Raw genomic sequence first — 53,272 nt, 5'->3', positions numbered from 1 at the left:
CATTGATACGGTTAAAGAACAAGCCGATAAGCTGATCCATGTGACATCATCTTTTCAAACAGACGCCGTAAATAAACTGGCAGAAAAACTAGTAGAAATCGCCCCCGATAATCTCACAAAAGTACACCCTAAAGTCAGCAGCGGTTCCGGTGCAAATGAAGGAGCTATTAAAATGGCTCAGTATTACTCCGGAAAAACCGATGTCATCTCCTTATTTCGAAGCCACCTCGGACAAACGTATATGACTTCCGCTTTGTCCGGCAACTCATTCAGAAAAGAACCTTTCCCGCCGCAAATTTCTTTTGGCCTTCAAGTCCCCGATCCGTATTGCAGCCGCTGTTTTTATAATCAGAAACCTGATTCATGCGGTATGCTGTGTGTAGAAAGAATTAATGATTTTATTGAGTATGCGAGCAATGGAAAAATTGCCGCCATGATTATTGAACCGATATCCGGCAACGGTGGAAACGTCGTTCCGCCTAAAGAGTATTTTAAACAGCTGAGACAGCTTTGTGATGAACACGATATCGCCCTGATTTTTGATGAAATTCAGACCGGGTTCGGACGGACGGGCAAAATGTTTGCCGCGGACCACTTCGATGTGAAACCTAATATGATGACGGTAGCAAAAGGGCTCGGGGGCACAGGCTTCCAAGTCGCCGCCACTCTGACGGAGGACAAGTATACCGGGCTTCCGGGGTATACGCACTCCTTCACGTACGGCTCAAATGTGATGGCCGCCGCTGCCGCGTGTAAAACCATAGATATCATGCAGCGTCCGGGATTTTTGGAAAATGTAACGACGGTCGGTCATTATATTATGGATCGCTTAGAAACGATGAAAGAGGAGTTCGCTTTTATTTCTGAGGTAAGAGGCGTCGGTCTTATGATCGGTGTGGAGATTGTTAAAGAGAACAATGAACCGGATGTGGAGCTGACCAATTATATTGCAAAACGGGCGATGGATTACGGGCTGATTCTCCGGACATCCCGTTACGGGTTCGGAAATGTATTTAAAATCCGTCCGCCTTTAACCATTACACTTAGTGAAGCCGAAGTGCTCTGCTACAGACTTCGCAAGCTATTGGAGGAAATCAAGTGAGAGACTATATCATTGAGCTTGGACAATTTGTTTATCATAAGGTGAAAAATCAAAAAGGCACGCTGAAAAACCGGCTCGTAAACGGCTATTCTCCGGGAGGCGACGCCCAATTTAACATAGACGCCGCTGCTGAGGAGGCGGTGCTGGATTATATTCAAGAAAAGGGCCATCCGGTTGCTTTTTACACGGAGGATGGCGGCCAGAAGCTGATTGGAGAAGATCCGCAATATATTTTAATTGTAGATCCGATAGACGGAACGCGCCCGGCCGCCGCAGGGCTTGAAATGTCGTGTATTTCGATTGCGCTTGCTTCATATAAGCCAAACGCAAAGATTAAGGATATCGAATTTGCTTTTTTGCTTGAATTGAAATCGGGCGCTTATATGTACGGTGATATATACAGCGATGCCATTCATTTTGAGGGGTATCATGGAGAATTGCCCAATTTGAGCGGAGTGCGGGATATTAAAAATATGTTTTGGAGCCTTGAATTTAACGGGCATCCGGCGCAGCTGATGACGGACGCATACGGCCATCTGATTGACCAATCGGCCAATAATGGCGGGGTTTTTGTTTTCAACAGCGCTTCTTATTCGATTTCACGAATTATCACGGGGCAGATGGATGCTTATGTGGATATCGGCAATCGTCTGCTGAAAGATGATCCGAAGCTGCTTTCAGATTTTCAGCAGGTCGGGAACGGACAGGTGCTGCATTTGTTTCCTTATGATATTGCCGCAAGCGTCTTTTTGGCGAAGAAAGCGGGAGTGGTCATTACGGATGCATACGGCCGGTCTTTGGACGAAACGCTTCTGACAGATTTAAGTTATCAGAACCAGCAATCATGTATTGCGGCATCAACGAAGGAGCTTCATCAAACATTGTTAGACCAAATCCGCTGGGGCAGAAAGGAAGAGAAATATGAAGGCGTTGGTCTGGACTCCTAATGATAAGCTTGAATATCAAGAGGTGGACGAGCCTCAAATTCGGAAATCCAATGATGTGAAAGTGAAAATTTTCGGCACCGGTATCTGCGGAACGGATTTAAATGTGCTGAAAGGAAAAATGAATGCAACCCATCATATGATTATGGGGCATGAATCGGTGGGAGCGGTCGTGGAAATCGGACCGGACGTGACAAATGTAAAAGTCGGAGACCGCGTCGTGATAGATCCTACGCAGTTTTGCGGGAAATGTCATTATTGCCGGAGAGGGCTGACGTGTTATTGCGAAACCTTCGAGGATTGGCAGCTCGGAATCGGGGCGCACGGAACGTTTGCGGAATATTACGTCGGAGAAGACAGGTTCATGTATAGAATTCCCGATTCAATGGAATGGGAGCGGGCCACATTGGTTGAGCCTCTCTCCTGTGTGCTGAATGTTGTGGACAAAGCTTCGATTCAGCCGGAGGACTCGGTCTTGGTTTTGGGGTCCGGACCGATCGGACTGCTTGTGCAAATGATGGTGAAAAAACTGGCGCGGTTGACGGTTGCGACTGAAATAGGCAGTTTCCGAAGCGAGGCGGCGAGCCGGATATCGGATTATGTCTACCACCCTGAAGCATTAACCGTGGATGAAGTGAAACGGATTAATCAAGGAAGAAAATTTGATGTAATTTTTGACGCGATCGGCAATCAGCTTGATTGGGCTTATCCTTTTATTGAAAAGGGAGGCAGAATCGTGCCGATGGGCTTTGATGATACGTATGAGATGACAGTCAGGCCGTACCAGCTGCTGTCAAACGGCGTAACGATTGTGGGCACAGGTGAAGCCCGTCAGATCATGGAGGCTGCGTTAGCATGCGCGTCCGACCTTCCGCAGCTCTATGATTTTATTACGGAAAAGACGGAACTGAAGAATTATGAAGAAGCCATTGATCATCTCATGGGCATCGACCCGGTGACAAAAGAAAGAAAGGATATCAGCGCAATAAAAACGATTCTTGTGTCTGATCCGGAACTTTTATAAAAGCGGAAACGGCTCCAGTGAGAGCCGTTTTCTTTTCTTATTTATACGGTCTTGCACATTTCTTTAAAGTTTAATATGATACTCTTTGTTAACCATTCCTTTCCTCAACGACATTATACTCTGAGCGTGTCCCCTTTTTCCCCGCAAGCTTGCCTCATATTCCCCAGATGAAAATCAATGTTTCCAACTGATAGGGTGCGGATTTTTATAGTAAAAAGGAGTCGTTATCATTTGAAAGATTATACGTTACAGCAGCAATGGTTCGGGAATGTCCGTAAAGACATTCTGGCCGGTATTCTGGTTGCTCTCGCCCTGATCCCTGAGGCGATCGGATTTTCAATTATTGCAGGTGTCGATCCGATGGTCGGGCTTTATGCATCATTTTGTATCGCGATTATTATTTCTATCTTCGGCGGCAGACCGGGAATGATTTCAGCCGCTACGGGTTCAATGGCGGTTGTCATGGTGACATTGGTGGCTGGTTACGGGCTGCAGTATTTGTTTGCGGCAACCATTTTGACAGGTATTATTCAATTTATTCTTGGTGTCAGTAAGATAGCGAAATTGATGAAATTTATTCCGCGTTCGGTCATGATCGGATTTGTGAATGCTTTGGCGATCTTGATTTTTTCTGCGCAGCTGCCGCAGTTCAAAGGAGCTTCATGGGTCATGTACGCCATGCTTGCCGGATCACTGGCTATCATATATCTTTTGCCGAAGGTTACGACGGCTGTGCCGTCTCCGCTGGTGGCGATTCTTGTCATGACGATCATTGCGGTGGTCTTCCATGCGGATGTCCGCACGGTCGGTGATATGGGCGGGATTACAAGTTCACTTCCGCATTTCTTGATACCGGATGTTCCGTGGACGTTTGAGACATTGCGGATTATTTTCCCGTATTCACTGGCGCTGGCATTCGTCGGATTGCTTGAGTCATTGCTGACGGCCCAGATCATTGATGAAATGACGGATACGGATAGTGATAAGAACAAAGAAAGCCGCGGACAAGGCATCGCCAATATTGTGAACGGATTTTTCGGAGGCATGGCCGGATGCGCCATGATCGGCCAGTCTGTCATTAATACGAAAGCCGGAGGTCGCGGCCGGTTGTCGGCTTTTACGGCCGGAGCGTTTTTAATGTTTTTAATTGCCGTATTAAGCGGTATCGTCGTGAAAATTCCGATGGCTGCGCTCGTGGCCGTGATGGTTATGGTGTCCATCGGCACGTTTGACTGGTCATCGATTAAAGGTTTGCGGAAAGCGCCCCTTACTGATTCGATCGTTATGGTGATTACCGTCGTGACAGTCGTTCTGACAAATGATTTATCGAAGGGTGTTTTCGCGGGTGTGCTGCTAAGTGCAATCTTTTTTACGGCGAAAATTTCTAAGCTGAAGATTGTGTCACATTCCGAACAGAAAGATGTCAGAACTTATAAGGTCACGGGACAAATCTTTTTTGCTTCCGTGTCTGAACTGATGAATGCCATCGTTTATGATGAAGACGTGAAACGGATTATCATCGATTTGACCGATGCCCATGTGTGGGATGATTCGGGAGCGGCGGCTCTTGAGAAGATTGTCGCCAAATGTAAAGAATACGGAATTGAGGCTGAATTAAAGGGATTAAATCAGAAAAGCCGAGATTTAATGAAGCAAATGGCATAGAATTTGTGAAGTCCGGATGAATATATCCGGGCTTTTTTTCGGTTAAATTTGCCGGTGTGCATTGTTATAATGAATGAGACTTGAAAACCGTATATAGGAGACTTGCATATGATGTGGCTTCAGAAGTTGAACCAAGTGTTGGGGAGAATCATGCCGCTTTTGACTCCGTCAAGTGTGGCGGCGGGTGTGCTGTTATCTCAGCATATCAGCTGGATGGCCGGCGCTGTGCCGTGGATATTTGCATTTATTACATTTACGGGCAGTCTGAGTGCCAATTTTCAATCGCTGAAGCGCAGTATCGAGAAGCCGCTCCCGATGATCATGGCATTGTTTGTTCTGCATATTTTCATGCCTGTTTTTGCATGGGGAAGCGGCCATCTGATTTTCAGCGGTGACCCTTTAACTGTGACGGGGCTGATTATGGGTGTGGTGATCCCGACCGGAATTACGAGTTTGATTTGGGCTGCGATGTATAAGGGAAATGTCGGATTGACGCTGTCTATTATCCTGGTTGATACCGTACTTTCTCCTTTTATCGTACCGTTAAGCCTGTCTGTCCTGGCCGGGGCGAATGTTCAGATGGATGTGTGGGGCATGATGAAAGGGCTGGCGGAGATGGTGGTGATTCCGTCCATCGCAGGGATGATGGTCAACCAGTTTTCCCCGCCGGTAAGGACTCAGGCGATAAGCCGGTCATTGTCTCCTTTTTCAAAAATCTGTCTGATGATTGTCATTGCCATTAACAGTTCGGAAATCGCGCCGTATGTCACGCATGTGGATATCAAATTTGCGGGCATCGCTGGCATGGTATTTTTTATTGCCATGACGGGTTATGCCGTGGCTTGGCTGATCGGAAGACTGATGAAGCGGAGCCAGGATGAAATCGTGTCTCTGATTTATACGGGGGGCATGCGCAATATCAGCGCCGGAGCTGTTCTCGCCGTGTCTTTTTTTCCGTCTCAAGTGGCGGTTCCGGTCGTCATCGGGATGCTCTTTCAGCAAATCCTTGCCGCTTTGTTCGGCTATTTGCTGAGACGCTTTGAACTTAAGCCGGTCGTGATCAAGTATGAAAAAAACCGCTCAGCTACGTGAGCGGTTTTTTCCGTACAGCCAGCTTAGTGCTGAATTGAATTGTCGTTTGAACGCTTCTTGATGGTGCACGGCACCCTCTTCGATCGTAAATGAGAGCTGAGATTGAGAAAAGCCTTTTTGGCTCAGGCTTTTGTACACGCCTTTATTTTGTCCGATCATGGTGTTTTGGATGTTACATTTTTGCTCTGCTTCACGGCTGCCGACAGACATATAGATACGCCGCCGTGCCGGCCGCAAAGGTGCGGAGCGGACATAATCTGCTGATTTTTCATACCAGAAGGAACCGGAAATACAGCCGATTCTGCCGAATATTTCAGGCTTTTGCAGCATCGCGTATATCGAAAACAGTCCGCCTAATGACGCGCCGATCAGTCCTCTCGTTTCCGAATGTGCAGAAATGTGATGCATATCTTCAACAGTTGGAATGATGACATTTGTCAGCTCCTCAAGAAAGAGCCTCCCTTTGCCGCCGAAATCATGAAACGCAGGGCTCAGGGAAGGCGCGGGCCACGGTGTGTACTCATCGAGTCTGTCAGCCGGTTTGATGCCGATGAAAATCAATTCGGAAAGTGTTCCGTCTGCAAATTGGAATTCAAGCTTATCTATCTGTTCTAAAAACAAAGTCCCTCCGTCAAGTACGTACACACAGGGTAAAGCCCCCGTTTGAACCGAATAGGACGGAGGAAGATACACAGTGCATTCCCTTCCGTTTATCCGGTGTTCTGTAAGGGTGCCTCTCATGCGTCCAGCCCCTTCTTTTGCTTAAACAGAAGAAAAAAGAAATAAGGAACGCCGAGAATCGCAAGAATAATTCCCGCCGGCACTTCTGAAGGCTGAAAGAACAATTTGCCCGCAAAGTCGGCGGATATGACGAGGAGCATACCGACCAGTCCGCTGACCGGTAATGAGTATCTGTGCTCAATGCCGGCGAGCCTGCGGGAAATATGGGGCGCGATCAGTCCGACAAATGCCATGCTGCCCGCTGCGGTTACACATGCGCTGATCAAAGCGATGCAGGCAATGAGTAAAATGGTTTTTTTCTTTATTGGTTGAAACACCGAGGCTTTTCACCGTGTCCTCATCGAAACGAATGGTATCCAGCAATGACGTTTTCGCCATAAGAAGAGGAATGAACAAGATCAGCCACGGAAGGATTGCCGTAATGGTCATCCAGTTTGCCGACCAGATGCTGCCGTTTTTCCAAACCATCGCCATCTCATAATCCTGCGGGTCCATTTTTAATGAAAGAAATAAAGACAGCGCGCTGAATCCGGAATTCATGGCGATCCCGACGAGAATAATTCTGCCCGATTCCAGATGCCCCCGGTGCCAGGCGAAAATATAGATCAGCACGGCTGCCATCAATCCTCCGATGAGGCCGAAGACAGGCATACCCATCGCAGAGGCAAGTGCCGTCGCTTCAGATTGTCCCTGAAACAGAAGCATAAACGTGACGATTCCCGCTCCGGCTCCTGCATTAATGCCCAAAATACCGGGATCGGCAAGACCGTTTTTGGTAATGGCCTGAATAACGGCTCCGGCTATCCCCAATCCGAGTCCGATGGCAGCAGCCATGACTATGCGCGGCAGCCTCAGCTGAAACAGCAAAATGTCATATTGCGGATTCGGATGGATGCGGAAAAGCGTACTGAGCAGTTCACCCGGCTTTGCGGAAAAAGAACCGCTTGTCATGCTGAAATAGCTTACGAGCAATATGAGAGCAATCAGAATGATATAAATTCCGGCCATTTTACGCACCACGCTGATCCCCTCCTTTTCTTTTAATCAAATAAAGAAAGAAAGGAACACCGATGATAGAAGTAACTACTTCAATAGGCGTCTCAAACGGGTAATTGATGAATCGGCTGGCAAGATCGCAAAGGGTCAGGAAGACGCCGCCGATGATGCACGCGCATGGGATCAGCCTGCTGTAGTCCGATCCGACGAGAAAACGTGTGATGTGCGGAACGACCAAACCGACAAAGGCAATTTTTCCGGCGAGCGCCACCGAGCTTCCGGTCAATATGACAACGGCTGCCATCGCCATGAGTTTGATGGTTCTTTTCTGCTGTCCCAGACTTTTTGAAATGTCGTCTCCTAATGATACGGCAGTGACCTTTTTGCTGAGAATCATGGCCGTGATGATTCCGATCGCAAAAAATGGGACGGCCAGTTTCAAAAAATCAGGGTTCATTTGATGCAGTCTCGCACTGTACCAAAAACTGAGATCCTGCGAAATTTGAAAATAAATCGAAAGCGCAGCCGACAGACTGCTGAGAAGCATACTGGTTACCGTTCCGATAATGGCAAGCTGCACAGGGGTAAAACCGCCGGGAAGAATGGAGGCCAGCCCGAAAACAAGAGCCGCGCCGAATGCGGAACCGATAAACGAGTATATGATCATTTCAATGGATGTCGATTGAGGGAGCAATACCATGCAAAGGGTGATGATAAAAGCGGAGCCGTCCGACACACCCATGATCGAAGGCGAGGCCAGATAGTTCCGTGTGATTCCCTGCATGAGCGCTCCGGAAACAGCAAGGGCGGCGCCGATAAACATAGCGCCGGCAGCCCTCGGGATTCTTGAATGCCATATGATCTGATGGTCGGTATTCTCCGGATTAAAGTGCAGCAATGCGGAGAACACGGTATGGAAGTCAAGCTGCTTTGCACCGTATAAAACGGAAAGCAGCAGTGACAGAACAATGGCAATCGGTGAAGCAATGATAATAATGTGTGTCCGCCGTTTTGCATACATGTGAAAAACCTACTCTTTATTAGTCTTGAGTCAATTTGTCAGCCGCAACCTGTAAGAAGCTGATTTTACTCCACGCGGTTCCGCCTTGGGCTAATGGATCAATCGTATTGACGTATACATGGTCTTTTTTGACTGCCTTCAGGCTCTTCCAGATCGGATTTTTCTCTAAGTCTTTCAAAGCGTCCGGCTTATCTGCGTTTTCGTCATCAGAAAATTGTACGAAGATATGGTCAGGGTTCATTTCGCTTAATTTTTCAAGAGAGATCAGTTCCTGCGCTTTCGCCGCTTTGACTTCGTCCGGCGCCTTCAGGCCTAAATCACCGTAAAGCGTGGAGTTGAAATAAACTTGTTCAGGATAAATATAGATATTGCCTTGTCTGATTCTGATGACCAGCGCGTTTGACTGTTTCGCTTTGCTGTTGATCTTTGTTTTTGTCTTTTTCAGGTCCTGTTCGTAATCTGCGATGATTTTTTTTCGCTTTTTTCTCTTTATCTGTAAGCTGGGCGAGCAGCATCATGTTTTCTTTCCAGTTTGATGAGATATGAGAGACAGGGATGGTTTCAGCGGTGCCGCTCAATTTTTTCAACGTTTTTTCCGGGAATTTGGTTGATGCCAGAATGACGTCCGGCTGCAGCTCAAGAATTTTTTCCATATTCGGCTGCATTTTTTCTCCCGTTGATACGGATTTATCTGTAATATCTTTAAACAGTTCCGGGAATTTGCCGGAGAAAGAAATTGCTCCTGCCGGATGAACGTCAAGCAATTTGGCGTCTTCCATTGATTCTACGCTGCCTGTAATGGCGATTTTGTCAGTCGGCGCTTTGACTTCATATGTTTTTCCGAGATATTCGATTTTCTTTTTATCTGAAGAAGCGTCCTTTCCTTTACTTGCTGTATCAGATGTTTCTAAGCTTCCGCAAGCCGCGGCCGTGAAAGCCAAAAGCAAAATCATGAAAGCGAATGCCAATTTCTTCATCTATTGTTCCTCCTGTTCAATTGATAACTATTATCAATTGGAATTATAGAGAATGAATAGGGATAAGACCATGGATAATTTCCGGCATTACCATGGACGATCTTCGGATAAAATGGAAATGCTTTGCTCGATCATCCGCTGATGTCCGCTTGGAGAATATTCAATCCACGGGTCAGATGAAATGGGAAACACGCGTTTATTGCTGACGGCACTAAGGTTCTGCCATATCCCGGTCTGCTGAATCCGCTGAAAATAGCGAAGCGTTTCCGGTTCTTTACAAGTGAAAAGCATGATGCAGTCAGCCTGGCAATCCGCCAGCATTTCCAAGGAAATCTTTTCGTCAGGAGCAAAAGATGCCGGTTTTGCGGAGGCAAAGTCTAAATCACCGAAGAAGACTTCCTCAATACTGTTGTTATGGGCGATGTACATATTTTCTTTATATACACGGACAAATAAGAATCGCTGGTGCCGCACGTGTTTAAGAGCATCTTTCGCTGAATGGGCGAGACTTTGATAAGTTTTAAGCCAGTGCCGCGCTTCCTGCTCTTCATTCAGATATGCGGCTGTGCGAAGAAACTGGTCTCTCCAATTCTCTTGAGCCGGAAGATAAAAAACTTCAGTGATGTCATTCAGGCGCTGTTTTTCTTCTTCACTGACAGAATCGAGACTGAAAATGATGTCCGGGGCAGCTTGAGACAGCGTGTGCAGGTTTTCTTCCCAATTTGCATTATAGCGGTAAGCGCTCAGGTGAACCGGAATATCGGAAGAGAATTGTTTGTAATAATAGGCCGTCCATTTCGGGTGCAGCGCCGCAGCGTAAGGCACGTGATGCAGAGGAATCAGATGCCCCATCGTTTCTTTTCCGTACGCAGCCATTTTTGTTCGTCTTTTTTTCATATAGCTTGTAGGTGAGCTGCCGGTATGTTTTTTAAAGATGCGGCTGAAATAAAATTCGTCCTGGTAGCCGATTTGATGAGCGATTTCCCGCAGTTTGCAGCTTGCCTTGGCCATCAGTTTTTTCGCATTGGTTATGCGGATGTCTGTGATATATTCAGTTACGCTCTGCCCGTATAGTTTTTTAAAGGTTTCACTGTAATGCTTGGGACTGATTCCCGCCATATGAGCGAGCTGGGTGAGCGTGATTTTTGTGTCGGACTGAGCATGTATGAATTGTTTTGTCTGTTCGATCGCCGCTTTCGTATTATTTTGATGGCATACTTTTGCGGCATAGAGGTCGTACATCAGCTGCTGAAAGTCGGCTGTATATTTCATTTTCTGCAATCCATCCGCCGATCGCACGTTTTCAGAAAGTGATTGGAGCCGGCTTGTCAAATGATCAACCGTTTGTAAATTCATTTGCTGAAGTCCGTGGAAGATGTCTTCCCCGTTATCCGGAAGCATCGCTTCATCATCTGAGGAATAGGAGAAAACACGGAGTCTGACGATATACAAATGGATGCCGCCTGACGATATAGGGGCAATATTGAATGTCTCATCACAAGGACAGATGTAGAGCGTTTCCTTCTGCAGCGGAAAGCTGTCTGTGCCGATATCAATTTGTCCCTCGCCTTTCACATGAAAGATCAATACGGGGGAATCAGTGAGCTGATGCTCTGACAGAAGGTCGGCTGTTTTTTTTACGGAGATGATATCAATGGGCTGAAAGAATAATGTGTTTTTCATGAGAAACCACCTTTTAGGAAACATTCATTTAAATGATAACTGTTATCAATTGAATTGTACCAAATAAATGAATGTTTTCCTATAAAAAGCGGAAATGTGAAATGCGACAAAATGTTACACGTGTAACACGAATGTTGTCAGTATATGAGGTATTGTTTTCTTAGAGTTTTGAATTGGTCCAGCCGGCGTTGATATGTGCCGGTGATGTCTTCAATGGAAGCGCCTTTTTCTATTTTTTTGCGTACCCAGCCGTTACCGATCAGCTTGTCAAAAGAGCCTGTCGGCAAGAATGAAAAGTCATTCGGATATAAGTCATGCATGGTTTTCAGAATGGAGAGCCCTGTTTTTGCCGCTCCAAATGTGTTTCTGTTTGTTACGTAGACTTGTACGCCGTGGCACAGCTTGCCCTGGTGCTTGGAGAAGCTGGGGATGAATGAAGCGGCTCTGAAGGTGACGCCCGGAAGCTTGAGACTGTTCAGGCGTTCTTCGAGCTCGGTGCTTTTCATATAAGGCGCGCCGATAAGTTCAAACGGCTTTGTCGTGCCCCTTCCTTCGGACACGTTTGTGCCTTCGATTAGTCCTGTCGCCGAATATGCGAATATGCTGTCCGGGGTCGGGATATTTGGCGAAGGGAGGACGAACGGCAGACCGGTATCTTCAATCGTCATCGTCCGCTTCCAACGCTTCATTTTTACGACGGTGAGGTCGGCGCCAATATGAAACTCTTTATTGAATAAAAGAGCAAGCTCACCGATCGTCATGCCGTGCTTCAGCGGGATCGGATACAGTCCGACAAATGAAGCGTAATCCGGTTCAAGAACCGGGCCGTCCGGATTTCGTCCGCCTTGCGGATTCGGCCGGTCCAAGACATAAAAAGGAATGCCTTTTTCTTTGGCCGCTTCCATGGCATAGGCCATTGTATAAATGTAGGTGTAGTATCGCGTTCCGACATCCTGAATATCGAAAATCAGCACATCTGTATCTTTCAGCATGTCAGGCGTCGGTTTCCTCGTCTCCCCGTATAGGCTGTAGACGGGAAGCCCTGTTTTTTCGTCTATATAGGATGTGACTTTGTCTCCGGCCTGAGCATCGCCGCGGACACCGTGCTCGGGTCCGAATAATGCCGTCAAGTGGATGTCTGGCGCCTCATACAGCACGTCAACGCTGCTTTTCAATGATGCGTTCACACCGGTCGGGTTGGTGATCAGCCCGACCCTTTTTCCCTTCAGTTCCTGTTTATAATCTTTCAGCAGGCGGTCGATCCCTGTTTGGATGCTTGGTTTCTTGGCGGTATGAAGGGTTCTGTCAGAAGCCGCCGAGACTGCCGTCATAGCACTGATGACGACAAGTCCGGCGAGAAGTGCAGCCGTATGTGTTTTCATAATCAGCCCTCCTGTTTAAAGCGGTTTTCCGGTCTTCAGATTGATACCGAAACCATAAGGATACAGTGTCGTTCCCGGATGCGTGACGGAAGGAATGTCAGCGGGCAGCCTGCCTTGCGGTGTTGTCTGTCCGAATATCGCTTCAATGCCTGCCGGAATGTTTGGCTGGAGGAATTGTCCGTCTGTATATCCTTTAAAGCCGTAGACTGCGATAAGGGCTTCAGCTTCTTCAAAATTCGCGGCGTCGTAAGGATTACGCAGGCTCATCAGCACAAAGGGTTTTTGGTTCGATTGTGCGGCTTTCATGACGGCCCGCGGAAATGCAGTCGTCCACTTGCCGGGATCTGTGACGGAATCGTCAATCACGCCGTCGTTTACGACAGGGTCATTTTTTACGACATATGAGCCTGTAATCACGTAATCCGCGTCGGATACCAGCTTTTTGTGTTCATCATGAAATGTGCGCTCGGCGAAGTTCATTTTACTGATGGTTACCGGCCGGATTTTTTTCTTCTTGATGAGCTGCCGGATGGTTTGTTCCATTGACGCTGTTTGATCTTCATAAGGAGCGGCAATGAGAACGCGGCTGTTCTTTTTCGGTTTGAATGGGAGCGTGCGGTTTTTGTTTTGTAAGACGGTGACGGATCTTTCCGCGATTTGTTTTTCAGTTTTCAGGTGATTTTTACTGCCGACGGTTTTCTTTGCTTTTGCAATCTTCTTTTTCAGATTTGTCTCTTTCGGTGCGGGATATATCCCTCGTTTTATTTTCAGGGAAATGATGCGTTCAACTGATTTGTTAATTTGCTGAAGCGGAATTTCCCCTTTTTGCACCGCCTGTTTTAAAGCGGAATGAACCCGGGCAAAGCGGTTTTCCGTTTTCAGCGATGTCACTTGGGCCGGCATCAGGGCAATATCGACTCCTGCTTTTACTGCCATGACGACCGCCTCTTCCTGGCCGAAATGATCGGCAATGGCTTTCATATTTAATGCATCCGTAACGATGACGCCGTTAAATCCCATTTCCTCACGGAGAAGATGAGTCATCACTTTTTTCGAGAGTGTGGCAGGTACGAGGATATCTGAACCGTCCAGCTTGCTTTTATAGGTTGTATCGTCAAAAGCGGGAAATTGCACATGGGCTGTCATGATCATATCAGCTCCGGCCTGAATGGCCTGCCGGAACGGATAAAGTTCAATCTGACGCAGCCTTTCTTGATTGTGGGTGACAAGCGGAAGACCGTAGTGGCTGTCGACATCCGTGTCGCCGTGTCCCGGGAAATGTTTGACGGCGGCAGCGACATTCTGCTTTTGCTGAGCCTTCATTGAGGCAAGGCCGAGTGAAGCTGTCAGATCACGGTCTGAACTGAACGACCTGACGCCGATGACAGGGTTTCCGGGATTATTATTGATATCGAGAACGGGAGCGAAATTCGTATTAATGCCCAGTGCTTTCAGTTCTTTCCCGATAATGGCGCCGGTCTGGGACGCGTAGGCTGTTTTTCTAGCAGCCCCGAGCGCCATATTGCCTGGGAAATGAGTGCCCTCACCAAGTCTAGTTACGATGCCGCCCTCCTGATCAATGCTTAATAATAGCGGAATGTCAGGGCTCGCCTTTTGAAAGGCATCTGTCAGGCGTACCGTTTGCTCAGTATTTTTTACATTTTCTGCAAATAAGATAACGCCGCCGAACCGGTACTTTTGAATAAGCCCTGCGACTTCGTCATTCATTTGGGTAAGAGCCTCAGGTGATGACTGCCCCTTTTTTTGCCAATTACGAAAATCAGGCATAAGCATCTGCCCTAATTTTTCATCTAATGTCATACGGGATACCGCTTGTTCCGCCTGTGACGGAATATCCGGTTTTGTCGATGCATGATGCGTGCCGAAAACAATAAACAACAGTAATACAGCTGAGATGAAAAGTTTCATAATGGTGCCCTCCTGCCGTCATAGTTTGGACAAAAGACATGGGTTGTCATTCAATGGCTTCATAAATCGCTTTTATGACGCTGCCGTAGCTTCCGGTCGGGAAAAGATCCCCTTCAAAAACATTCGGGTTTTCACCGGGGCTGACGACGGGGGAATGCTTTTTATTGGTCAAAAGTGCGATCCCCAGCTTATAAGCGGGATCAATAATCGTGATGGTGCCGGTCCATCCCGTATGGCCGTATGCCTGCCTGCTTGCATAAGGTCCGAACATCCACTCCATATCCGGGCTGCCGTTTTTCCGCCAGCCGAGAGCGAATGTCGGATCAGAGGATGCCGCGGTTGTGAACAAATCGGCCGTTCTTTTATTGAAGAGAGAAACATGTTTATAACTGCCGCCGTTCAGCATGACTTGAAGTAGGACGGCCATATCATCAGCTCTGGAAAACAGCCCGGCGTGTCCGGACACTCCTCCCATTGAGTAAAATGCTTTTTCATCGTGAACTTCCCCCTGCAGCGTATACGTCCTGATGTGAGGGAAATGGATGACTCCGTCACGTGTGTTGCCTAAACGTTCAGTAGCTGCGAATGCTTTTTCTTTAAAACCTTTTCGCAGCGGATTGAACAGTGTGTGCGTCAGTTTCAGCGGTTTGTACAGTTCTTGTTCCGCATAGGTATCAAGGGTTTTTCCGGTTATGTTTTCAATGATGCAGCCGAGAAGCATGTAACCGATATCGCTGTATACGTGTTTTGTTCCCGGCTTGTATTCAAGCGGGATTTGGGTGAGAAAACGGATCGTTTTATCCCGTTCTTGTGAATATAAAGGGCCTGCGGTGTCCGGCTGATAGAAATAAAAGCTTGCCGGCAGACCGGATTGATGCTGGAGCACATCGATGACGCGTATGCGGTCTTTTCCTTGAATCGGATCGCTTTTTCTGTCCTTGAAATCAGGAAGGTAAGCCGAGACTTTTTGATACACATCAAGCTTTCCCTGGCTGACGAGTCGCTGTAGTGCAAAATTGGCCGCGTACATTTTTGTATTGGAAGCTAAATCAAACATGGTTGATGTTTTCATTTTTTTCGGACGGGATAAAAGGGTGTTCCCGTCATATTTTTTGCTGTAGCCGTATGCTTTCTTTTTGATCACCCGTCCGTCCTTTACGACGACGAGGACGGCTCCGGGGAATCCTGGCTGCGATGTCTTTTTCAATCATTTGATCAACCTTTCTGAGCTTTGCTGCGTCGTATAATTTGGATTGGGCTTCGGCTTTGTGCTGCGGCAGAAAAGAGAGGCTGATGACCATTGTGAGTACGGCGGCTGTCAGTGTTTTCATATTCTGATCCCTCCCGGTTTATTCAAATTCAGCAGCCATGTCATCCTTAAATCCGAATGCATAAGTGAAGACAAAGCCCGCCGCGTAAGAGATGAAGAGACCGATGATATACAAAACGATTTGAGCCGGCTGTACGAGAAACGAGAGCGGAAGGCCGGAGACACCGATTGAAAAAGTAGCCACTTGAAAATGGGCTTGAAAAGCGCCGCCGATTCCCGCCCCTAAACACGCTGTCAAAAACGGCCGGCCGAGCGGGAGCGTGACGCCGAAGATGAGCGGCTCTCCGATTCCGAGCAGACCGGATGGAAGTCCGCCGCCGATCGCTCTTTTTAATGAGGCTTTTTTTGTTTTCATAAAGATGGCGAAGGCCGCGCCTACTTGACCCGCGCCTCCCATCGCGAGAATCGGAAGAAGCGGGTCATCTCCGATTGATCGAATTAATTCCAAATGTACGGGAGTCAAGCCCTGATGCAGGCCGGTGACGACAAGCGGCAGGAAGGCGGCTCCCAGTACAAACCCTGAGAGCACTCCCCCGACATTCAGCAGCGACAATAAACCTGATGTAATCAGATCAGAAATAAAACCGCCTGCAGGGATAAAAACGACATATGTCACCAGCCCGGTGATAAGTAAAGACAATGTAGGCGTGACGATAATGTCGATGGATTGATGGACGTACTTTCTGATAAACCGTTCGGTATAAGCGATAAAAACCGCAGCGAAAAGAACGCCGATTAATCCTCCCCTGCCAGGGAGCAGATTCTCTCCGAACAAACTGATATTGGCGATCTCAGGGTTAAGGATCAATATGCCCGCAAGGCCGCCCATCGCGGGTGTCCCGCCGAATTCCTTCGCCGCATTGATGCCGACAAGGACGCCGAGGTAAGCGAACAAGCCTGAACCGATAACCGTTAAAATAAGTGCGATTTGAGATTCTTTCGGGAGCCAGCCGGCCTGAATGACGGCTTTCGTAATACCGGTGATTAAACCTGATGCAATGAGTGCGGGAATAAGGGGAATGAAGATGCTTGATATTTTTCTCAGAAACAATTTGATGGGTGTGGTGTTTTTTCTGTTGAGATCGGCTTTTTTCCGTGAGGCGGCTTCTTTTAAATCAATGTTTTTTCCGGATGGCATAAGTTTTGCGAAAGCGTCGGCGACATGATTGACGACACCCGTGCCGAGAATGATCTGCAGTGTTTCAGCTTCGACGACGCCTATTACCCCATCAAGCCGTTTCAGCGCCTCAATATCCGTTTTGTCCCGATCTAAAGGTGTAATCCTCAGGCGTGTCATACAGTGGGTAAAGCCTGAAATATTCGCTGAACCGCCGCAATTGTCCAGGATATCTTTGGCCAGTGACTGATAAAATGCCTCTTTGCTCATGGAGATCCTCCTTTTTCCGTACGATTTTTCCCGGGGAGCTATGCCTGAAACGCGTCCTAAAAGCGCCTGCGCCGAACATGAAAACGGCGCGGGCTCGTAAAAGCACATTATTTTTCACCAAAGAACGATCAGCGTTCTTTTTCTCTTGAAACGTGCTGTTCAATGGCTTTATCAATGAATCCTTCTGATTCTTTGAGCAGTGCCTTCGCGTGTGTTTCGTCCGAATTCGTCTTCAGCATGACGATTGCCGTTTTGACATGGCTGCCTGCGGCCTCAAGCGTTTCTTTTGCCTTGTCGTACGGAACGCCAGTGACGCTTTGGATAATGCCGATGGCGCGTTCTTTCAATTTTTCGTTGCTGACATGAACGTCCACCATTAAATTTTCGTACACTTTGCCGCTTTTAATCATCACGGCCGTGGAAATCATGTTCAGAATCATTTTATGTGCCGTCGCGGCTTTCATTCGTGTTGACCCTGTAATCACTTCGGGGCCGACAATGACTTCAATGCTGTGATCGGCAAAGGTGCTGATCAATGAGTCCTTATTGCATGTGAGCGCGACGGTTTTGGCGCCGATTGTTTTTGCATATTTCAGCGCACCGGCCGCATACGGCGTGCGCCCGCTTGCCGCGATGGCGATCACGGTGTCTTCTGCGGTAAGCCCGATCGTTTTGAGATCGAGAGCGCCGGTTTCCTCGCTGTCTTCTATACCTTCAGCCGCTTGCAAAAAGGCGTCTGCCCCTCCGGCCATCAGACCGATGACGGTGTCGGGACTTACGCTGTATGTAGGCGGGCATTCAACCGCATCCAGTACACCGAGTCTGCCGCTTGTGCCCGCTCCCGCATAAATCAGCCTGCCGTTTCGCCGTAAGGACTGATGGGCGAATTGAACGGCAATCTGAATATCGGGCAGCACCTGCTGAACGGCTTCAGCCACTTTGAAATCCTCTTCGTTAATGATGCGGAGAATTTCCATCGTGTCTGCCTGATGGATTGAAGCGGTCTGCGGGTTTCTGGTTTCTGTGGTCAATCTGTGAATGTTAAGCCGGTCTGTCATGATTGTACCCTCCCAAGTCGTTAATACTTGAAGTATATGGGCTTCTGAATAGATGTTTCAAGAAAAATCGGCAGGGATGAGATGAATAATCAAGCGCTTTCACAAAAAATGATGCAGAATGTGCTGTTCACCGATCGGGCCGATCCTGCGCCGCCCTTTGTCAATAAAACCGGAAGACCGGTACAGGTTCTTTGCACGTTGATTGCGATGGTTTACAGCAAGCACGATTTCATCACACCAAGGAAAATAATTTGCGACAAAAGCGGGGAGCTGCAGCATCGCTTGTTTGGCATAACCTTTTCCCTGATGCGGCGCATGTAATGACAGCGCACTCAGCAAAATGGCAGACACATTGTTCGAATACGGGGCAATGGTTTCTTTTGAGGTATGTAAAATAAAAAAACCGACGGGACGGTCTTCTTTTAAAATGACTGTCGGGTAGCGATCCCGGATGACAAGCGCCTGCGGCAGGACATCTATCGGCAGAGCTGTGAACTTTTTATCTTCTTCACTCAGCACAAACCCGTTCAGCCCGTCTGCATGCTCCGGTTTATAAAAGGACAGGGCTACATCCATGATATCTACTCTCCTTTTTTATAATTGATCCAATTCATCTTCTGATAGAACACGGCAGCCTGCCCGTTTTAAAAGAGCGGAAGTGATGCCGTCTCCGAGTATTTTTTTCCTGAGAAAGTGCCGTCATAGATAAAGCTGCTGCCGCAGGACGGACTGTTTTCTTTAAGGATGACTGTTGCGGCGCCTATTTCTTTTGCGTATGCTAACGTTTTTTCCGCGCCGTCCATATATAAAGCCGTAACGTCTTCGCCTGATGCCGTTACGATTCTTGCCGTTCCGTTCAGCACGTTTTCACCCGTGCCGCCGATGATTTCCGCCGGTTCGCGGGGAGTGGTGAAGCCGCCCAAAAGTTCGGGGCAGACCATAACAGCTTTCTTTTCTTCTACGAGTCTGCGGATTTTTTCCGAAGCGGCGTGAGAGCCGTTATATCTGCATTCGATACCGCCGAGACAAGAGCTGACTAAGATCATCTGTGTCCATTCCCTTCAATATTTTGATACTTTCATCATAAATGAAATAAGAGAGGAGGGATGAGTTTTTCAGTTAAAAAACGGGTAAAAAAGTTTGAAAATAAAAAAAATAATTTTTCTCTTTACAAATGGGGTACAACCTGTATATAATAACTTTTGTCAGCTCGACGCGGACACAGCGGCCCGTTGGTCAAGCGGTTAAGACACCGCCCTTTCACGGCGGTAACACGGGTTCGAATCCCGTACGGGTCATATGGAGGATTAGCTCAGCTGGGAGAGCATCTGCCTTACAAGCAGAGGGTCGGCGGTTCGAGCCCGTCATCCTCCACCATATTTGCCGGCCTAGCTCAATTGGTAGAGCAACTGACTTGTAATCAGTAGGTTGGGGGTTCAAGTCCTCTGGCCGGCACTGTTTTCCAAAAAAATACGGAGGGGTAGCGAAGTGGCTAAACGCGGCGGACTGTAAATCCGCTCCCTCAGGGTTCGGCAGTTCGAATCTGCCCCCCTCCACCATTTTTGGGCTATAGCCAAGCGGTAAGGCAACGGACTTTGACTCCGTCATGCGTTGGTTCGAATCCAGCTAGCCCAGTATCAGACACCTTTTGCATAAAGGTGTCTTTTTTTTATCAGCATTTTGTTTCGATTTTTGATTGTTCATCAGATATACTATTTTTAAGCTGCTGTTAAGGCAGTATATTCTGTATTTTCCATCTACACCCTGCCTGAAATTTGGTAAAATAAATGTAATAAAAAATGAAACCTTTTAAAACAATCAACGTATAGATACAGACCGGTGAAGGGCAGAGGTAAGATAAAACATGGAAAACCTGATTAAAAAAAGAATCAAGCAAGTCAAAAAAGGCGATCAAAATGCGTTTGCAGAAATCGTTGACCTTTATAAAGATAAGATTTACCAGCTTTGCTACCGCATGCTCGGCAATGTTCACGAAGCGGAAGATATTGCGCAGGAAGCTTTTATCAGAGCGTATGTCAATATCGACAGTTTCGATATCAACAGAAAGTTTTCAACGTGGCTTTACAGAATTGCGACCAACCTGACCATTGACCGCATCCGCAAGAAAAAGCCTGATTACTATCTGGACGCAGAAGTAGCGGGAGCAGAAGGTCTGACGATGTATTCGCAGATCGCCGCAGACGGGGTTCTCCCTGAAGACGCCGTATTGTCATTGGAGCTGTCGGACACAATTCAGAAAAAGATTTTAAAGCTGCCGGACAAGTACAGAACAGTTATTGTATTAAAGTATATTGACGAACTCTCTTTAATTGAAATCGGGGAGATTCTGAATATCCCTGTCGGCACCGTCAAGACAAGGATACACAGAGGCAGAGAGGCTCTTAGAAAACAATTGAGGGATCTTTAAGTGGGGTGATGAAATGAGCTGTCCTGAACAGATCGTGCAGCTTATGCATAAGCATCTTGATGGAGATATCCTTCCTGAAGATGAAAACGTATTAAAACAACATTTGCAGTCATGCGGGAATTGCAAACGGCATTTTCATGAAATGGAGAAATCCGTAGCACTCGTCCGAAGCACATCGCATGTCACGGCCCCTGCTGATTTTACTGCCAAAGTTATGGCGAATCTTCCAAAAGAGAAAAAACGCGCTTCTGTAAAACGATGGATCAAAACTCATCCGATGATTGCAGCCGCAGCGGTTTTTGTGATTTTAATGGGCGGCGGTTTTTTCAACAGCTGGCATAATGATCACAATTTCAGTGTGTCCAAACAGCCGAACCTTATCGTGCAGAATCACACGGTCACCGTCCCTGAAGGCGAGACCGTAAAGGGCGATGTCACAGTAAAAAACGGCAAGCTGTTCATTGAAGGAAAAGTCGACGGCAATGTGACCGTCGTCAACGGAGAAAAATACATGGCCTCAGCCGGACAAGTCACCGGGCAGATTGAAGAGATTAACCAATTGTTTGACTGGGTCTGGTACGAACTGAAATCGGCGGGCCAGGGCGTCGTAAGCGCTTTGGACCCGAATGAAGATGAGTAAAGCGTATAATCGCTTTACTCTTTTTTTGTGCATCGCCGTGCCGGCCCATTTCACTTGAGAAATCAAAATGTGGTATAATGAGCACGCTATATGATGTACATATTGCTCATGCAGCACAATTCATAACGGAAAAAACGAAATGACTGAATTCTTGGAGGACGAGGAAATGGCTTTTGAGGACATCCCATTTTTGCAATACCTCGGCAATGCCGTTGATATTCTCCTTGTTTGGTATGTGATATATAAATTAATCATGGTCATACGCGGGACGAAGGCGGTTCAGCTTTTAAAAGGAATCGTCGTCATCGTATTGGTCCGGATGGCCAGTTCATATTTGGGACTCAGCACGCTTCAGTGGCTGATGGACCAAGCGATAACATGGGGATTTTTAGCGATCATCATTATATTCCAGCCTGAGCTGAGACGGGCGCTTGAACAGCTCGGACGGGGCCGGTTCTTTTCCAGGAGCGGAACCCCCGTGGAAGAAGCGCAGCATAAGACAATTGAAGCGATTACAAAATCGATCAGCTACATGGCGAAACGCCGCATCGGCGCACTCATCGCCGTTGAGCGCGATACGGGAATGGGCGATTATATTGAGACGGGCATCCCGCTTAATGCGCAGGTCAGCTCGGAGCTTTTGATTAATATCTTCATCCCGAATACACCGCTGCATGATGGAGCGGTCATTATGAAAAATAACGAGATTGCGGCGGCAGCCTGTTATCTGCCGCTTTCTGAAAGCCCGTTTATTTCAAAGGAGCTGGGGACGCGTCACAGAGCGGCTGTCGGCATCAGTGAAGTGACGGACAGCTTAACCATTATTGTATCTGAAGAGACGGGCGCCATCAGTGTGGCCAAAAACGGAGACCTTCACAGAGAATTGACGGAAGAAGAACTGAAAGAAATGCTTGAAGCCGAGTTTAAGAAGAACGCCAGAGACACTTCTTCTAACCGCTGGTACTGGAGGGGCAAGAAAAATGGATAAATTCTTAAACAACCGCTGGGCTGTAAAGATCATTGCATTGCTCTTGGCGCTGCTGCTTTACGTTGCGGTTAACAACAACCAGGCGCCGACTCCGAAAAAGCCGGGGGAATCCTTTTTTCCGACATCAACGACTGACGAGGCTACGCTTACTGATATTCCTGTAAAAGCATACTACGATGAAGCGAACTATGTCGTCACCGGCGTGCCCCAGACGGTAAATGTCACGATTAAAGGCTCGACAAGCGCGGTGAAAAAGGCGAGACAGACGAAGAATTTTGAGATATACGCCGATATGAATAAGCTGAAGACCGGGACTCATAAGGTCGAATTGAAGGCGAAAAACGTATCGGACGGACTGACGATCTCCATTAACCCATCAGTCACGACGGTTACGATTCAGGAAAAAACGGCTGAGAGTTTTCCCGTGGAAGTTGAATACTACAATAAAAGCAAAATGAAAAAGGGATATACCCCTCAGCAGCCGATTATCAGCCCGAAAAACGTGCAGATTACAGGTTCGAAAAATGTGATTGATAACATTTCACTTGTCAAAGCATCCGTGAACCTTGAAAATGCAAATGAGACCATTGAAAAGGAAGTGAAGGTGACCGTCTATGACAAAGACGGCAACGCACTTCCTGTTGATGTTGAACCGTCAGTCATTAAAGTGACGGTTCCCGTAGCCAGTCCGAGCAAAAAGCTTCCTTTCAAAATCGAAAGAAAGGGAAGTCTTCCGGACGGGGTGAGTGTTGCGAGCATTGACTCGAATCCGAGTGAGGTGACGGTTTACGGCCCGCAGGATGTGCTGGATTCACTGGAATTTATTGACGGCGTATCTCTTGATTTAGGCAAAATTGATAAAGATACCGATATCAATGCCGATATCCCGCTTCCTAAGGGTGTCACTAAGGTATCACCGGAAAAAATCACGCTTCATGTTAAAGTGGACAGTGAAGACAAAAAGGATTTTGACAATGTCGCAATCAAGACGGTCGGACTGGGAGGCTCACAGCAGATTGAGTTTCTCGACCCTGAATCGCAGGCGATAAATATTACGGCCAAAGGCTCTCCCGCCAACATTAAGGCGCTGAAAAAGTCGGACATTGAACTGTATGCCAATGTCTCGGACTTGGATGACGGAGAGCACTCTGTAAAGCTTGAAGTAAACGGCCCGCAAAACGTCACATGGTCCCTGTCAAAAGACACGGTTAAGATCAAGCTGACTTCTAAGAAAAACACAAGTTCAAATAAAAATGACGGCGGCTCCGCTGATTCCGGCAATAATAACGGCACAAGCGGAGACGCAGACAAAGACAAGAACAAGAACCGGGAAGACGACACTGACAGCGATCAGAATAAAAGTCAAAACCAGGATCAAAATCAAGACCAGGATGAAGACGGATCAAGCGCTGATTCTTCTTCAACAGAATGAAAAAGGAGCGATACAAAATGGGCAAGTATTTTGGAACAGATGGTGTAAGAGGTGTTGCCAACAGCGAGCTTACGCCAGAGCTGGCCTTTAAAGTGGGGCGTTTTGGCGGTTATGTCCTGACCAAAGATAAGCAGCGCCCGAAAGTGCTGATCGGCCGTGATACACGTATCTCCGGACATATGCTGGAGGGAGCCCTTGTCGCCGGACTTTTATCGATCGGAGCTGAAGTGATGCGCCTCGGCGTTATTTCTACGCCGGGGGTATCCTATTTAACGAAAGCCATGGATGCTGAGGCGGGCGTCATGATCTCCGCTTCTCACAACCCCGTACAGGATAACGGAATTAAATTTTTTGGAGGGGACGGCTTTAAGCTTTCTGATGAGCAGGAGGCCGAGATTGAACGTCTCATGGATGAACCGGAAGATAAGCTGCCGAGACCGACAGGCGCGGACCTCGGGCTTGTGAACGATTATTTTGAAGGCGTTCAAAAGTATCTGCAATTTTTAAAGCAGACGGCGGACGAAGATTTTACGGGCATTCATGTAGCGCTTGACTGCGCCCATGGTGCGACATCTTCCATTGCGACGCACCTTTTTGCCGATCTCGATGCTGACGTATCTACAATGGGGACGTCTCCGAACGGATTAAACATTAATGATGGCGTCGGTTCTACACACCCGGAAGCGCTGAGTGCTTTCGTCAAAGAAAAAAACGCCGATATCGGCCTTGCGTTTGACGGAGACGGCGACCGCCTCATTGCCGTTGATGAAAAAGGAAACATCGTCGACGGCGATCAGATCATGTACATATGCGCGAAGTATTTGAAATCAGAAGGCCGTCTGAAGGATGATACCGTCGTATCGACCGTGATGAGCAACCTCGGTTTCTACAAAGCGCTTGAAAAAGAAGAAATCAAAAGCGTTCAAACGGCAGTCGGCGACCGCTATGTCGTAGAAGCGATGAAAAAAGACGGCTATAATGTCGGCGGCGAGCAGTCAGGGCACCTTATTTTCCTTGATTACAACACTACCGGCGACGGTCTTTTGTCCGCGATCATGCTTGTGAATACGCTGAAGGCGTCCGGCAAAACCCTTTCAGAACTTGCGGATGAAATGAAAAAATTCCCGCAGCTCTTAGTGAACGTGAAAGTGACGGATAAATATAAGGTAGAAGAAAACGCTAAGGTGAAGGCCGTGATTTCTGAAGTGGAAAAAGAAATGAACGGAGACGGCCGGATTTTAGTGCGCCCGTCAGGCACCGAACCGCTCGTACGCGTGATGGCGGAAGCGAGAACAAAAGAGCTTTGTGACGAATATGTCACAAAAATCGTGGATGTCGTGCGGACAGAAATGGGAGCGGAGTAGCGAAGTTTATAAGCAGAGAGCGAACAAGACAAGTGCGATCAGCATAAAATGATAGTAAACATGATGCCGGGGCGGCAAAAAATAATTGACCGTCCTTGGCACATGCTGTAAAATCAAGCTTGTTCAGCCTTTGTTTTTCACTTGCAGGAAAGGCGGGATTGTTTGCATCTTTTATAATTACAGCGCCCGAACTAAGCGCCCGAAAAACGGCTTAGTTGACGAGGATGGAGGTTATCGAATTTTCGGCGGATGCCTCCCGGCTGATTCATTTAGATCACAGCCGTAAGGATTTCTTCAAACCGGAGGGGCGACTCTCCGAACAAAGAGAAATCACATGATCTTCCAAAAAAACATGTGGGAGGGGACGATTGAAAGTCCCCTTGTAATTTGACTTTCTTCGTCTCCTTTTACACCTTTAGGAGGAAGAAAATATGTGTGGAATTGTAGGTTACATCGGTCAGCTTGATGCGAAAGAGATTTTGTTAAAAGGATTAGAGAAGCTGGAGTACCGCGGCTATGACTCTGCCGGTATCGCTGTGGCGAATGAGCAGGGCGTGCATGTGTACAAAGAAAAAGGCCGCATCGCCGACCTTCGTGAAGTGGTGGATCACACGGTTGAATCTCAAGCGGGAATCGGCCATACACGCTGGGCGACTCACGGCGAACCAAGCTTCCTGAACGCTCACCCGCATCAAAGCGCACTCGGCCGCTTTACACTTGTTCATAACGGTGTGATCGAGAACTATGTTCAGCTGAAGCGCGAGTATCTTGAAAACGTTGAACTGAAAAGCGACACGGACACTGAAGTAGTCGTTCAAATGATTGAGCAATTTGTGGCGGGAGGACTCAGCACAGAAGAAGCGTTCCGTAAAACACTGACTCTGTTAAAAGGCTCTTACGCAATTGCATTATTTGACGGTGAAAACACAGACACCATTTACGTTGCAAAAAACAAAAGCCCTCTGTTAATCGGTCTTGGAGATACGTTTAACGTCGTGGCATCTGACGCGATGGCTATGCTTCAAGTAACGAATGAATACGTTGAGCTTTTGGACAAAGAAATGGTGATCGTGACAAAAGACGAAGCCGTGATTAAAAACCTTGACGGTGAAGTCATGACACGTGCGTCTTATATCGCTGAGCTTGACGCCAGTGATATCGAAAAAGGCACATACCCTCACTACATGTTAAAAGAAACGGATGAGCAGCCGCTTGTTATGCGCAAAATCATCCAAACGTATCAGGACGAAAACGGCAGACTGGCCGTGGCGGGCGATGTCGCTGACGCCGTGGCGGAAGCGGACCGCATTTATATCGTGGCTTGCGGAACGAGCTACCACGCCGGTCTTGTCGGGAAACAATATATTGAAATGTGGGCAAACGTACCGGTTGAAGTGCATGTAGCGAGTGAATTCTCTTACAACATGCCGCTTCTGTCTAAGAAGCCGCTCTTTATCTTCCTTTCTCAAAGCGGAGAAACAGCGGACAGCCGTGCCGTGCTTGTTCAAGTCAAAGCGCTGGGTCACAAAGCGCTGACGATTACAAACGTTCCGGGATCAACGCTTTCCCGTGAAGCGGATTACACATTGCTTCTGCACGCAGGCCCTGAGATCGCCGTGGCATCAACAAAAGCGTATACGGCTCAGATTGCCGTCCTCGCGATCCTTGCGTCCGTTGCAGCAGAACGCAACGGCGTTGATATCGGTTTTGATTTAGTCAAAGAATTAGGTATCGCGGCAAATGCCATGGAAGCTCTCTGCGACCAGAAGGACGAAATGGAAATGATCGCGCGTGAGTACCTGACTGTTTCAAGAAACGCTTTCTTCATCGGCCGCGGCCTCGACTACTTCGTTTGTGTCGAAGGCGCCCTGAAGCTGAAAGAGATTTCTTACATCCAGGCGGAAGGCTTCGCCGGCGGCGAGCTGAAGCATGGAACAATCGCTCTGATTGAAGAAGGAACACCGGTCTTTGCGCTTGCGACACAAGAACACGTCAACCTGAGCATCCGCGGAAACGTGAAGGAAGTCGCAGCCCGCGGCGCCAACACTTGCATCATCTCGCTGAAAGGCTTAGAAGACGCAGACGACAGGTTCATCCTGCCGGAAGTCAACCCTGCGCTTGCTCCGCTGGTTTCTGTTGTGCCATTGCAGCTGATCGCTTACTACGCTGCACTGCACCGCGGCTGTGACGTTGATAAACCGCGCAACCTTGCGAAGAGTGTGACTGTGGAATAGGAATAAATAATTCACGGTAAACTTAAAATATAGTCGGAAAGTTTGACCCCTCTGGTTTTAGATAAACCAGAGGGGTTTTTAGTATGAAAATAAGAAGTGTTCGCCTGTTGATAAACTGAAGAATTTTATATTTATAAAGAAATCCCCATATATATATTGAAAAGAAGTAACGCCTATTTTATAATATAAATATATTCCAGTTTAAACCCATAAATGTAACCATTAGTAAAGAATGGTAGCGATCAATTATTGGTTTTTGAATAAGTATTTGTTTGGTGTTTTATTCCCATGTCTGATTACTTTTTATGACATACTTCACTCTTGAACGGGCTACTCAATTAGACAATAAATCTGTTATCTGATGAGACTACATATATAGATTATAGAATACACATTTTCTTTTCCAGCATGTAAGTCACCTCCAGCAGTTTTCATCATGAATATCCCATTATATAAACCTAATCAATCGATTACACTTCCATATTATGCTTAGAACTTTAAAATCCCTTTTGTATTTGCCGACTCCTGATCCATTATGAATACCTAGACTAGATATGAAAATCACAACATTTTTGCAATAATCCGGTTCAATTCTTAAAAAAGTCCTGACAACAATGATAGGAGTGGAATGATGTCAAATCTTTTAGAAATCAGAAACATCAGCAAATCTTTTGGTCATAAAGCTGTTTTAAAGGATGTTACATTCAATGTGCCTGCCGGATCAATTGTCGGTTTTATCGGTGATAACGGCGCAGGCAAATCAACAACATTTAAGACGATATTAGGGTTAATCTCTCAAGATAGAGGAAAAGTGAAAATCTTTGGTGAGGAGAATCTGGATAAACATATAAAGTTTAAAGAAGATATTGGGGTCGTATTTGATGCGATGAATCTGCCCGCGCACCTTACGATAAAGCAGCTGAACCATGTATTTAAGAAACTATTCGACGCTTGGGACCAAGACCATTTTTACCGGTTGGTTCATTCTTTCTCTTTACCTATGGACAAAAAAGTGAATACATTCTCGCGCGGCATGTCAATGAAGTTATCTGTAGCTGTTGCTTTGTCGCATAATGCAAAATTATTACTCCTGGATGAAGCAACGGGAGGGCTTGATCCTTCTTCAAGAGATGATCTGTTAAATGAATTAAAAAGCTTTGTGAGTAAAAGCAACGGCGGTATTTTACTTTCATCGCACATTATGACTGATGTCGAGAAGATAGCCAGCCATATCATTATTATGAAAGATGGCGAAATTTTATTAAATGAAGAGAAAGATAAGGTTCTTGAAAGCTATACCGTTATAGATGTTGATGAAGGCCAATTGGCTGAGCTTGACGAAGATATCGTTCTAGCAAAAAGGAATCATGGATCTTATTGGAGTGTGCTTGTATCGGATCAACAGAAGTTGCCGAATGGCGTAACGGCCAACACCATTTCCATAGAAGAAATCAGCGTCTTTTTAACGAGGAGTGAAAACATTGAGAGGTCTATTACTGACTAACTATTACTTGGTTTATCGGAGTTTCTTTGCATACACAGGGTTGGCCATATTGGTATCAGCAGTCATTTTTTATTTTGGGGATGCTTCAATGCATCGTTTTGTTGCTATGCTGATTATATTGTTTGTCGTTATGCCCGCACTTGAGGTTATAAAGTATGAGAGCAAGTCTGGCTATGACAGGTATGTCCTGACTTTACCGGTCAGCAGAACAAATATTGTTCAAAGTCACTATTTCTTTTATCTTTTGATTGTTGTGATCGGAGCTGTAATATCTTATGGTATTTTCGTTGTATACAGCCTGGGTTCTGATGAACCAATTGACGGTATATTTAATATTGTCTCTTTTGGAACGTTCATCGTTCTCTTTGCCGGTGCAATCGTTTATCCTCTTCTCTACATGATAGGCCCGGAAAAATCCGATGCTATCGTGATTGGAGGGGCAATGGGGGGACTTTTTGCTACCTTTGGATTGCAAAGTATCGTTGGGTATGTAGCAGAACAAGTACCGCTGTCATTTTTGCACATAAATTCTTCTTTATATGTCCCTATTATATATCTCATGATCGGCGTTATCTTATATATCATTTCATTTTTCATTGCCTCAGCTATATATCATAAAAAAGAATTTTAGCAGCGTGTGTATTGATTTTATGCTGATCAAGTTATAACAGGATAAGGTGTTGTCTTTGCATATAAAGAACTTTGTGACCTTGAGGGTTAATATTTAGCATATAAAAATGGGGGGGCTTTTATGGAAGGCAACATGCTATATCATCAATATCTGAAGGCAAATTCCGAGTATTTCGGGAAACAAGAGATGACACTGAATACATATGAAGTGAATGACATCCCTGATACCTATACTGTTATCTCAGATAGCAACTCAGTATGGAAATATTATCATGTTAAGGGTGTATCGTTACCAGAGCAGGGGTGGAAAATTCATTTAACTTCATTGTTAGAGGACGCACAAAGTGTATTGGATAGGGTTGCCCGCTTTTGTATGGGTAAGAAAATTGAATTTAAACACCTAAAGGATATGCATAGTTTTATTAATATGAATTCAAAAAATGCAAATCGAGCTTCTTCCGGCAAATTTATAACGGTGTACCCGGCTAATGAAGAAATCTTTGTTGAATTGTTGCAAGACTTATCTGAAATAACAAAGGATTTCAAAAAAGGTCCCTATATACTCAGTGATAAGAGGTGGAAAAATACTAATGTATTTTACAGATATGGCGGATTTAAGCTTATTTTTAATGAACATGGTGAGCACTGTATTAGGGATGAAAGTGGTAATTTAATTAAGGATCAAAGAACACCCTTTTATCAGACCCCTGATTTTGTAAAAGACTTTGATGATTATCTTAATACGATCAATCATTCTGACGACTCAGAACAACAGGGGGAAAGCCATTTAGCGAAGTATGATATCATTACTGCACTGAGCTACAGTAACGCAGGAGGGGTATATCTTGCGACTCGAAAGAAAGATAACTTGAAAGTTATTCTTAAAGAAGCCAGACCAAATGCTGGTTTAGATGGAGGACCCAGAGATGCGTTAGAAAGGCAAAAAATTGAATATGATACTTTAAAAAAGCTTAAGAACATACATGGCGTGGTCAATCTAATTGAGTACTTCCAAGAATGGGAACATTACTTTTTAGTAGAGGAATTCATTGAAGGAAGAGATTTGAGACAATGGATTGCACAAGAGTATCCATTCTTTAGAGATGAAGATGGCGATAGTATATGTAATCATGCTAAGAATATAAAAAAAATATTGTTACAACTCTTTGCTCTGATAGATCAAATGCATAATAACGGAGTTGCTATGGGTGATTTGCAGCCAGCAAATGTGATGGTAACTGAAGATTTAACCGTTAAGATAATAGATTTTGAGACTGCAATGCCCGTAGAGTCTGAAGAAAAACCTAGTATGGCAACAATCGGGTTTGTTTCTCAAGAAATGAAGGCAGGTGGTTCTAGAGACTGGTTTGGGTTAAAGAGATTAGTAAGATATTTAGCACTGCCAGTGCTCTCATCAGACAATATGGATGGGTATCTGCAAGATAACCATTTATACTGGATAAAGATGAATTATGGAGAATCATTTTATCATTTCATTTTAGAGTTGCAAAAAAAATGTGATGATAAAATAAAAGGTTATCACAAATATCTTCCCAGAGAGATTAACCTTTATAACAAGAAAAGGGATATCAACTTATATTCCATGATTAATAAGTTGATAAAGGGTCTAGAAAACAATTTAATAGATGATGAAAGGCTCGTAAACGGTGATATTCGTCAGTTTGAAATGAACGGAGGAAAATTCAACTTTCTCACTGGGGGGAGTGGCGCTGCCTATATTCTTACCAGATGTAACTCGAAGTCTGAGAATGTAGATAATTGGATTCAAAGTTTTTTGGTGGATAACCTATCGACTGGCGATGATAATGGTTTATTAACTGGAAAAACAGGAATGCTGGCTCTGCTTTATGAGAAGGGGTACAAGGAAACTGTTTTAAATGAATTGAATGTTCTGAGAAGTAATGTAAATGAAACAACCAACATTTCTTTACGATCAGGTCTTTCAGGAATAGGCCTGTTCTTAATCAGTTTATATTTTGAGACGGAAAGTAAAGAATACTTGGAGTTTGCGAAAGAGATAGAAAAATTGATTGACCTAAATAAGGTTAAAGACGAGTCATTAAAAGTTAATGACTGGATGGCGGTAGGTATAGGTTTAATTGATGGATTATCTGGCGTATCTCTGTTTTATTCAGCGCTTTATTCAGCAACCAATAATAAAAGATATTTAGAGGAAGCTGAGTTATTTTTAAAGAAAGACTTGGAAAAGACAAAAAAAGATGATGTAACCGGTGTATTACAGACTTTGGATGATAGAAACCGATTATTGCCATATCTCTCTGGAGGGTCTATTGGAGTTGCTGCGTCAATTTGGTTTTTAAACCATGTAAGTGGACAAGATCTATTTAATGAAGAATTTAGAGCCATTTTAAATCTATCAAAGATACGCTGCACAATCAGTGGAGGTTTATTTGATGGCGCAGGTAGCTTCCTTTTAATTCCTTCTATGGTTGATAATAGAAAATTAAGGAAGGGAATTCTTATGGAAGTAATGGATCTGCTTAATATCTTTTTAATTGAGAAAAATGATTATTATGTTTATCCGGGGCAATTTTCTTATAGATTATCTGATGATGTTTATACAGGCAGCTCAGGTATAGTGTTAGCACTAATGGGAATTGTAAAAAGCAATCCACTTTATTGGTTACCATTGGTCAACACAGATAAATTTTTAGCGGAAACAAAAATGAAAGATATTCCAGTTGGAATAAATTAATAATATTATCCCCAATAGATGATAAATGAATGTCTGTTAACACTCGAAAGGAGGTGAGAAAGATGAATGATGTTTTGGAATTGCAAAAGTTAGAGAAAGAGACAGATGGTAAAGGTATAGCTGTGGATGCGACAATTACAACGACATGGACAGTAACAACAACTAGCGGTTTTGTTTCTTCAGTAAGTAATCATTGTTAAAACAATCTTGCTTCATTGAATATTAATGAAGTATAAATGATGAACACTGTATTGGACTGTCGGAGAAGCCTCAAGTTTATCATTTCTTGGGTGCTTGTACTTAAAATCAGCACCCAAGAGTTCTTAATTATCATTAACAAATCATGAAAAAACTATAGAAGGTGACAACAATTAAAAAGTTATTAGGATTGGCAAAAAACCCTGAACCATTTGAAGAAGGTACACAAGAGGTATGGCTTGATCCAGATAGAGCTGAACTTGTTTTGAAATCACATTTTGATGAGAATATACCCGGAGGCAGCAAAGGGAGCTCATTTGTTGATGAGACTGTGGATTTTATTACAAAAATAGCACCAGTAGAATGTAATAATAAAATTATTGACTTAGGATGTGGCCCGGGGCTCTATTCTCAAAATTTAGCATTAAAAGGCTATAACGTGACTGGTGTAGATTATAATAAAAAATCAATCGATTATGCTATTAGTGAAGCGGATAAAATGAATTTGCAAATAGATTATAAGATTGAAGATATTACGAATCTCGAAATCGAAAGTGAATTTGATGTAGCTCTGCTCATTTATCAAATCTATGGTGTTTTTAGTCCGACCAACAGAAGAAAAATACTTAACAACATCTATCGCGGTTTAAAACCTGGAGGATTAGTTCTATTAGATGTCTTATCAGAGAAGAGTTATGAAAAATTTGAAGAGAATTTAATGTGGTTCCTATCAAAAAAGGACAGTCTGATATCGGATAAGGAACATTTGACCTTATACGCTGCAATTAAATATCCTGATAATGTTACTTTGGCAAAAAATGTTTTGGTTTTTGATGATGGGAAATTAGTGAATTATAATTATTGGAACCAGCATTTTAGCATTGAAAATTTAGAAAAAGAAGTGAATGAAGCAGGGTTTAACCTTGAAAAAGTCTATGCAGATGTCAATGGCGAGGAATATAAAAATAACGGAGAGTTTTTTGCAGCCGTCTTAAAGAAAAAATAAGGACTAAACGTATCTATAAATAGCCGAGTTGAGTACTTAAAATAAATATTCCATTTAGGATTCAGTGTTAGCCATAATAGATGAAAGGTGTACTCCTTATGGCTCTAACACTGAGTGTTAAAATTGATAGGCCTTTAAGCCATATTGAAATCGTACATTGTGTTTGTTAGCGAGAACCAGATAAAGATTCAGAAAAAAGCTGACGAACGATGCCGTCAGCTTTTCTTTATGTGTTTTCTTAAAACTCCTCATACTCCGCCGGGTCTTGGCCGTTTATGCGTCCGTCGGGGCGGGTAAGCGAGTCGATGATGCTCATGTCGTTTTCATCAAGGGAGAAATCAAAAACAGAGATGTTTTCAAGCTGGCGCTCGGGCGATGCTGATTTTGGAATCGGGATGGCGCCCAGCTGGATATGCCAGCGTAAAATGACTTGAGAAATGGTTTTGCCGTATTTGTCCGCAATCTGTCCGAGTTTTTGATCGTTCAATACTTCGCCGGCGCGGGATAACGGACTCCATGATTCTGTCACGATGCCCTGTTCTTCGTGCCATTGGCGCTGCTGCTGCTGATTAAAAGCGGGATGCAGTTCAATTTGGTTGATGCCTGGCTTTACGCCGGTTTCACGTTCGAGCCGTTCGATGTGCTCAGGCAGGAAATTGCAGACGCCGATGGATCGGATCAGGCCCCATTTTTTCGCATCAATCAGTGCCTGCCATGCTTCCGTGTAGCGGTCTTGTTTCGGATTCGGCCAATGGACGAGATACAGGTCATAGTAGTCCAGACCGGCGCGGTATAAAGATTCTTGGATGGTTTGTACAGCTTTGTCATAGTCATGGTAGCGCCCGGGCAGCTTGGACGTCACGTATAGCTGTTCTCTCGGAACAGAGCTTCTGCGGATGGCTTCTCCGACCGTCCCTTCATTTTCATAGTTATAAGCGGTATCAATCAGACGGTAGCCGATATCAATGGCGCTGGTAATGGCATGAACGCCATTGTTTCCATTAAGAGCGTATGTACCGAAGCCGATCGCGGGAATGCTTGTCCCATCCAGCAGTTTCTTTTGCGGAATTGCTCCAGTCATCATTAAATCCCTCCTTGTTTTCTACTTTACCATTATTCTTACAAATGAAACATAATAATGGAAGGAAATGAGATGATCCGCACATGAAAAAAGCTGACGGAGAACCGCCGGCTTTAAATTTGAAACATCCATGCTACAACGGGGCCGAAGACCGACCCTAACACGGCGCAGAGCGTCATGGAAACAGAACTCATGGAGACCGTTAATTCTCCGTACTCCATTGCTTTTGAGGTGCCGAGCGCATGGGAAGCGCTCCCGAATGCAATTCCTTTCCCGAGTGAGCTGCGGATGCGGATCCACTTGAGAAGCAGCGGTCCTAAGATAACGCCGGAAAACCCTGCGATCATGACGAACACGACTGTCATGGAAGGGACACCGCCGATACCGGACGCAATCTGTATGGCGACAGGAGTCGTAATTGATTTTGGGATAATTGACAAAATCAAACTCCGGCTGATGCCGAACAGCTCTGCAAATAGCAGGCCGCTGACCATTCCGGAGAATAAACCGGCCAACACGCCGCCGATGATCGGAAACATATACTTGATTAACACCCGGCGCTGCTTATAAAGCGGGTATGCCAAAGCCACCACGGCGGGTCCGAGCAGTGAATTGATCCATTGTCCGCCGATCATATACGCTTTATACGGAATATGAAAAACAAGCAGCACGGCGATAATGAAAATCGTAGTCGTCAAAACCGGTATGAGAAAGGGATATGGAAAGCGCACATATAATCTCACCATAGCCAGATAGGCGGCGGCCGTTAACAAAATTATAACGATTGCGATACATGCTTGCTGCACTTCTTTTTCTCCTTTCTCTGATTGGCTTTATGCTCTAACAGCTGGCTGGCGTATCCTGCGGCGATCATTGTGACGATGGTGCTCAGCACGATGATCAGAAACAGAGCAGCCCCGCTGGCGGAAAACAGTGACGGGTAATTGATGACGCCCGTCATGGCCGGAATGAATAAGAGCGGAAGAAAAGACAGCAAAAATCCGGCTCCGTCTTCAATCATTTTGACGGGAATGATCTTAACCGATAAACATATGATCAGCAGGATCAAACCGATGATGCTTCCGGGAATGGGCAGGTGAAAGAACTGCTGAACGGCTCCCCCGATAAAGGAAAATGCGAATAAAATAATGATTTGCAAGATGATGCGTATGACTTTCACGACAATGCTGTTCTTTGGAGAAGAGCAGCTTCCCCCTTTCTTGATGTTTCTATAAGTTTCTTTACTTTTGGCACATATATTTGTACTATACAAATATATGTATGCAAAATATTTCTATATGTTTTCTGAGTAAATGTGCATATGTTTGTATTATACAACTAATGTTGCTGTTGTCAATGTAAGGAGTGAGGCGTTTGTCAAAACAAGATCCGATTGAATTAATTGAATATGAGCTCACCACTTTTATCAGGAGAGCTGTTTATCTTGATAACTCCGACCGTAAAATCGGACATCTGGAAAGGGCTGCGTATTTGTTACTACGGCAGCTGGATGAATTCGGGCCTGCGCGTGTGAAGGAATTGGCCGAATCATTTAAGCTGGATATTTCCACATTGTCACGCCAGGCAGCGGCCTTGGAGTCGAAAGAGCTGATCCAGCGTTTTTCTGATCCTTCTGACGGGCGGGTCAGTCTGTTTGCGATTACGAAGCTTGGCAAACAGAGGTTAAAAGCTGATAAAAAGATGCGCCTTGAGCGGTATCATCGTATGCTTGACGATTGGTCCGGCGATGAAAAAGAAATGTTCGGCCGGCTTTTGCTGCGGCTGAATGAGGCATTTATCGATTAATGCATGATTTTTGCCGGGTTAAGCAGGATTATGGCGTATACAAGGGAGAATGGAAGAGAGTAAGGCTTTACGCCATTCTGCTTAGCAAAAATAATATTGAATAGGGGGCGGAAAACGTTTCTCCTGGGAAATAATGTTTCTCGGAGGCTGCGGCATTTATTATCTCAATATTCATAATTCAATGAAAATGAAGCGCTTTATTTTTACTCCATTGGTTCAGAGTGTAAGGTGTTTACCTGAAAAAAACAATTGTATTTTTCACGAAAATTTATTATGATGGAATAAGGAAATTGGAGATTATATAACGATAGGAAGATAGAATATTTCTAATATTGCGGGAAATGAAGATTGAGTTAGGTTCAACAGGTGCACCTTCTGCTTCATTATTTCACATATATCAGAGCTGTTAAGAGGAGGAAGCGAAGTGGCAAACAAAGAATTAAAGAGAGGCTTAGGCGCGCGTCATATACAGATGATTGCGCTGGGCGGCACAATCGGTGTCGGTTTATTCATGGGGTCATCCAGCACGATCGGATGGACCGGGCCGTCTGTCCTGCTGGCTTATGCGATCTCGGGTATCTTTATCTTTTTTATCATGCGTGCGATGGGCGAAATGCTCTATGTAGAGCCGAGTACAGGGTCGTTTGCGACATTCGGCCATAAGTATATACATCCGTTAGCCGGCTATATGACGGCGTGGAGCAACTGGTTTCAATGGGTGATCGTCGGGATGTCTGAAATTATCGCCGTCGGTTCGTATATGAAATATTGGTTTCCTGATCTGCCGGCATGGATTCCCGGCATTATCGCCATGGCCATTCTCGGTGCGGCGAATTTAATTTCAGTAAAATCTTTCGGTGAGTTTGAATTTTGGTTTGCCATGATCAAAATCGTCACCATTATTCTGATGATTGTGGCCGGAATCGGAATTATTTTCTTCGGTTTCGGTAACGGAGGGCATGCGATCGGATTATCTAATTTATGGTCGCACGGCGGTTTCTTTACAAATGGTTTTTCAGGATTTTTCTTTGCTTTGTCTTTGGTTGTTGCGGCCTATCAAGGGGTCGAGCTGATCGGAATTACGGCAGGGGAAGCGAAGGACCCGCAAAAAACGCTGCGAAGCGCGATTCAGAGTATTATCTGGCGGATTTTAATTTTCTACATCGGTGCGATTTTCGTAATCGTTACCGTATATCCGTGGAATGAGCTTCACTCACTCGGCAGTCCGTTTGTTTCGACATTTGCGAAAGTCGGGATTACGGCGGCGGCCGGTCTGATTAACTTTGTGGTGATTACCGCTGCGATGTCCGGATGCAACAGCGGGATATTCAGTGCGGGACGTATGCTTTATACGTTAGGCGTGAACGGACAGGCACCGAAATTCTTTAAGAAAGTTTCTTCGAGCGGTGTGCCGATATTCGGTACGCTTGCGGTATTAATCGGACTTGTGATCGGTGTTGTGCTGAACTACATCGCGCCTCCGAAAATTTTTGTTTATGTGTACAGCGCGAGTGTGCTGCCGGGAATGATTCCGTGGTTCGTCATTTTAATCAGCCATCTCGGTTTCAGAAGAGCGAAGGGCGCTGAGCTTGATAAGCATCCGTTTAAGATGCCTTTTGCGCCGTTTACAAACTATTTGACGATCGCTTTCTTACTCATGGTATTGATCGGCATGTGGTTTAACAAAGATACGCGGATTTCTTTGGTTGTCGGGGTGATTTTCCTGGCGATTGTGACGGTCAGCTATTATGCGTTCGGTATCGGCAAGCGCATGCCTGGTGAAAAATCGAAAATAGAAGACGCTGTATAATTCAAAAAGACACCTCTCTTACAGGGGTGTCTTTTTCGGCTTGTCCGCGAGTGGTATACTGGTTAAAAAAAGCAGAACCGGGGGAAACATCGATGAGTCATTACCGTACGTTATTATTTGATATAGACAATACGCTGCTGGATTTTACCGCTTCAGAAACCGATGCTCTTCAAAAATTGTTCCAAGGTTCAAAGCTGGAGCTGACGGCAGAGGTGGAAGCCCGTTATAAAGCGTTAAATCAAGGGCTGTGGCAGGCGTTTGAAGAGGGGGAAATGACCCGCGATGAAGTGGTGAATACACGGTTTGCCCTTTTATTTAAAGAATACGGCCTCGAAGCCGACGGCGTGCTGATGAATCAGGCGTACCGCCAATACTTAGAAGAAGGGCACCAGATGATAGACGGAGCTTATGAGCTGATTGAACGGCTGAGTCCTTTATTTGATTTATACATCGTGACGAACGGCGTCTCAAGATCACAATATAAGCGGCTGGGCGACTCCGGTCTGTATCCGTTTTTTAAAGATGTGTTTGTATCTGAGGACACGGGTTTTCAAAAGCCGATGAAGGAATACTTTGATTATGTATTTGCGAGAATTCCCGGTTTTTCTGCCGGGCACGGTCTTATTATCGGCGATTCATTGAGCGCGGACATAAAAGGCGGTCAGATGGCGGGAATGGATACGTGCTGGTTTAATCCCGGAAAGAAAGCAAATGAGTCCGGGATCATCCCGACGTATGAAATTCATTCGCTTGATGAGCTGTATGATGTGCTGAACGTGGAGCGAAAAGCCGCCGCTCATCTGTAAGGAGAATACGATGAAGATTGCACATACGAAGTTACTGATCAGGGGTTTTGCATTACTATCAATCTTTCACGCGATTCTTCAGCTTCCTCCCGGCCGGGGGGAACTGAAGGTTTTTTTGTCTGTGCTCGTGATGATGCTGACGGCTAATGACTGCCTGCGGCCGCTATATATGAAGAGAAGGCCGGCTGTATATCAAGGCTCTTTTCTCCTGAGCAACGTTATCGCGGGAGTTCTTTTGTACAATGTCTATAGTGTGGGGACACAGGCCGTAATGGTGCTTTTATTGGCGGAGGTGCTTATTACTGATCAGCAGATTTCGGCTGTTTTATTAACGGTGAATGCCGCCGCATTTGCGGCAGCTTTATACGCCGGAGGAGCGGGTGTCAGTGATATCGTGCCGCCATACTTCATCATGTTTGCGGTGATTTATTTATATCGGAAAAACCTGCAGGAGAAGTCGAAGGTAGAATTGCTGAACCGAGAGCTGAAAACTGCTAATAAAACACTGAAGGAATATTCAGACCGGATTGAGGAACTGGCCGTTACGAAAGAAAGAACAAGAATTGCGCAGGAGCTGCATGATTCTCTCGGTCATTATCTGGCTGCTCTGAAAATGAATTTAGAGTTTGCCGGGAAGACAGCCGGGCATCAGCCGGACAAAGTGAAGCAGATCATTCATAAAGCGCATGATCTTACGAAAGAATCCATTTTAAAGCTTCGCCAGGCGGTTACGCTGCTGCAGGGCTCGTTGTCCGGGCGGGCGTTTGAGCAAGAGCTCCGTGACATTTTCAGTCATTTTCAAGAGGCGGGAGGCATTCGCTTCGAGCTGGAGACGGACGCGGCCATAGAAGCGGAACAGCCGGATGTGAAGCATTGTCTTTATCAATCCGTTCAGGAAACGATTACGAATGCGATAAAGCATGGACATGCTTCATATGTTTCTGTCCGGATTCAAAAAAACCGAAATATGATATTGGCGCACATTCATAATAACGGCTCAGCCTGCGGAACGATCATAAAATCAAATGGTCTGAAAGGAATTGAGAAAAGAGCGGCCGCACTTGGCGGAGAGGCTGTTTTCTCTTCCGGGAAGGAAACGGGTTTTGACGTGAAAATAAGGATTCCATGCAAGGAGGAATAATCAAGTGAATGTCATGATTGCAGACGACCAGTCCATTGTGAGAGAGGGGCTGAAAATGATTCTGAGTCTTCACGAAGGAATTCAAATATCGGGAGAGGCTTCTTGCGGCGAAGAGGTTCTCCGGCTGCTTTCTCAAACCGAAACCGATGTGATTTTGATGGATATCAGAATGCCCGGTATGGACGGAATCGAAACGACAAAAGCGGTAAAAGCGCGATATCCTTCCGTAAAAGTCATCATTCTGACAACGTTTGAAGATGATCACTATATTTTTGCCGGGCTGAAAAGCGGAGCCGACGGCTATCTCTTGAAGGATGCTGATTCAGATGAAATTACCGCCTCCCTTCAAGCCGTTTATGAAGGGAAGATGATGCTGAATCCCAAAATCACGGTTTCCGTCGTAAAAGCGCTGAACAATATGGAGATCCCTGCGGTGCAGGAAGAGCCGCGGTCAAAGCTGAAGGAGATTCTCACGCCGAGAGAGCTTGATGTGGCGAAACACATTATGGAAGGCAAAAGCAATAAACGCATTGCCGCAGACTTATTTCTGACTGAAGGCACTGTGAAAAACTATGTATCCAGAATCCTCGATAAACTTGAAGTGTCAAACAGAACCGAGCTTACCTTATATTTGCAAAAATTGCTATAACCCCGCTTCACCCTCCTCTCTCCCTTTTTATCACTAAACATATGACGAAAGTAATACCCATATCGAGTACGAAAGTGAATAGAAAACAAGGATCGCCAAGAGTAGAATAAGTGCAGACATGACACAAGGAGTGCTGCACGAATGCTCGAATTAACGGATTTGACAAAAAAGTACGGCGATTTTACCGCTGTCAATCATATATCACTGCGCATCGAAAAAGGAGAGATATTCGGTCTGCTGGGGCCAAACGGCGCCGGTAAATCAACAACGGTGTCGATGATCAGCACCGTGCTCCCGCCGACGGGCGGAACAATCTGTATTGACGGAGCCTCATTGCAGGAGCAGCCTGCGGCCATAAAAAAAGTGATGGGAGTCGTCCCGCAGGAAATCGCTTTATATCAAGCGTTAAGCGCAAAGGATAATTTGGCTTTTTTCGGAAGTCTGTACGGACTTTCCGGTAAGGAACTTTGTAAACGGGTTGATGAAGTGCTGGACATCATCGAATTACAGGAACAGCGAAATCAAAGGATATCTGAGTTTTCGGGCGGCATGAAAAGACGGGTGAATATAGGTGCCGCGCTAATGAATGAACCGAAACTATTCATTTTAGATGAACCGACCGTCGGAATTGATCCGCAATCCAGACACCACATTCTTGAAACCGTGAAGACGTTAAATCAAGAAAAAGGGATGACCGTCATCTACACGAGCCATTACATGGAAGAGGCCGAATACCTCTGTGAAAAAGCGGCGATCATGGATCACGGCTCAATCATTGCCTGCGGGACGAAAGACGAATTGAAGCAGTCAGCCAAAGCCTCTGATACCCTGACCGTGAATGCAGAGGGGCTGAATGATGATGCCGTTAAAAAAATCCGCCGCATTCCCGGTGTTGCCGAGGCTGCTGTCAGCCGGCAGACCATTACGATGCTCGTCTCTGCGGCAGATCGCAATATCCTTGATATTGCGGATGATATCAGGAAAACCGGTATCACCATTAAGGGCATTCATTTCGAGGAAGCCAATCTGGAAAGCATTTTCCTCCGGCTCACCGGCAAAACGCTGCGGGATTCATAGGGGGCGTCATGAAAATATTATTCAGGCTGATCTTATTAGATTTTCGGTTATTGGCCGGCGCAAAGTCTTTCTATATAAAACTGCTTCTGTTTCCGGCGCTGATGATTTTCATTTTAGGAACGGTTTTTCACGGCGATTCAAAAGTGAAGCCATTTCAGACCGCGTTTTATAATGCGGATCACGCGGAGAGTTCTTTGGGTGACCAATTAAAGAATGACGTGCTGAACCAAAATGATCGCATCCGTGTAAAAGATATAGGCAGTTATCAAGAAGGGAAACAGCTTGTCGAAAGCGGCAAAGTCTCCGTTTTTGTATACGTGCCGAAAGGCTTTGCAAAAGCGGCGGAACACAATGAAAAAACAAGTATCAAAGTCATCTCGGACCAACAAGGCTCTGTAAATGGAGACATTGTGGAAATGATGGCCGATTCGTTTGTCACCAGAGTAAAAGCGGAATTCAGCGAAGAAAAAGCGGTGCTCAAGCAGTCGGGACATCTGTCAAAGGGAGATGTCAGCAAAATCATCAGCGGCCTTTCGGGTGAACGTGGACAGACTGTCACCATTCCGAAACAGTCCGCAGGCAATCACGCGGCTCCGATTGATGCGATGCAGTATTATTCAATCGCAATGGTCGTCATGTTCTCCATTATGACCGCGTTTGCGCTCATTCACGGGATAGTGGAAGAGAGACAGCAGCACACGTTATTCAGAATCAAATCAATGCCTGTTTTACGTATCCAATACGTGGCGGGTAAGCTTTTGGGAATCATGTTTGCCATCCTGATGCAAATGGCTGCCGTCATCATCGCAAGCAGCATCTTATATCAGGTAAAATGGGGCAATTTGTTTGAAGTATTGCTGGTGACGATCGTTTATTCATTTGCGATCGGCAGTATTGTGCTCCTTTGGGGGGTTACTGCAAAAAACCACGAGACCGTCTCAAGCATGGCGGCTCCTATTCTGTATGGCTTCAGTTTTTTAGGCGGAAGTTTTATCGCAAAAGACGGCTTGCCTGACAGTTTGAAAATCGTGCAGGAGCTGATACCGAACGGCAAAGCGATCAACAGCTATATCAGTGTCACGCAGCATGCCGGTCTGAGCGGTATTCTGACGGATTTGGCAGAGCTTGCCGCCATCGGCGCCGTGTTTTTATGTTTGACCATCTGGGTGTTTAAACGGAAGGAGGCTGTTTCATGATGCAGCTGTTATTCATGATCAGACATCAGCTGAAACTGATGCTGCAAAATCGGGCTGCCATCTTTGCGACGATTTCCGCTCCGCTCCTTCTCACATATTTCTTTTCCTTTTCTGCGGAAGGCAGTCAGCAGAAGGAAGTATATGTAGCTGATGAGGATCAGAGCGCCTATTCAGCGCAATTTATGAAAATGATTCAGACAGCCGGCCATATAAAAGTCACGAAGGTCACGGAGGACGTATTAAAAACAAAGGTTAATCATCAGGATATATCCTTTGGATTGCTGATCGGCTCTCATTTTGAAGAGACATTATTTTCCGGAGATGAATTGAACGTTTCATTTATTCAGAATGAAGAAAAGGGTGATGCTGTTTTGACAGAGCAGCTGATTGCGCAGCAGGCGGGCGCGCTGAAAAAAATAGTCCGCGATGCAAAAGTGATATCCCGTACGCTGCACACCGATGGAAAGCAGGCGGCAGCTGATCTCTTGAAGGATATTCAGGGTCATTCCGCCGTCACCGTTGACCGCCATCACGTTTATGAAGGCGGACAGGCAGCCGACAGACTTATCGGATTTTTAGTGATGTTTATCTGGTTCGTTGCAGTCCAAAGCCTGCGATCATTTATAGATGAACAAGAAAATCATACATACGACAGATTGCTGAGCACGCCCGTTTCCTATACGGCATATGCAATTTCTAAGTTTGCGGCGGCGTATCTTTTCGGACTTCTCCATATTATCGTGATTCTCGCTGCCGGAACATTCATGCTGCACATCCGTTTTGCTGATCATGTTTTTGCTGCTGGAGCGGTGCTTGCGGCCTGCTCGTTTGCGCTGACTGCTGTAACGATGGCCGTGATACCGTTCATGAAGAGCCAAAAGCAATTCACGTCGCTTGCTTCCGTTTTTATAGCTGTCACGGGTTTATTGGGAGGGGCTTTCTTCACATTAGACACGGCTCCGGAGTACATGCGGATGCTGTCATTGTTTACCCCTGAAAAATGGGCGATCGGCGCGTTTCAAAACAATGGCGGAGGCAGCATGCAGATAGTGCCGCTGAGCCTGTTTCTTGCCGCCGGTGCAGCGTCATTGGTTTTATCACTCTATTTGATAAACCGTAATATGAAAAAACACAGTTAGGAGGATGGCTGCTTTGTATATGGCAGAAATCATCGGAATCATAGAAGTGCTCGCTGGAGCCGCAATGAACGTATGGATCGGCTGGCTCGGAAAAACCTTTTTCGGTAAGGATGACAGAAGTTCAAGAGTCGTGTTAAGAATCTGCGGCATCTTTCTCATAATCAATGGCGTTTCCAGAGCGTTTCATATCTAGTTCACAAAATATTCCGGACTCTTTTATAAAATGTAATCTTTTTCCTTGGGAATCATGTAAAATAGTATAGGATTCTACGAAAAGATTAAGAGGAGGAAGAAATATGAAAAAGAGACTCGTTATGCTATTTGCCGCGGCCGCCGCTGCTTTGTTGCTTGTGAGCGGGTTGTGGGCTCCGTCAGCGTCTGCGGCGCCCGCTCCTGCTTTAACACAAATCCGTATTATCGGGGTGACGTCTGACGGTCAGAATTACCAATGGGAAAATATCGGGCCGAACCAAATCAGCGCATCAAAACCGATGAAGGGGACAACGGGTTATTTAGCCGTATATTTCCAAGGGTATCCGAACAATAACTCGATCCAGGCGTTTAACAACGGAACGAATATTACAAATCTTACGTCAAAAGCGCTGGAAGATGAATATACGAAAAACGGCAATATCGTTACAGGCTATATTAAATATTACAGCGTTCCTCTTTCTTATGTCAGTTCAGGAACGTTCTCTTTCTCCGCAACGGGGCTGAACGGGCCGTACACGCCGTTAAGCAGCGGATTTTTCTCCATTCAGGTACAGAGTTAAAACAGCCGCCCGGTGCTTTCATGTATAGTTTTTCTCTCTTTCCGGGAAGCTATTCCTAAAGAAAAGGGAGGGCTTACATGATGGACAGGACACTTGGATATTTGCGCGAGTCGCTTTCGAACCACTTGGAGCATGATGTGTGCCGGGGGATTTATAAAAAGCTTCAGGTGAAGCATTATGCAAATGAAGGCGAGTTCGTGAAAGATCTAAATGATCTGGAAATGGATGCGCTGAATCAGGTGCTTGAAAAGGAAATCAAATATGCTGAGAACGAGCAGGATGAGAAGCGCACGATGGAATTGAATGAAGTATATGAGCTCCTGTTTTAAAAAGCCTCCCGGCGGCCGGGAGGCTTTTTATTGTTTCGGAAACAGTTTACAGAATCATCCAACCCTTTGTATAATGGATAGTTGTGAAAAACACAGACGGAGGAGAAACATGAACGAAATAAAAAAACAGACGGTTCTTGAGTTGTCATCGGTTGAAAAAGCTTTGGTTTTTCTGGTGCCGCCATTATTAGGGCTGGTCATCGGATGGTTTCTGCCGGTCATTGCGAAGTGGGCCGTAACATTGGATTGGCTGCCTTTTCACGGGCCGCTGGAAATAATCGCTTCCTTTCACGGATGGAAGGCTGCGGCTGCAACCGCCGTTATCGGCTTAATTGGGGGAGTGTGGCTGACGCAGGCAGCTTTTAAAGAAAGTCTTGTGGCAGTCGTGACGGACAGCGAGGCGTCCTTAACCATATATAATGAAGAAAGCGTGTTTTCGAAAGACAGCATTTCCGGTGTGTTTACGGATGGGAAGTATCTTGTCTTATTAGGCACTGAAGGACAGGAGCTTTTTCGGGAGAAGCTTGAGCCGGCGGTTGAAAAAGCGGCTGATGCGTTTCGCGCGCATGGGTATGTCTGGCTGGGGACGGAAGATCCTTTTAAAGAAGAATACAAACGGTGGGTGCCGGACACGCCGGATTTGGAGCCTGGGGCAAATGCTCTTTTAAAAGCGAGAGAAAAGGCGCTGAAAGAGGAGGAAAAGGCAGATGCGAAAGAGCTGAAAGCGGAAATATCCAAACTGGGCATTACTGTGCGGGAGAAAGGATCGCGCCAATATTGGCGGATCTATAAAACGCCGTCTGCATAAAAAAAGCTGCCGCCGTTTGATACGGCCGGGCAGCCCGGGAACAGATTATTTCTTCTTGTCATCATAATATTGAACCGGGTACATGGAGCCTTCGGATACCATTTTGTTATCTTCAATATCTTCGGGATGCGGGTTGCCTGCTTTGTTGACGGGGAATGATTCAATATCCTGCTTCCCGGAGAGCGATGTTTTCATATTGCGGATAAAGTTCATCACCTTTTGGCGGTTTGATTTATCTTTGAGCAGGTAGGAAGTCACTCCGACAGTCGACACGGCAAGTCCTGAAATGAGCAGTTTTTGTTTCACGATAAAAACTCCTTTCTATTTCTGGCTTGCAGTAGTTATTCCCGCTTAACGGCTGTTTAAACATCGGAAGGTTAATTTTGGCTTGCCGCTTTAATGCGATAAAGATTGACAAAACTATTTTCAGAATAATATTATAAATATATGATAGCGCTGGAGTCATATTTTAATTGAAAGGTGTTAACTTTATGAATCAATTACATCGCAGAATGGGAACGTTTGCACTCATGATGGTCGGACTTGGGTCGATGATTGGCTCCGGTTGGTTATTCGGGGCGTGGCGGGCGGCTCAGATTGCGGGACCTGCCGCAATTATTTCCTGGATTATCGGTATGATCGTAATTTTGTTTATCGCACTTTCTTACAGTGAATTGGGTTCAATGTTCCCGGAAGCCGGGGGAATGGTAAAATATACTCAATATTCTCATGGATCATTTATTGGATTTATCGCAGGATGGGCAAACTGGATTGCGATTGTTTCCGTTATTCCGGTGGAGGCGGTTGCGTCTGTTCAATATATGAGCTCATGGCCGTGGGACTGGGCAAAATGGACAAGCAATCTCGTTCACAACGGCACACTTACGGGAGAGGGGCTCGGCTTCGCATCCGTATTGCTGATTATTTACTTTTTACTGAATTATTGGACAGTTAACTTGTTTTCAAAAGCGAATTCATTGATTACCATCTTTAAAATTATTATTCCGGGGCTGACAATCGGAGCGCTGCTGTTTACCGGTTTTCACGGCGGAAACTTCACATCCGGTTCAAGCATTGCGCCGAACGGCTGGGCGAGCGTGCTGACGGCGGTGGCTACATCAGGTATCGTATTTGCGTTTAACGGGTTTCAAAGCCCGATTAACATGGCCGGAGAAGCAAAAAATCCCGGCAAATCGATTCCGATTGCGGTTGTCGGTTCGCTGTTGGTCGCAACCGTCATTTACGTCCTATTGCAAATCGCATTTATCGGTGCGGTTGAACCTTCCATGATCGTTCACGGCTGGAGTCACCTGAACTTTAACTCTCCATTTGCCGATTTGGCGATCGCATTGAATATCAATTGGCTTGTCATTATTCTTTATGCGGATGCGTTCGTATCTCCGTCGGGAACGGGTATCACTTATACCGCTACGACGTCCCGCATGATTTACGGCATGGAAAAAAATAAATATATGCCGAGCATTTTCGGAAAGCTTCATCCGCTGTACGGCGTGCCGCGCCAAGCGATGATTTTCAACCTGATCGTATCGTTTATCTTTCTGTTTTTATTCAGAGGATGGGGCGTGCTTGCTGAAATCATTTCCGTTGCGACGCTGATTTCTTATATCACGGGTCCAGTGACGGTGATGACGCTGCGGCGGACGGCGGCGGATTTGTACAGGCCTCTCCGTCTGAAAGGCCTCAGCGTGGTTGCACCGCTCGGCTTCGTGTTCGCGTCTCTCGTGCTGTATTGGGCGCGCTGGCCGTTAACAGGGCAGGTGCTGTTTATCATTTTGATCGGCCTTCCGATTTATTTCTACTACCAAGCGAAAGTGAAGTGGAAAGGATTCCGCAGAAACTTTAAAGGCGGCGTCTGGATGGTTGTCTATCTGCTCAGCATGATGGTCATTTCATGGCTCGGAAGTGAAAAATTCGGCGGTCTGAACATCATTCCGTACGGATGGGATATGGGGCTGATCGCAATCGTTGCCCTTGCCTTCTATGCGTGGGCGCTGAAGAGCGGATTCAAGACTGAGTATTTGAAAGACGCCAAAGCAATCAACGATCAATTAAAAGGCGGACAGGCGGAAGCCGCTGCCGGAAAAGAATAATGATTGATAAAAACCTTGCGGTACATTTCCCGCAAGGTTTTTTATCGGGCAAAAAACATGGGTTCGGCATCATCCCCGAACCCATGCTGGCTCGATACAGGCTGACGATGAATGAGAGCAAGCCTAACGACGAAAACCAAGGCCAGTATTCTATTTTTCATGATTTCTCCGCCTTATCAATAACTGCCTTCCATACTAAACAATGAATGCAAAAGATATGTTGGGCAACTATTAATCTTTTATGTTTCTTCTTCTCCATGCTTCATCCTTTTTCCTGTACTCTAAAGTCAAAGTTTTAGAGACAAAACAAATAATTAACCACAGAAAAAATACAGTACGTAAGTTGAGATTACAATAATTGTATAATAAATTAAAATATAGGAGGATAAACAAATAGCAGGAGGTAATAAGTATGAAAACGCGAAAATTAGGACTGGGCGTCTACCCTAGAGACATCAGAGATTCCGGTTATACAAAAACTATTAAAACAATTAGATGAATTATTTTCACTCCCTAAGTTTATTTAGGGAGTCATATTATTTTAAGGAGTGAGATTATATTTGAACAAGATTAAGTGGTTAATAATAATTGCGGTCATAGTATTAATAGGTATATTTATATGTATCGGAACTTTTAAATATACTAATACAGTTTCTGATGTTAAACAAACTGAAACAGAAAAAGAAAAGAATTTCTTGAATGATAAAATTGCAGCTATATATTATTCAGCTACAATAGATTACCCTAAAGATGGGAGTTATACTGTATATATTGATGAAAAAGGAAAAGCAACAGCTGTAAAAGGAGATGCTATTGAAGTTGGAACCATTGCACAAGATGAAAAAAACATAGTTAGACAGGACAAAAAAGAAGTTTATATGATAGGCGATAACTTTAAAAAATTCCCGATGCAGCATCAAGTACATACAAGTTATGGGCAATCATCAGGCCATTTAATAAAAGAAAATATCTTTTATTTTTTGAATAATCAAGGAGTCGGTGAAAACCATTATAATAGTTTAATCAGATGGGGTAACAGCAGTGGATTTCATGAAAAAGTTATTCCGGGTTTCTATACAAGTACCGGTAATGACGGTGAATATATTTACGTGATAAATGAAGATTCTTCAATCAAAACACCGACTTTTCAGGGTATTAAAATAGATAAAGATAAAGTTACAGTTGGGAAAGGAACAACAATTCCTATATTAAATGAAGAAAATTGGAGTGTTTATTCACAGATAATAGTTAAAAAAAGCTCAGCCTTTTTTATACTATATAACCAAACGGATAAATCAAACAAAGTACAATTCAAAGTAGCAAAAATTGATTTAAAGCATAATAAGTTTAAAGGTGCATATCCTTTAGGCAGTTATAATATCCCTGATGAAATTTCTCAGCTGGCTATTCCTCTTTCCACTAATAACTTTTTTGTAAAAAATGACACTTTATATCATTTGGCAGCTAATTCAATACTTTATACTTTCGATCTGAAAAGTATGAAGCCGAAGAAAAAACTCCCATTACATAGGTCAACAAAATTTGAAAACCAAGCAAAATTCACTTATTTTGACGAGTCTGAAATTTTCTTGTTAGAAATAAGCAAGGGCGGGAAATATGTGATTAATTCTTACTCTTATAAAAACGGAAAAAAATTAAAATCTACTCCTATCAGAGGACTTGAAAAAATTATTAACAATACCCATGTTTCTGAATATGACTTTTTTATGATTAAGAAAAACAAAGAAGTATGGAGTGATTAGATATAAATGGCTAGACAGCTGAGTGAGTATACTTAAGGGGAAATTAAATTCACAAAGGAGAATAATAATGGATGAGCTAGATATTGCTTTTGGTATTTTACCACTTTCTATTATTGTCTTATCGATTATATTCACGTATATTTTCAAAAAAGTGTATATAATGCCGCTTGTCAGCATAGTTGTTTCTGTCATACTAATGTTTACTGTTTTTAATCTATCTTTCTGGGGATGGGTTGTTGTCTATGGTTTAGTATCACTAATATTATCATATATTACAAATAGTATAAGAAAGAAAATAGATAATAGAAATAAATAATTATATTCCTTTGATTAAAAAGGTATCACAAGTAATTCATCATTACTGTGATACCTTTTTACAATTAAGGTGATTCTCAGCCTTTTAATAACATGCCCCGCCCGCTATATAACCCATGATGGCGTTTGCATTATATCGGGCAAAAAACATGGGTTCGGCATCATCCCCGAACCCATGTGGTTTATTATTTATATTCTTTTTTGACCTTTTGGAATATATCCGCATAGTTGGTGAACACACCGGTTACGCCCCAATTCAGCAGACGGCGCATGTCCGTCTCGCTGTTCACGGTGTAAGGGTGAAGCAGTAGGCCGTGGCTGCGAATGTTTCGGACATTTTGAGCGTTCAGCGCTTTGTAATCCGGTCCGATTCCGACGGCATATGTTTTTATGTCTGTTAAATCTGCGTCAGTCATTGAGGTCATCTGTTCCGCTTCAAGCAATTGGACGGCGGGAAGTTTCGGATCGAGCTGTTTGATTTTCAGAAGGCTCTCCCTGCTGAAAGACTGAATGATAACTTGTCCAAGTTTCGCATGCTTACCTGCCAATTTGTATTTTTTCAGTGAGGCGATCAGTTTTTCTTCCATACCCGGATATGTTTCGGGCGCCTTTGTTTCAATATAATAGTTTGCATGTCTGCCGAACCGTTTTAACACGTCATCAAGTGTGGGAACACGAAGTCCGGCGTATTGCGGTTTTGCTTTTTCCGGATAGGCCTTATTGAACCAAGAACCGGCGTCGAGCTTTTGAATCTCTGCTAATGTATGATCCTTCACCCAGCCTTGTCCGTTTGTGGTGCGGTCCAGTTTTTCATCATGCATGACGATCAGCTTGCCGTCTTTTGTCATTTGTAAATCCAGCTCAATATAGTCAGCCTTCATTTTTTGCGCAGTTTCATAAGAAAGGATCGTGTGCTCCGGGACATACCCCGAAGCACCGCGATGGGCAATGGTCAAAATTCTGTCAGGAGACAAGAGGTTTCCTTTTCCCGCCGCCGATACAGGCGTGACGATGAATGACAATAAACCGAATGAAAGCAATACCAAAGCAAACAACTTATGTTTCCGCATGTTTTCTTCCCCCTTAAAAATCAATATCTGTCTCTAGTGTAGAAAATCGTTGTAAATGCTGTACTGCAAAAATATTAATCTTTTATGTTGTTTTCTTACACATGCTCCGCCCGCTTGCCCGTATTCCACGTCATCGCCAAGAAGACGATGGACAGCACGCATGAGGAGATAAGCATGATAAAGCCGCCGTTCCAGTCAAAGCGGTCTACGACATAACCCATGATGGCGTTGGCGAAAGCAGAGCCACCGATGTAGCCGAAAAACCCGGTTAAGCCGGCTGCTGTTCCCGCCGCTTTTTTAGGCGCAAGGTCAATGGCCTGAAGTCCGATCAGCATGACAGGCCCATAGATTAAGAATCCGATGCTGATCAGCGCGATATTATCGATGAGCGGATGACCGGCAGGGTTAAGCCAGTAGACCAATACAGCGATAAATACGCCGGCCATGAACAGCACGCCGGCCGGTGCGCGGCGGCTTTTGAAAAATCGGTCGCTGATCCAGCCGCACAAAATCGTTCCCGGAATTCCCGCATATTCATAAAGGAAATAAGACCATCTGGAATCTTCAGGAGAGAACCCTTTCGCTTCCGTCAAATAAGTCGGCGCCCAGTCAACGACACCGTACCGCACGAAATAAACAAAGACATTGGCAAATGCGATATACCACAGAAATTTATTATTCAGCACGTATTTGAAAAGAATTTCTTTGGTCGTCATCTCTTTTTCCTGGTCTTTGAACGCATGTTTCGGATAGTCATTCCGGTATTCTTCAATCGGCGGAAGCCCGCAGGATTGCGGCGTGTCCCGAACGAGAAGAACAATCACAAATGAAATGACGATGGCGATAATCGCCGGAAAGAAAAATACGCTTTTCCAAGTAACAAACATGGCGATGCCGAGAGTCACGAGCGGGGCGAGAATACCTCCGCCTATGTTATGGGCGACATTCCATATCGACATTTTCGTTCCGCGTTCACTGATGGAAAACCAATGAGCCATCGTCCGTCCGCAAGGCGGCCAGCCCATCCCTTGAAACCATCCGTTAATAAACATAAAAATGAACATAATCGTCACGCTTGACGTGACCCATGGCATGGAAACAAATAAAATGTTGACGACACCTGACAAAAACAGACCTGTCGCAAGGAAATACCTCGGGTTGCAGCGGTCAGACACCATCCCCATAATAAATTTGCTGAAGCCGTAAGCGATTGATACGGCCGCAAGCACCAAGCCAAGTTCCCCTTTTGAAAACCCTTGTTCCTGAAAATAAGGAATAGCGAAGGCAAAGTTTTTGCGAAGTAAATAATACCCGGCATACCCGATGAAAATCCCCAAAAACACCTGCAGCCTGAGCCGTTTATAGGCCGCATCCGTCTTTGAATCATCCAATCTCTCAATATGCGGAGCCGGCTTGAACAATTGAAACATCATATCCTCCCCTTTGCTGAACGTCTATCATGATGTATGTATGACTCCTTTCCTTGAAAATGACAAAAAGAACCAGAAATCACCCTTATGAAAGGGCGCGGTTTCCTGGTTCTCCTCATCTCCATCCAAAAATCATTAACTTGTATATGATAGCGCTTTCTTAAATTATCACAGTCTGGCGTGAATGTAAACGCTTTAAGGAAAGTTTTCATTTTTTTGAATAAATAACCGGAGGGAATATCAGCCGGAGCGCGAAAGATTTGATGTACTCGATTTTGTACTCAGGCATAAGATGTGTTAGGCCGAACTAAGAAAAGCGAAGGGAGTGCATCTGTTGATTGATGAATTGGATTTTGCGTTCGGTGTTCTGCCGCTTTGTATCATCATCCTGTCAGTCGCCGGAACGTACCTGTTTAAAAACGCGTTCATTATGCCGGCTGCCGCTTTGGCCGTTTGCCTTATATGCACCTTTACCA

The 53,272-nt window shown here is 45.1% G+C and carries 47 protein-coding genes, 5 tRNA genes and 4 pseudogenes (2 of these 56 cut by a window edge); 38 read left to right on the top strand and 18 right to left on the bottom strand.

Annotation, left to right across the window (positions count from 1 at the left end; all coding sequences use genetic code 11):
* The 5 genes from MJQ52_RS10545 to MJQ52_RS10525 form a co-directional block, all read left to right on the top strand.
* On the top strand, positions 1–1,102 hold the 3' portion of the coding sequence (locus MJQ52_RS10545) for an aspartate aminotransferase family protein (RefSeq protein ID WP_039252950.1). The gene continues 167 nt to the left of window position 1, outside the view; the window shows 1,102 of its 1,269 coding nt (coding positions 168–1,269); the start codon falls outside the window, past its left edge; it ends in the stop codon at positions 1,100–1,102.
* Entirely contained in the window at positions 1,099–2,049 is a 951-nt protein-coding gene (locus MJQ52_RS10540) for an inositol monophosphatase family protein (RefSeq protein WP_094247296.1), read from the top strand. The genes MJQ52_RS10545 and MJQ52_RS10540 overlap by 4 nt, the downstream gene beginning before the upstream one ends.
* The gene (locus MJQ52_RS10535; protein WP_003156784.1) at positions 2,024–3,070 is read left to right on the top strand and encodes a zinc-dependent alcohol dehydrogenase; all 1,047 of its coding nucleotides are present in this window, start codon (positions 2,024–2,026) and stop codon (positions 3,068–3,070) included. Before MJQ52_RS10540 ends, MJQ52_RS10535 begins: the two co-directional genes overlap by 26 nt.
* A 231-nt stretch (positions 3,071–3,301) precedes the next feature.
* A complete protein-coding gene (locus MJQ52_RS10530) occupies positions 3,302–4,735 on the top strand; it encodes a SulP family inorganic anion transporter (RefSeq protein WP_094247295.1) in 1,434 nt (477 codons plus the stop codon).
* A 150-nt stretch (positions 4,736–4,885) separates the two neighbouring features.
* Entirely contained in the window at positions 4,886–5,827 is a 942-nt protein-coding gene (locus MJQ52_RS10525; protein ID WP_094247904.1) for a bile acid:sodium symporter family protein, read from the top strand.
* Here MJQ52_RS10525 and MJQ52_RS10520 read toward each other — a convergent pair.
* The 12 genes and pseudogenes from MJQ52_RS10520 to MJQ52_RS10465 form a co-directional block, all read right to left on the bottom strand.
* Positions 5,816–6,568: an alpha/beta hydrolase gene (locus MJQ52_RS10520; RefSeq protein WP_094247294.1), complete on the bottom strand. Its 753-nt coding sequence runs from the start codon at positions 6,566–6,568 to the stop codon at positions 5,816–5,818. The genes MJQ52_RS10525 and MJQ52_RS10520 overlap by 12 nt on opposite strands.
* Positions 6,565–7,576, bottom strand: a pseudogene (gene feuC, locus MJQ52_RS10515) (iron ABC transporter permease FeuC). Before feuC ends, MJQ52_RS10520 begins: the two are co-directional and overlap by 4 nt.
* Before the next feature lies 1 nt (position 7,577).
* A complete protein-coding gene (locus tag MJQ52_RS10510; RefSeq protein WP_007609051.1) occupies positions 7,578–8,585 on the bottom strand; it encodes a FecCD family ABC transporter permease in 1,008 nt (335 codons plus the stop codon).
* 19 nt (positions 8,586–8,604) lie between these two features.
* Positions 8,605–9,562: pseudogene (locus MJQ52_RS10505) on the bottom strand (ABC transporter substrate-binding protein).
* Between the two features lie 87 nt (positions 9,563–9,649).
* Positions 9,650–11,245 (bottom strand): bacillibactin transport transcriptional regulator Btr, encoded by a 1,596-nt coding sequence (gene btr, locus MJQ52_RS10500; protein WP_094247292.1) that lies wholly within the window; start codon positions 11,243–11,245, stop codon positions 9,650–9,652.
* 137 nt (positions 11,246–11,382) lie between these two features.
* Positions 11,383–12,627 carry an exo-beta-N-acetylmuramidase NamZ family protein gene (locus MJQ52_RS10495; RefSeq protein ID WP_094247291.1) on the bottom strand — a complete coding sequence of 415 codons (1,245 nt, stop codon included), beginning with the start codon at positions 12,625–12,627 and terminating at the stop codon, positions 11,383–11,385.
* A gap of 15 nt (positions 12,628–12,642) precedes the next feature.
* Positions 12,643–14,556 (bottom strand): glycoside hydrolase family 3 protein, encoded by a 1,914-nt coding sequence (locus MJQ52_RS10490; protein ID WP_094247290.1) that lies wholly within the window; start codon positions 14,554–14,556, stop codon positions 12,643–12,645.
* 46 nt (positions 14,557–14,602) lie between these two features.
* Positions 14,603–15,887, bottom strand: a pseudogene (gene pbp4b / locus MJQ52_RS10485) (penicillin binding protein PBP4B).
* An 18-nt stretch (positions 15,888–15,905) separates the two neighbouring features.
* Complete coding sequence (locus MJQ52_RS10480; protein ID WP_015388766.1) at positions 15,906–17,273, bottom strand: PTS transporter subunit EIIC; 1,368 nt, start codon at positions 17,271–17,273, stop codon at positions 15,906–15,908.
* 128 nt (positions 17,274–17,401) lie between these two features.
* Positions 17,402–18,331, bottom strand: a complete 930-nt coding sequence (gene murQ / locus MJQ52_RS10475) for an N-acetylmuramic acid 6-phosphate etherase (RefSeq protein WP_077721709.1) — start codon at positions 18,329–18,331, stop codon at positions 17,402–17,404.
* Positions 18,332–18,430: 99 nt separating this feature from the next.
* Positions 18,431–18,907, bottom strand: a complete 477-nt coding sequence (locus MJQ52_RS10470; RefSeq protein WP_014304238.1) for a GNAT family N-acetyltransferase — start codon at positions 18,905–18,907, stop codon at positions 18,431–18,433.
* Between the two features lie 18 nt (positions 18,908–18,925).
* Positions 18,926–19,377: pseudogene (locus tag MJQ52_RS10465) on the bottom strand (DUF523 domain-containing protein).
* A 180-nt stretch (positions 19,378–19,557) separates the two neighbouring features.
* Between MJQ52_RS10465 and MJQ52_RS10460 the strand changes: the two are divergent.
* The 16 genes from MJQ52_RS10460 (at position 19,558) to MJQ52_RS10385 (ending at position 33,492) form a co-directional block, all read left to right on the top strand.
* A tRNA-Glu gene (locus tag MJQ52_RS10460) sits at positions 19,558–19,629 on the top strand.
* A gap of 3 nt (positions 19,630–19,632) precedes the next feature.
* Positions 19,633–19,708: transfer RNA gene (locus MJQ52_RS10455), tRNA-Val, on the top strand.
* 5 nt (positions 19,709–19,713) lie between these two features.
* A tRNA-Thr gene (locus MJQ52_RS10450) sits at positions 19,714–19,786 on the top strand.
* 19 nt (positions 19,787–19,805) lie between these two features.
* Positions 19,806–19,890 (top strand) — tRNA-Tyr (locus MJQ52_RS10445).
* Between the two features lie 4 nt (positions 19,891–19,894).
* A tRNA-Gln gene (locus MJQ52_RS10440) sits at positions 19,895–19,966 on the top strand.
* Positions 19,967–20,195: 229 nt separating this feature from the next.
* The gene (gene sigW, locus MJQ52_RS10435; protein WP_003156766.1) at positions 20,196–20,759 is read left to right on the top strand and encodes an RNA polymerase sigma factor SigW; all 564 of its coding nucleotides are present in this window, start codon (positions 20,196–20,198) and stop codon (positions 20,757–20,759) included.
* A 13-nt stretch (positions 20,760–20,772) separates the two neighbouring features.
* The gene (gene rsiW, locus MJQ52_RS10430; RefSeq protein WP_065180897.1) at positions 20,773–21,399 is read left to right on the top strand and encodes an anti-sigma-W factor RsiW; all 627 of its coding nucleotides are present in this window, start codon (positions 20,773–20,775) and stop codon (positions 21,397–21,399) included.
* A 166-nt stretch (positions 21,400–21,565) separates the two neighbouring features.
* Positions 21,566–22,387 (top strand): diadenylate cyclase CdaA, encoded by an 822-nt coding sequence (cdaA, locus tag MJQ52_RS10425; protein WP_065180898.1) that lies wholly within the window; start codon positions 21,566–21,568, stop codon positions 22,385–22,387.
* Positions 22,380–23,819, top strand: coding sequence for a CdaR family protein (locus MJQ52_RS10420; protein ID WP_109955158.1), 1,440 nt, complete (start codon positions 22,380–22,382; stop codon positions 23,817–23,819). Before cdaA ends, MJQ52_RS10420 begins: the two co-directional genes overlap by 8 nt.
* 17 nt (positions 23,820–23,836) lie before the next feature.
* The gene (gene glmM / locus MJQ52_RS10415; protein WP_007408011.1) at positions 23,837–25,183 is read left to right on the top strand and encodes a phosphoglucosamine mutase; all 1,347 of its coding nucleotides are present in this window, start codon (positions 23,837–23,839) and stop codon (positions 25,181–25,183) included.
* A 431-nt stretch (positions 25,184–25,614) separates the two neighbouring features.
* Positions 25,615–27,417 (top strand): glutamine--fructose-6-phosphate transaminase (isomerizing), encoded by a 1,803-nt coding sequence (glmS, locus tag MJQ52_RS10410; RefSeq protein ID WP_003156758.1) that lies wholly within the window; start codon positions 25,615–25,617, stop codon positions 27,415–27,417.
* Between the two features lie 631 nt (positions 27,418–28,048).
* Positions 28,049–28,921: an ABC transporter ATP-binding protein gene (locus tag MJQ52_RS10405; RefSeq protein WP_094247287.1), complete on the top strand. Its 873-nt coding sequence runs from the start codon at positions 28,049–28,051 to the stop codon at positions 28,919–28,921.
* Entirely contained in the window at positions 28,899–29,552 is a 654-nt protein-coding gene (locus MJQ52_RS10400) for an ABC-2 transporter permease (RefSeq protein ID WP_094247286.1), read from the top strand. Before MJQ52_RS10405 ends, MJQ52_RS10400 begins: the two co-directional genes overlap by 23 nt.
* A gap of 120 nt (positions 29,553–29,672) precedes the next feature.
* On the top strand, positions 29,673–32,288 hold the full coding sequence (gene lanKC, locus MJQ52_RS10395; RefSeq protein ID WP_094247285.1) for a class III lanthionine synthetase LanKC: 2,616 nt from the start codon (positions 29,673–29,675) through the stop codon (positions 32,286–32,288).
* A 62-nt stretch (positions 32,289–32,350) separates the two neighbouring features.
* The gene (locus MJQ52_RS10390; RefSeq protein WP_020955245.1) at positions 32,351–32,488 is read left to right on the top strand and encodes a class III lanthipeptide; all 138 of its coding nucleotides are present in this window, start codon (positions 32,351–32,353) and stop codon (positions 32,486–32,488) included.
* A gap of 161 nt (positions 32,489–32,649) precedes the next feature.
* Positions 32,650–33,492: a class I SAM-dependent methyltransferase gene (locus MJQ52_RS10385; protein WP_094247284.1), complete on the top strand. Its 843-nt coding sequence runs from the start codon at positions 32,650–32,652 to the stop codon at positions 33,490–33,492.
* 238 nt (positions 33,493–33,730) lie between these two features.
* On the opposite strand, the gene MJQ52_RS10380 is transcribed toward MJQ52_RS10385, so the two are convergent.
* The 3 genes from MJQ52_RS10380 to MJQ52_RS10370 form a co-directional block, all read right to left on the bottom strand.
* Positions 33,731–34,576 carry an aldo/keto reductase gene (locus MJQ52_RS10380; protein WP_079005263.1) on the bottom strand — a complete coding sequence of 282 codons (846 nt, stop codon included), beginning with the start codon at positions 34,574–34,576 and terminating at the stop codon, positions 33,731–33,733.
* 110 nt (positions 34,577–34,686) lie between these two features.
* The gene (locus MJQ52_RS10375; RefSeq protein ID WP_191073255.1) at positions 34,687–35,379 is read right to left on the bottom strand and encodes an LrgB family protein; all 693 of its coding nucleotides are present in this window, start codon (positions 35,377–35,379) and stop codon (positions 34,687–34,689) included.
* Positions 35,349–35,753, bottom strand: a complete 405-nt coding sequence (locus tag MJQ52_RS10370; protein ID WP_003156751.1) for a CidA/LrgA family holin-like protein — start codon at positions 35,751–35,753, stop codon at positions 35,349–35,351. Before MJQ52_RS10370 ends, MJQ52_RS10375 begins: the two co-directional genes overlap by 31 nt.
* 194 nt (positions 35,754–35,947) lie before the next feature.
* Between MJQ52_RS10370 and MJQ52_RS10365 the strand changes: the two genes are divergently transcribed.
* The 12 genes from MJQ52_RS10365 (at position 35,948) to MJQ52_RS10310 (ending at position 46,107) form a co-directional block, all read left to right on the top strand.
* On the top strand, positions 35,948–36,379 hold the full coding sequence (locus MJQ52_RS10365) for a MarR family winged helix-turn-helix transcriptional regulator (RefSeq protein ID WP_003156749.1): 432 nt from the start codon (positions 35,948–35,950) through the stop codon (positions 36,377–36,379).
* A 424-nt stretch (positions 36,380–36,803) separates the two neighbouring features.
* Positions 36,804–38,189 carry an amino acid permease gene (locus MJQ52_RS10360; protein ID WP_003156747.1) on the top strand — a complete coding sequence of 462 codons (1,386 nt, stop codon included), beginning with the start codon at positions 36,804–36,806 and terminating at the stop codon, positions 38,187–38,189.
* Between the two features lie 92 nt (positions 38,190–38,281).
* On the top strand, positions 38,282–38,995 hold the full coding sequence (locus tag MJQ52_RS10355; RefSeq protein WP_032872660.1) for a YjjG family noncanonical pyrimidine nucleotidase: 714 nt from the start codon (positions 38,282–38,284) through the stop codon (positions 38,993–38,995).
* A gap of 10 nt (positions 38,996–39,005) precedes the next feature.
* Positions 39,006–40,136, top strand: coding sequence for a sensor histidine kinase (locus MJQ52_RS10350; RefSeq protein WP_102421940.1), 1,131 nt, complete (start codon positions 39,006–39,008; stop codon positions 40,134–40,136).
* Positions 40,137–40,140: 4 nt separating this feature from the next.
* Positions 40,141–40,785 carry a response regulator gene (locus MJQ52_RS10345; RefSeq protein ID WP_070081300.1) on the top strand — a complete coding sequence of 215 codons (645 nt, stop codon included), beginning with the start codon at positions 40,141–40,143 and terminating at the stop codon, positions 40,783–40,785.
* 141 nt (positions 40,786–40,926) lie between these two features.
* Complete coding sequence (locus MJQ52_RS10340; protein WP_102421939.1) at positions 40,927–41,862, top strand: ABC transporter ATP-binding protein; 936 nt, start codon at positions 40,927–40,929, stop codon at positions 41,860–41,862.
* A gap of 8 nt (positions 41,863–41,870) precedes the next feature.
* Entirely contained in the window at positions 41,871–43,058 is a 1,188-nt protein-coding gene (locus tag MJQ52_RS10335) for an ABC transporter permease (RefSeq protein ID WP_102421938.1), read from the top strand.
* On the top strand, positions 43,055–44,197 hold the full coding sequence (locus MJQ52_RS10330; protein ID WP_191073256.1) for an ABC transporter permease: 1,143 nt from the start codon (positions 43,055–43,057) through the stop codon (positions 44,195–44,197). The genes MJQ52_RS10335 and MJQ52_RS10330 overlap by 4 nt, the downstream gene beginning before the upstream one ends.
* Before the next feature lie 13 nt (positions 44,198–44,210).
* The gene (locus tag MJQ52_RS10325; RefSeq protein ID WP_003156739.1) at positions 44,211–44,390 is read left to right on the top strand and encodes a hypothetical protein; all 180 of its coding nucleotides are present in this window, start codon (positions 44,211–44,213) and stop codon (positions 44,388–44,390) included.
* A 103-nt stretch (positions 44,391–44,493) separates the two neighbouring features.
* The gene (locus tag MJQ52_RS10320; RefSeq protein WP_015239070.1) at positions 44,494–44,970 is read left to right on the top strand and encodes a DUF4879 domain-containing protein; all 477 of its coding nucleotides are present in this window, start codon (positions 44,494–44,496) and stop codon (positions 44,968–44,970) included.
* An 80-nt stretch (positions 44,971–45,050) separates the two neighbouring features.
* Positions 45,051–45,299, top strand: a complete 249-nt coding sequence (locus tag MJQ52_RS10315) for a sigma-G-dependent sporulation-specific acid-soluble spore protein CsgA (protein ID WP_007408989.1) — start codon at positions 45,051–45,053, stop codon at positions 45,297–45,299.
* A 109-nt stretch (positions 45,300–45,408) separates the two neighbouring features.
* A complete protein-coding gene (locus MJQ52_RS10310) occupies positions 45,409–46,107 on the top strand; it encodes a YqeB family protein (RefSeq protein WP_191073257.1) in 699 nt (232 codons plus the stop codon).
* A gap of 45 nt (positions 46,108–46,152) precedes the next feature.
* Here MJQ52_RS10310 and MJQ52_RS10305 read toward each other — a convergent pair whose 3' ends face one another.
* Positions 46,153–46,413 (bottom strand): hypothetical protein, encoded by a 261-nt coding sequence (locus MJQ52_RS10305; RefSeq protein WP_003156732.1) that lies wholly within the window; start codon positions 46,411–46,413, stop codon positions 46,153–46,155.
* Positions 46,414–46,598: 185 nt separating this feature from the next.
* Between MJQ52_RS10305 and MJQ52_RS10300 the strand changes: the two genes are divergently transcribed.
* From MJQ52_RS10300 to MJQ52_RS10285, 4 genes are all read left to right on the top strand, one after another.
* The gene (locus MJQ52_RS10300; RefSeq protein WP_063174899.1) at positions 46,599–48,218 is read left to right on the top strand and encodes an APC family permease; all 1,620 of its coding nucleotides are present in this window, start codon (positions 46,599–46,601) and stop codon (positions 48,216–48,218) included.
* Positions 48,218–48,424, top strand: coding sequence for a hypothetical protein (locus MJQ52_RS10295; protein ID WP_191073258.1), 207 nt, complete (start codon positions 48,218–48,220; stop codon positions 48,422–48,424). Before MJQ52_RS10300 ends, MJQ52_RS10295 begins: the two co-directional genes overlap by 1 nt.
* Before the next feature lie 354 nt (positions 48,425–48,778).
* On the top strand, positions 48,779–49,981 hold the full coding sequence (locus MJQ52_RS10290; protein ID WP_077721734.1) for a hypothetical protein: 1,203 nt from the start codon (positions 48,779–48,781) through the stop codon (positions 49,979–49,981).
* A gap of 67 nt (positions 49,982–50,048) precedes the next feature.
* Positions 50,049–50,297: a DUF2651 family protein gene (locus MJQ52_RS10285; protein WP_063174901.1), complete on the top strand. Its 249-nt coding sequence runs from the start codon at positions 50,049–50,051 to the stop codon at positions 50,295–50,297.
* Positions 50,298–50,481: 184 nt separating this feature from the next.
* Here MJQ52_RS10285 and MJQ52_RS10280 read toward each other — a convergent pair whose 3' ends face one another.
* Both MJQ52_RS10280 and glpT read right to left on the bottom strand, forming a co-directional pair.
* Positions 50,482–51,366 (bottom strand): glycerophosphodiester phosphodiesterase, encoded by an 885-nt coding sequence (locus MJQ52_RS10280; RefSeq protein ID WP_077721736.1) that lies wholly within the window; start codon positions 51,364–51,366, stop codon positions 50,482–50,484.
* Between the two features lie 95 nt (positions 51,367–51,461).
* Entirely contained in the window at positions 51,462–52,796 is a 1,335-nt protein-coding gene (gene glpT, locus MJQ52_RS10275) for a glycerol-3-phosphate transporter (protein WP_003156725.1), read from the bottom strand.
* Between the two features lie 334 nt (positions 52,797–53,130).
* Here glpT and MJQ52_RS10270 point away from each other — a divergent pair, with 334 nt between their 5' ends.
* Positions 53,131–53,272, top strand: partial view of a DUF2651 family protein gene (locus tag MJQ52_RS10270; RefSeq protein ID WP_003156724.1) — the 5' portion only. The gene runs 101 nt beyond the window's last position; only the first 142 of its 243 coding nucleotides appear in the window; the start codon lies at positions 53,131–53,133; its stop codon lies off the right edge, out of view.

The sequence above is a fragment of the Bacillus sp. jun7 genome, from assembly GCF_051034795.1.
GTDB classification, from domain to species: Bacteria; Bacillota; Bacilli; order Bacillales; family Bacillaceae; genus Bacillus; species Bacillus velezensis.
This window is presented reverse-complemented; position numbering and strand designations above follow the sequence as displayed.

Coding starts and splice junctions, on each gene's coding strand:
- MJQ52_RS10535 (WP_003156784.1), top strand. CDS start 2,024: ATGAAGGCGTTGGTCTGGACTCCTAATGATAAGCTTGAATATCAAGAG.
- MJQ52_RS10525 (WP_094247904.1), top strand. CDS start 4,886: ATGCCGCTTTTGACTCCGTCAAGTGTGGCGGCGGGTGTGCTGTTATCT.
- MJQ52_RS10520 (WP_094247294.1), bottom strand. CDS start 6,568: ATGAGAGGCACCCTTACAGAACACCGGATAAACGGAAGGGAATGCACT.
- MJQ52_RS10510 (WP_007609051.1), bottom strand. CDS start 8,585: ATGTATGCAAAACGGCGGACACACATTATTATCATTGCTTCACCGATT.
- btr (WP_094247292.1), bottom strand. CDS start 11,245: ATGAAAAACACATTATTCTTTCAGCCCATTGATATCATCTCCGTAAAA.
- MJQ52_RS10495 (WP_094247291.1), bottom strand. CDS start 12,627: ATGAAAACACATACGGCTGCACTTCTCGCCGGACTTGTCGTCATCAGT.
- MJQ52_RS10490 (WP_094247290.1), bottom strand. CDS start 14,556: ATGAAACTTTTCATCTCAGCTGTATTACTGTTGTTTATTGTTTTCGGC.
- MJQ52_RS10480 (WP_015388766.1), bottom strand. CDS start 17,273: ATGAGCAAAGAGGCATTTTATCAGTCACTGGCCAAAGATATCCTGGAC.
- murQ (WP_077721709.1), bottom strand. CDS start 18,331: ATGACAGACCGGCTTAACATTCACAGATTGACCACAGAAACCAGAAAC.
- MJQ52_RS10470 (WP_014304238.1), bottom strand. CDS start 18,907: ATGGATGTAGCCCTGTCCTTTTATAAACCGGAGCATGCAGACGGGCTG.
- sigW (WP_003156766.1), top strand. CDS start 20,196: ATGGAAAACCTGATTAAAAAAAGAATCAAGCAAGTCAAAAAAGGCGAT.
- rsiW (WP_065180897.1), top strand. CDS start 20,773: ATGAGCTGTCCTGAACAGATCGTGCAGCTTATGCATAAGCATCTTGAT.
- cdaA (WP_065180898.1), top strand. CDS start 21,566: ATGGCTTTTGAGGACATCCCATTTTTGCAATACCTCGGCAATGCCGTT.
- MJQ52_RS10420 (WP_109955158.1), top strand. CDS start 22,380: ATGGATAAATTCTTAAACAACCGCTGGGCTGTAAAGATCATTGCATTG.
- glmM (WP_007408011.1), top strand. CDS start 23,837: ATGGGCAAGTATTTTGGAACAGATGGTGTAAGAGGTGTTGCCAACAGC.
- glmS (WP_003156758.1), top strand. CDS start 25,615: ATGTGTGGAATTGTAGGTTACATCGGTCAGCTTGATGCGAAAGAGATT.
- MJQ52_RS10405 (WP_094247287.1), top strand. CDS start 28,049: ATGTCAAATCTTTTAGAAATCAGAAACATCAGCAAATCTTTTGGTCAT.
- lanKC (WP_094247285.1), top strand. CDS start 29,673: ATGGAAGGCAACATGCTATATCATCAATATCTGAAGGCAAATTCCGAG.
- MJQ52_RS10390 (WP_020955245.1), top strand. CDS start 32,351: ATGAATGATGTTTTGGAATTGCAAAAGTTAGAGAAAGAGACAGATGGT.
- MJQ52_RS10380 (WP_079005263.1), bottom strand. CDS start 34,576: ATGATGACTGGAGCAATTCCGCAAAAGAAACTGCTGGATGGGACAAGC.
- MJQ52_RS10355 (WP_032872660.1), top strand. CDS start 38,282: ATGAGTCATTACCGTACGTTATTATTTGATATAGACAATACGCTGCTG.
- MJQ52_RS10350 (WP_102421940.1), top strand. CDS start 39,006: ATGAAGATTGCACATACGAAGTTACTGATCAGGGGTTTTGCATTACTA.
- MJQ52_RS10340 (WP_102421939.1), top strand. CDS start 40,927: ATGCTCGAATTAACGGATTTGACAAAAAAGTACGGCGATTTTACCGCT.
- MJQ52_RS10335 (WP_102421938.1), top strand. CDS start 41,871: ATGAAAATATTATTCAGGCTGATCTTATTAGATTTTCGGTTATTGGCC.
- MJQ52_RS10330 (WP_191073256.1), top strand. CDS start 43,055: ATGATGCAGCTGTTATTCATGATCAGACATCAGCTGAAACTGATGCTG.
- MJQ52_RS10320 (WP_015239070.1), top strand. CDS start 44,494: ATGAAAAAGAGACTCGTTATGCTATTTGCCGCGGCCGCCGCTGCTTTG.
- MJQ52_RS10315 (WP_007408989.1), top strand. CDS start 45,051: ATGGACAGGACACTTGGATATTTGCGCGAGTCGCTTTCGAACCACTTG.
- MJQ52_RS10310 (WP_191073257.1), top strand. CDS start 45,409: ATGAACGAAATAAAAAAACAGACGGTTCTTGAGTTGTCATCGGTTGAA.
- MJQ52_RS10300 (WP_063174899.1), top strand. CDS start 46,599: ATGAATCAATTACATCGCAGAATGGGAACGTTTGCACTCATGATGGTC.
- MJQ52_RS10295 (WP_191073258.1), top strand. CDS start 48,218: ATGATTGATAAAAACCTTGCGGTACATTTCCCGCAAGGTTTTTTATCG.
- MJQ52_RS10285 (WP_063174901.1), top strand. CDS start 50,049: ATGGATGAGCTAGATATTGCTTTTGGTATTTTACCACTTTCTATTATT.
- MJQ52_RS10280 (WP_077721736.1), bottom strand. CDS start 51,366: ATGCGGAAACATAAGTTGTTTGCTTTGGTATTGCTTTCATTCGGTTTA.
- glpT (WP_003156725.1), bottom strand. CDS start 52,796: ATGTTTCAATTGTTCAAGCCGGCTCCGCATATTGAGAGATTGGATGAT.